Annotated in this window: 40 protein-coding genes and 3 pseudogenes; 20 read left to right on the top strand and 23 right to left on the bottom strand. The window is 71.3% G+C overall.

Annotated elements, in window-relative coordinates:
• Positions 1-4,989 (bottom strand): beta-ketoacyl synthase N-terminal-like domain-containing protein (locus ABD901_RS52955; protein WP_345142325.1); only part of this gene is annotated, 4,989 nt, incomplete at its 3' end.
• Positions 4,990-5,605: 616 nt separating this feature from the next.
• Between ABD901_RS52955 and ABD901_RS52950 the strand changes: the two genes are divergently transcribed.
• From ABD901_RS52950 to ABD901_RS52935, 4 genes are all read left to right on the top strand, one after another.
• Entirely contained in the window at positions 5,606-7,369 is a 1,764-nt protein-coding gene (locus ABD901_RS52950) for a hypothetical protein (RefSeq protein ID WP_345142322.1), read from the top strand.
• Positions 7,370-7,460: 91 nt separating this feature from the next.
• Positions 7,461-8,495: an extracellular catalytic domain type 1 short-chain-length polyhydroxyalkanoate depolymerase gene (locus tag ABD901_RS52945; protein WP_345142320.1), complete on the top strand. Its 1,035-nt coding sequence runs from the start codon at positions 7,461-7,463 to the stop codon at positions 8,493-8,495.
• Between the two features lie 216 nt (positions 8,496-8,711).
• Complete coding sequence (locus ABD901_RS52940; RefSeq protein WP_345142317.1) at positions 8,712-9,347, top strand: superoxide dismutase family protein; 636 nt, start codon at positions 8,712-8,714, stop codon at positions 9,345-9,347.
• 3 nt (positions 9,348-9,350) lie between these two features.
• On the top strand, positions 9,351-10,451 hold the full coding sequence (locus tag ABD901_RS52935) for a calcium:cation antiporter (protein WP_345142314.1): 1,101 nt from the start codon (positions 9,351-9,353) through the stop codon (positions 10,449-10,451).
• Between the two features lie 24 nt (positions 10,452-10,475).
• Here the strand turns inward: ABD901_RS52935 and ABD901_RS52930 are convergent, their stop codons facing one another.
• A complete protein-coding gene (locus ABD901_RS52930; protein ID WP_345142311.1) occupies positions 10,476-12,383 on the bottom strand; it encodes a GAF domain-containing protein in 1,908 nt (635 codons plus the stop codon).
• 774 nt (positions 12,384-13,157) lie between these two features.
• On the opposite strand from ABD901_RS52930, the gene tkt reads away from it, so the two are divergent.
• The 3 genes from tkt to ABD901_RS52915 all read left to right on the top strand — a co-directional run bounded on the left by tkt (position 13,158) and on the right by ABD901_RS52915 (position 17,167).
• Positions 13,158-15,221: a transketolase gene (gene tkt, locus ABD901_RS52925; RefSeq protein WP_345142308.1), complete on the top strand. Its 2,064-nt coding sequence runs from the start codon at positions 13,158-13,160 to the stop codon at positions 15,219-15,221.
• Between the two features lie 40 nt (positions 15,222-15,261).
• Complete coding sequence (gene tal, locus ABD901_RS52920) at positions 15,262-16,335, top strand: transaldolase (RefSeq protein ID WP_345142305.1); 1,074 nt, start codon at positions 15,262-15,264, stop codon at positions 16,333-16,335.
• A 100-nt stretch (positions 16,336-16,435) separates the two neighbouring features.
• Positions 16,436-17,167: a magnesium transporter MgtE N-terminal domain-containing protein gene (locus tag ABD901_RS52915; RefSeq protein ID WP_345142302.1), complete on the top strand. Its 732-nt coding sequence runs from the start codon at positions 16,436-16,438 to the stop codon at positions 17,165-17,167.
• 21 nt (positions 17,168-17,188) lie between these two features.
• Here ABD901_RS52915 and ABD901_RS52910 read toward each other — a convergent pair whose 3' ends face one another.
• The 4 genes from ABD901_RS52910 to ABD901_RS52895 all read right to left on the bottom strand — a co-directional run bounded on the left by ABD901_RS52910 (position 17,189) and on the right by ABD901_RS52895 (position 22,257).
• A complete protein-coding gene (locus ABD901_RS52910; RefSeq protein ID WP_345142299.1) occupies positions 17,189-19,240 on the bottom strand; it encodes an alpha-galactosidase in 2,052 nt (683 codons plus the stop codon).
• Positions 19,237-20,061, bottom strand: a complete 825-nt coding sequence (locus tag ABD901_RS52905) for a carbohydrate ABC transporter permease (protein WP_345142296.1) — start codon at positions 20,059-20,061, stop codon at positions 19,237-19,239. Before ABD901_RS52905 ends, ABD901_RS52910 begins: the two co-directional genes overlap by 4 nt.
• The gene (locus ABD901_RS52900) at positions 20,058-20,888 is read right to left on the bottom strand and encodes a carbohydrate ABC transporter permease (RefSeq protein WP_345142293.1); all 831 of its coding nucleotides are present in this window, start codon (positions 20,886-20,888) and stop codon (positions 20,058-20,060) included. Before ABD901_RS52900 ends, ABD901_RS52905 begins: the two co-directional genes overlap by 4 nt.
• Positions 20,889-20,964: 76 nt before the next feature.
• Positions 20,965-22,257: an ABC transporter substrate-binding protein gene (locus ABD901_RS52895; RefSeq protein WP_345142290.1), complete on the bottom strand. Its 1,293-nt coding sequence runs from the start codon at positions 22,255-22,257 to the stop codon at positions 20,965-20,967.
• A 189-nt stretch (positions 22,258-22,446) separates the two neighbouring features.
• Between ABD901_RS52895 and ABD901_RS52890 the strand changes: the two genes are divergently transcribed.
• The 7 genes from ABD901_RS52890 to ABD901_RS52860 are packed head-to-tail and all read left to right on the top strand — an operon-like array spanning position 22,447 to position 28,326.
• Entirely contained in the window at positions 22,447-23,163 is a 717-nt protein-coding gene (locus ABD901_RS52890; protein ID WP_345142286.1) for an SDR family NAD(P)-dependent oxidoreductase, read from the top strand.
• 25 nt (positions 23,164-23,188) lie between these two features.
• Positions 23,189-23,908 carry a FadR/GntR family transcriptional regulator gene (locus ABD901_RS52885; RefSeq protein ID WP_345142281.1) on the top strand — a complete coding sequence of 240 codons (720 nt, stop codon included), beginning with the start codon at positions 23,189-23,191 and terminating at the stop codon, positions 23,906-23,908.
• Complete coding sequence (gene dgoD, locus ABD901_RS52880; RefSeq protein ID WP_345142278.1) at positions 23,905-25,050, top strand: galactonate dehydratase; 1,146 nt, start codon at positions 23,905-23,907, stop codon at positions 25,048-25,050. Before ABD901_RS52885 ends, dgoD begins: the two co-directional genes overlap by 4 nt.
• Positions 25,044-25,856, top strand: coding sequence for a hypothetical protein (locus tag ABD901_RS52875; RefSeq protein WP_345142275.1), 813 nt, complete (start codon positions 25,044-25,046; stop codon positions 25,854-25,856). Before dgoD ends, ABD901_RS52875 begins: the two co-directional genes overlap by 7 nt.
• Positions 25,853-26,485, top strand: a complete 633-nt coding sequence (locus tag ABD901_RS52870) for a bifunctional 4-hydroxy-2-oxoglutarate aldolase/2-dehydro-3-deoxy-phosphogluconate aldolase (RefSeq protein ID WP_345142272.1) — start codon at positions 25,853-25,855, stop codon at positions 26,483-26,485. The genes ABD901_RS52875 and ABD901_RS52870 overlap by 4 nt, the downstream gene beginning before the upstream one ends.
• Positions 26,482-27,414 carry a sugar kinase gene (locus tag ABD901_RS52865; RefSeq protein ID WP_345142268.1) on the top strand — a complete coding sequence of 311 codons (933 nt, stop codon included), beginning with the start codon at positions 26,482-26,484 and terminating at the stop codon, positions 27,412-27,414. Before ABD901_RS52870 ends, ABD901_RS52865 begins: the two co-directional genes overlap by 4 nt.
• Positions 27,415-27,432: 18 nt before the next feature.
• Positions 27,433-28,326: an SMP-30/gluconolactonase/LRE family protein gene (locus ABD901_RS52860; protein WP_345142265.1), complete on the top strand. Its 894-nt coding sequence runs from the start codon at positions 27,433-27,435 to the stop codon at positions 28,324-28,326.
• 11 nt (positions 28,327-28,337) lie between these two features.
• Here the strand turns inward: ABD901_RS52860 and ABD901_RS52855 are convergent, their stop codons facing one another.
• On the bottom strand, positions 28,338-28,529 hold the full coding sequence (locus ABD901_RS52855) for a hypothetical protein (protein WP_345142262.1): 192 nt from the start codon (positions 28,527-28,529) through the stop codon (positions 28,338-28,340).
• A 139-nt stretch (positions 28,530-28,668) separates the two neighbouring features.
• Here ABD901_RS52855 and ABD901_RS52850 point away from each other — a divergent pair, with 139 nt between their 5' ends.
• Positions 28,669-29,421: an SDR family NAD(P)-dependent oxidoreductase gene (locus tag ABD901_RS52850; RefSeq protein WP_345142260.1), complete on the top strand. Its 753-nt coding sequence runs from the start codon at positions 28,669-28,671 to the stop codon at positions 29,419-29,421.
• Here ABD901_RS52850 and ABD901_RS52845 read toward each other — a convergent pair.
• From ABD901_RS52845 to ABD901_RS52835, 4 genes and pseudogenes are all read right to left on the bottom strand, one after another.
• Positions 29,408-31,051 carry an ATP-binding protein gene (locus tag ABD901_RS52845; RefSeq protein ID WP_345142257.1) on the bottom strand — a complete coding sequence of 548 codons (1,644 nt, stop codon included), beginning with the start codon at positions 31,049-31,051 and terminating at the stop codon, positions 29,408-29,410. The two genes, ABD901_RS52850 and ABD901_RS52845, sit on opposite strands and share 14 nt — an antisense overlap.
• Before the next feature lie 67 nt (positions 31,052-31,118).
• Positions 31,119-32,090: pseudogene (locus ABD901_RS59355) on the bottom strand (DUF4062 domain-containing protein); the annotation flags it as partial.
• A gap of 6 nt (positions 32,091-32,096) precedes the next feature.
• Positions 32,097-32,933, bottom strand: a complete 837-nt coding sequence (locus tag ABD901_RS52840; RefSeq protein WP_345142254.1) for a beta-N-acetylhexosaminidase — start codon at positions 32,931-32,933, stop codon at positions 32,097-32,099.
• A 124-nt stretch (positions 32,934-33,057) separates the two neighbouring features.
• Positions 33,058-33,420, bottom strand: a pseudogene (locus ABD901_RS52835) (glycoside hydrolase family 20 zincin-like fold domain-containing protein); the annotation flags it as partial.
• 199 nt (positions 33,421-33,619) lie between these two features.
• On the opposite strand from ABD901_RS52835, the gene ABD901_RS52830 reads away from it, so the two are divergent.
• Complete coding sequence (locus tag ABD901_RS52830; RefSeq protein WP_345142251.1) at positions 33,620-34,786, top strand: LCP family protein; 1,167 nt, start codon at positions 33,620-33,622, stop codon at positions 34,784-34,786.
• Between the two features lie 9 nt (positions 34,787-34,795).
• Here the strand turns inward: ABD901_RS52830 and ABD901_RS52825 are convergent, their stop codons facing one another.
• From ABD901_RS52825 to ABD901_RS52785, 9 genes and pseudogenes are all read right to left on the bottom strand, one after another.
• On the bottom strand, positions 34,796-35,077 hold the full coding sequence (locus ABD901_RS52825; RefSeq protein ID WP_345142249.1) for a DUF1876 domain-containing protein: 282 nt from the start codon (positions 35,075-35,077) through the stop codon (positions 34,796-34,798).
• Between the two features lie 762 nt (positions 35,078-35,839).
• A pseudogene (locus tag ABD901_RS52820) lies at positions 35,840-36,484 on the bottom strand (phosphoribosyltransferase); the annotation flags it as partial.
• Positions 36,485-36,749: 265 nt separating this feature from the next.
• Entirely contained in the window at positions 36,750-37,316 is a 567-nt protein-coding gene (gene pspAB / locus ABD901_RS52815) for a PspA-associated protein PspAB (RefSeq protein ID WP_345142246.1), read from the bottom strand.
• Entirely contained in the window at positions 37,313-38,227 is a 915-nt protein-coding gene (gene htpX, locus ABD901_RS52810; RefSeq protein ID WP_345142243.1) for a zinc metalloprotease HtpX, read from the bottom strand. Before htpX ends, pspAB begins: the two co-directional genes overlap by 4 nt.
• A 10-nt stretch (positions 38,228-38,237) precedes the next feature.
• Positions 38,238-38,516 carry a PspA-associated protein PspAA gene (gene pspAA / locus ABD901_RS52805; protein ID WP_345142241.1) on the bottom strand — a complete coding sequence of 93 codons (279 nt, stop codon included), beginning with the start codon at positions 38,514-38,516 and terminating at the stop codon, positions 38,238-38,240.
• Positions 38,513-39,289 carry a PspA/IM30 family protein gene (locus tag ABD901_RS52800; RefSeq protein WP_345142238.1) on the bottom strand — a complete coding sequence of 259 codons (777 nt, stop codon included), beginning with the start codon at positions 39,287-39,289 and terminating at the stop codon, positions 38,513-38,515. The genes pspAA and ABD901_RS52800 overlap by 4 nt, the downstream gene beginning before the upstream one ends.
• 311 nt (positions 39,290-39,600) lie before the next feature.
• Positions 39,601-41,034 carry a diguanylate cyclase domain-containing protein gene (locus ABD901_RS52795; RefSeq protein ID WP_345142234.1) on the bottom strand — a complete coding sequence of 478 codons (1,434 nt, stop codon included), beginning with the start codon at positions 41,032-41,034 and terminating at the stop codon, positions 39,601-39,603.
• 48 nt (positions 41,035-41,082) lie between these two features.
• Positions 41,083-42,252 (bottom strand): FIST signal transduction protein, encoded by a 1,170-nt coding sequence (locus ABD901_RS52790; RefSeq protein ID WP_345142230.1) that lies wholly within the window; start codon positions 42,250-42,252, stop codon positions 41,083-41,085.
• A gap of 332 nt (positions 42,253-42,584) precedes the next feature.
• A complete protein-coding gene (locus tag ABD901_RS52785) occupies positions 42,585-43,025 on the bottom strand; it encodes a hypothetical protein (protein WP_345142227.1) in 441 nt (146 codons plus the stop codon).
• 194 nt (positions 43,026-43,219) lie between these two features.
• On the opposite strand from ABD901_RS52785, the gene ABD901_RS52780 reads away from it, so the two are divergent.
• Together ABD901_RS52780 and ABD901_RS52775 are read left to right on the top strand one after the other, a co-directional pair.
• Positions 43,220-44,107, top strand: coding sequence for a hypothetical protein (locus ABD901_RS52780; RefSeq protein ID WP_345142224.1), 888 nt, complete (start codon positions 43,220-43,222; stop codon positions 44,105-44,107).
• Positions 44,108-44,415: 308 nt separating this feature from the next.
• Complete coding sequence (locus ABD901_RS52775) at positions 44,416-45,099, top strand: hypothetical protein (protein ID WP_345142221.1); 684 nt, start codon at positions 44,416-44,418, stop codon at positions 45,097-45,099.
• A 225-nt stretch (positions 45,100-45,324) separates the two neighbouring features.
• Here the strand turns inward: ABD901_RS52775 and ABD901_RS52770 are convergent, their stop codons facing one another.
• Positions 45,325-46,023 carry an SDR family oxidoreductase gene (locus ABD901_RS52770; RefSeq protein ID WP_345142219.1) on the bottom strand — a complete coding sequence of 233 codons (699 nt, stop codon included), beginning with the start codon at positions 46,021-46,023 and terminating at the stop codon, positions 45,325-45,327.
• Positions 46,024-46,511: 488 nt separating this feature from the next.
• On the opposite strand from ABD901_RS52770, the gene ABD901_RS52765 reads away from it, so the two are divergent.
• Positions 46,512-48,026 (top strand): RHS repeat-associated core domain-containing protein, encoded by a 1,515-nt coding sequence (locus ABD901_RS52765; protein ID WP_345142216.1) that lies wholly within the window; start codon positions 46,512-46,514, stop codon positions 48,024-48,026.
• Positions 48,027-48,349: 323 nt separating this feature from the next.
• Entirely contained in the window at positions 48,350-48,736 is a 387-nt protein-coding gene (locus ABD901_RS52760) for a hypothetical protein (protein WP_345142213.1), read from the top strand.
• Between the two features lie 271 nt (positions 48,737-49,007).
• Here ABD901_RS52760 and ABD901_RS52755 read toward each other — a convergent pair whose 3' ends face one another.
• Both ABD901_RS52755 and ABD901_RS52750 read right to left on the bottom strand, forming a co-directional pair.
• The gene (locus ABD901_RS52755; RefSeq protein ID WP_345142210.1) at positions 49,008-49,943 is read right to left on the bottom strand and encodes a hypothetical protein; all 936 of its coding nucleotides are present in this window, start codon (positions 49,941-49,943) and stop codon (positions 49,008-49,010) included.
• A 491-nt stretch (positions 49,944-50,434) separates the two neighbouring features.
• Complete coding sequence (locus ABD901_RS52750; protein WP_345142208.1) at positions 50,435-50,848, bottom strand: pyridoxamine 5'-phosphate oxidase family protein; 414 nt, start codon at positions 50,846-50,848, stop codon at positions 50,435-50,437.
• Between the last annotated feature and the right edge of the window lie 176 nt (positions 50,849-51,024).

Below are 51,024 nucleotides of genomic sequence, written 5' to 3'. Positions count from 1 at the left end.
CAGCGGCGCCGGCTGCGACGGCCTCGCGGCGGCCGGCGCCGGGCCCTGTCCGCCGCCGACGTCGTCGCCGAGCTGCTCGAGGGTGGCGTCGCGCTGGGAGGCGATCAACTCGCGATTCGTCTGCAGGTACTCGGCCAGCAGTTCGTCCTGGCCCGGTCGCCGAAGCCCGTTGTCGGGGCCGCCGGCAGCGGGTCCGATGGTTGCGGTCATGGACAGCTCCTTGATACGTCGTGGGGGCGTCAACCCGCCGGGGATGCAGATACCCTCCCGGTCGCGGACGAGCTGGCCGTCCACTGTCCAGAAGGGACGGTCGGTGGGCCCGGTCGGAGTGGCCTCGACGGTGTCGCGGCCGTGGAACAGAAAGCCGGTCTGCACCGGTACTCCGGCGCAGGCCAGCTGGGCCACCGCGGTGAGCAGGTCGCGGAGCCCTTCGCCGGTACTCCGGTCGCAGGCGATGGCGAGGTGTGGCCGATCGGCGAGGATGGCCTGGACGAGGCGGGTGAGGACCTGCCCCGGGCCGGTCTCGACGAAGGTCCGGGCGCCGGCGGCGTACATGGCCTCGATCTGTTCGACGAAGCGGACCGGCGCGCCGACCTGGGCGGCCAGCTCGCGCCGGACCCCGTCGGCGTCCGCGGGGTACGCGGCGGCGGTCCGGTTGGACCAGACCGCGATGCGCGGCGCCGCGACCGGTTCGGCGGCGAGCACCTGCGCGAAGCGGTCCACTGCGCCGGCCACGAGCGGACTGTGGAACGCGCAGGCGACGTTGAGCCGGTGCGTCGTCAGGCCGGCGGCCTTCAGGGCGGTGACCGCCGACTGCACCGCGGAGGTGGGGCCGGAGATCACCTGCTGGGCGGGGCCGTTGCGGTTGGCCAGCACGACCCGGTCGGCGAGACCCGCGTCGGCCAGGACCGCCAGGACTCGCTCGGCGGTGGCGCTGACCGCGGCCATGGTGCCGGGATCGTCGCCGGTGGCGCCGACGATCGCCTCGGCGCGCCGGCGACTGAGCCGCAGCAGCGTCGGCGGGTCGATGGCGCCGGCCACGCTGAGCGCGACCAGTTCGCCGTAGCTGTGCCCCGCGGCCAGGTCGGGACGGATGTCGAGGCGGCGCAGCAGGTGTGCCACGGCGAGCCCGCCGATGCCGAGCACCGGCTGCGCCACCCGGGTGTCGGTGAGCCGCTGCTGCTGCTCGCGCTCCGTGGCCGGGTCGAACGCGGCCGGCGGGAACAGCCGGTCCGCCAGGTCCGGCCCGAGATCGAGATACTCCCGCAGCTCGGGGAAGGTCACGAACAGCTCGGCCAACGCGCCCGGGCGCTGGCTGCCCTGCCCGGGGAACAGGAACGCCACCCGGCCGTCGGCGGTGCCCGGCGGCGGCTGGATCAGGCCCCGGCCGGGGTCATGCTCGCCGGCGAGCGCGCGGCGCAGCAGCTGGTCCAGCTCGGCGGCGTCGCGGGCGACGATCGCGACCTGGACGGGTCCGGAGCGCGGGTCGGCCTGCGCAGCGGCGGTGGCGGCCAGGTCCCGCAGCCGCCATGGCCGGCCGTACCGGTCGGCGCTGCGCAGCAGCTCGGCGAGCCTGCCCGCGGCCTGGTGCGCCGCGGCACGATCGCGGCCGCGGAAGCAGAAGAGCTCCGCCGGCCACTCGTCGCGAGCGTGGCGCGGTTCGGGCGTGTGCGGGTCCGCGGCGAGCACGACGTGGAAGTTGGTACCGCCGAAGCCGAACGCGCTGACCCCGGCGATGCGCTCGCGCGCCGGGGCCGCCCACGGGCGGACCTCGGTGGCGAAGGCGAACGGGCTGGTCCGCGCGTCCCAGGCCGGGTTCGGCCGGGTCAGGTTGATCGTCGGCGGGCGAACGCCGGTATGCAGCGCCAGCGCCGCCTTGATCACCCCGGCCAGGCCGGCGGCGCACTTGGTGTGCCCGATCTGCGACTTGACCGAACCGAGCGTGCAGCTGCCCGGCGGCGCGCCGGCCTCGGCGAACAGGCGGGTCAGGGTCTGCAGTTCGGTGCGATCGCCCACCACGGTGCCGGTGCCGTGCGCCTCGAGCAGGCCCACCTGCCGCGGGGAGACGCCGCTCTGCGCGTACGCCCGGTCCAGCGCCCGGCGCTGCCCTTCGGCGCGCGGCGCGGTCAGCCCCAGCGCCCGCCCGTCGCTGGCCGCGCCCAGCCCCTTGATCACCGCGTAGACGCGATCGCCGTCGCGCCGCGCGTCGGCCAGCCGCTTGAGCACGACGCACGCGACCCCCTCGCCGAGCGCGATCCCGTCGCCGGTGGAGTCGAACGTGCGGCACCGCCCGGTCGGCGACAGCGCATGCGCGGAGCTGAACATGAGGTAGTCATGGATGCCGTTGTGCAGGTCCACTGCGCCGCAGAGCATCAGGTCGCTGCCGCCGGTGGTCAGCTCCTTGCAGGCGGCGTCCATCGCCGCCAGCGAGGAGGCGCAGGCGGCGTCCACGGCGAAGTTCGGCCCACCCAGATCCAGGCGGTTCGCCACCCGGCCGGAGATCACGTTCGTCAGGACGCCGGGGAACGAGTCCTCGGTGACCGTCGGCAGCTGCTCTGCCAGCTCCGCCGGCACCTCCCCCAGGTACGCGGGCAGCGTGGCGCGGACCACCTTGCCATTGCTCAGGTCGCTGCCCGCCTCGGCGCCGAACACGACCCCGGTCCGCGAGTGATCGACCGCGGGCGAGCCGTGGTGGTACCCGGCGTCGGCCAGCGCCTGCCGCGACGCTTCCAGCGCCAGCAGCTGGGCCGGGTCGATGCTGGCCAGCGCCGCCGGCGGGATGCCGTACCCGATCGCGTCGAACGGCACCGGCGCGATGAAGCCGCCCCACTTCGACACGCTGATCCGGCCCGTCTGTCCCGGCTCCACCTCGGGCGCGTAGTACGTGTCCGCGTCCCAGCGCTCGGCGGGCACCTCGGTCACCGCGTCGCGGCCGCCGAGGATCGTCTGCCAGAAAGCCGCCAGGTCCGGCGAGCCGGGGAAGATGCACGACATGCCGACGATGGCGATGTCGAGGGGTTCCGGCGTCGGCTCGGCCACCGCGGCGTCCGGCCCGAGCGCCGCCGTCAGCGCGGCGATCCGCCCGGCGTGGAAGCGCCGCGCCCCCACGGTCACGTCTTCGTGCAGTCCGGCCACGGTGGTCTGCGCGTCGCGCAGCACTGCGATCTGGCCGGCCATGAACATGCCTTCGGCGCGCTGGCCCGGCTCGTCCACGGCGATCAGCGCGTCACCTTCGCGGCGCAGGCCCTTGCTGGCGATGCGGAGCCGGCCGACGTTGAGCGTCTCCAGCTGCTCCCACACCTGCCGGGTGTCCACCCCCGCCGCGTCCAACTCCTGCCGCATCCGGTGGAAGTCGTCGACGTACGGCGTGTGCAGGCACCGCGTCACGTGTCCCGGCGCCGTTTCCAGCAGCGCGGTGACCGTCGCATCCAGCACCTCGCGCTGGAACAGCGGCTGGATCGCCCCGTACTCGACCGCCTCGCTCGTGAACAGGTAGGCGGTGCCCATCAACACCCCGACCTGCACACCGCGTTGCGCCAGCGGGCCGGCCATCGCCGCCACCATCGCCGCGGAGCGCGCGTCGTGGATGCCGCCGGCGAAGAACACCTGCACCTGCGCGGCGGTGCCGGGCGGCGCCTGGTCGAGGAACTCCTCCAGCGCCAGCGCCTGCGCCTCCCACAACGCAAAGCTCGTGCGCGGCCCGATGTGCCCGCCGCACTCGGCGCCCTCGAAGACGAACCGCCGCGCACCGGCCCGCAGGAACTGCCGCAACAGCCCGGGCGACGGCACGTGCAGGAACGCGTTGAGGCCGTCGGCCTCGAGGGCCTTGGCCTGCGCCGGCCGGCCACCCGCGATGATCACGACCGGTGGCCGGACCTCCATCACCGCCGCGAGCTGCGCCGCCCGCACCTCCTCCGGGGCGAAGCCGAGCACGCCGACCCCCCACGGGCGCCGGCCCAGTTGCTGCGCGGCCTCCCGCAGCATCCGCCGGGACTGTTCGCCGGTGGCCAGCGCGAGCGCGATGAACGGCAGCGCCCCGTCGTCAGCGACCGCGGCCGCGAACCCGGCCACGTCGCTGACTCGCGTCATCGGGCCCTGCGCCACCGGGATCCGCACGCCCAACGCCTGCGCCAGCGGCGCGCCCGGCGCCAGCAGTCCACCGGCCGCGTCATCGCCGGCCGCGGCCTCGATCGCCGCACGGATGCCGCGCACCGCCGCGGCGGTGGTGCGCCAGCGGTCCCGGAACACGGCCGCCATCCAGCCGTCCTGGCCCACCGGCAGCAGCTCGCCGGCGCCGTCCGGGCGGCCGTCGCGGCGCAGGCCACGCATGCCGTCCGACAACACCGTCTCGGAGCCGTCCATCCGCCCGATCACGGCCCGCACGTCCTCCGGCAGGTCCGACTCCGGCATCAGCGCGAGCTGGCTGTCCAGCACCACACCGGCGGCGCCGCCGACCACGCAGGCGGCGGCCGTGCGCGGCCCGATGCCCCCGGCCACCCACACCGGCAGCGCCAGCGCCTCATCGGCCAGCAGCTGCTGCAGCAGCACGAACGAGCTCAGCTCGCCGACCCGCCCGCCGGCCTCGCAACCGCGCGCGATCAGCCCGTGCGCACCGGCCTCGGCCGCGGCCCGGGCCTCCGCACGGCTCGTCACCTCCACCAGCACCCGATGCCGCCGCACCGCCTCCCGCAGCGGCCACCCGGCGTCGTTCGCCGGCATCACCAGCAGGCTCACCCGGTCCCCCGCGGCGCGCTCCACATCGGCGAGGGTGGCGCGACAACCGGCCGGCACCCGTACTCCGATCGGTCCCGCCGACCACGACGCCGCTCGCTCCAGCGCCCGCAGGGCCCCGCGGTCGCCTATGCCCAGGTCGAAGACCCCGCGCCCGCCACCGGCACCGGCGGCCGCTACGAGCCGCGGGCCGGGCTCTACCGCGCCACACGGATTGATGGCGACAACCAAATCGTTGCCGCCGATTGCAGTCTTCATCGGGCTCCCGTCGATCGGATCAGGTGTGCAGCGTTGGATTGCGCAGGCGCACATTGACCCCGCGACGCAGCCTCGTGCGCCGTGTCAATTGGGTGTTGCGCCAAAGCGAACTAACGGCCGTCGGGCCGAAGAATGCTCACGTCCGGCGTGCGCGCCGCCGGCGTCCGCAGCCGGCTCGTCCGCGGCGCCTTCCAGCACGCTGGGGCCGCGACACATCATTGGTATAGCACCTTCACAGGTTTGTCCGAGGTTATTCAGGACTCTCTTCGCCGATCGTCCCGTTCGTACGTCGGTGGTCTGGTACAAACCTGGTTGTAGATGCCTTGGGCTGAGCCGCCGTGGAGCGCTTCCGCGCCTCGGTGAGACGCACGCACGGCACAGCGCGTCCGATGTGCTGGATTTTTCCAGCCGGACTTCCAAAACGCTGTGCACCGCCTGTCGGCGCCCGTCACCGCCCGCTTCAGCCCGGGGTCCGGGCATCGCTGTGTTCGCCGTGCCTGTCATCCGCCCGAGACGGCAGCCGCCCCTGCCCGTCGGTAGATCCCTTATCCCGTCAGCCTTCTCGACGTCCGCGGCGGCTGCCGCCGACGGACCTGTACCTGATGAAAGGACAACCATGCACAGGATCCGGTTCTTCACCCGATCCCTGCTTCCCGCTGCGGTCCTGGCGGCCATCCCGGTGCTCGCCATCGCGCCGGCGGCCAACGGCGCCGAAACGGCCCGGCCGGTGCGGACGGCCTCGGCTCCGGAGCTGCTGGCGAAGGCCGCACCGGACGAGTGCTTCGCCGGGGTCGGTCAGCCGTACCCGTCCGGGCCGCCCTGCAGTTCCGGCAAGGCAAAGGTGAACCAGTCCTACGTGTGGGGCCTTGCCCAGTCGGGCGACCGGGTCTGGTTCGGCACGGGCGCCAACGTCCAGTGCCTGACGCTCGGCACGAGCCTTGCGCAGACGACGCCGACCCAGAACGACGACTACGTGTGTGAGTACGGCTCCAGCCAGCTGGGCAAGCAGGCCGGCGGCCTCGGCAACCTGGGCAGCATTGGCAACCTGGGCAGCCTGGCGGCGCCGCTCGGCGACTGGCGAGCGCCGAAGGTGTACGTCTACCAGACGTCCTCGCGCAAGCTGACCGACAAGACCGGCGACATCACCAGGGCGTCCAGCACCGACAGGATGCGGCTCAACTCGACCATCGGCATGCGCGCCGCCGGCACGTACAACGGCGTGGTGCTGCTCGGCGGGCCGGGCCTGCTCGGCCTCAACCTCTTCGCCTTCGACAGCAAGTCGGGCAGGTACCTCGGGTCGACGACCCTCAACACGTACGGCAACATCCGGCACTTCGTCGTGGCCGACGGCGCGCTCTACGCCGGCGTCGGGATCGGGCCCGAGGGCAAGGGCGGCGGCGCGGTGCTGCGCTGGGCCGGCAGCAAGTCCAGCCCGTTCAAGTTCACCGCGGTGGGCTACCTGCCGTCGCAGGTCGCGGACCTCGTCGTGCACCAGGGCCGGATCTTCGCCTCCACCTGGCCCAGCGCCGCCGGGAACACCAAGTCGACCGAGGCCGGCCTGTGGATGAGCGCGCCGCTGGCCAGCGGCAAGCCCGGCCTGACCAAGGACGACGCCGCCGGCTGGCGGCGGGTGTGGAGCGTGAGCCAGTACGAGCCGGACCCGGTCGTGGCCACGACGTACGGCATGGGCTCGCTGGCCTCCTACGGCGGCTACCTGTACTGGGGCACGATGCACGTGCCGCTGCAGTCCACGGCGGCGATGGTGAAGCAGTACCCGCCGGCGAACGCCCAGGCGGGCGCGCTCGCGGTGAAGAACACGCAGCGCACGGCAAGCATCTTCCGCGCCACCAACTTCGACAAGGCCAGCCCGACGGTCGAGCTGTTGTACGGGGCGTCGCAGCTGCCCAAGTACGACCCGAAGGGGAACAAGGGGGCCGGCGCCTGGCAGCTCGCCTCGACCGGGTACACGCCCAAGTGGGGCTCGGCCGGATTCGGCAACGCCTACAACAACTACACCTGGTCGATGGTGGTCGTCGGCGGCTCGCTGTACGTCGGCACGATGGACTGGGGCTACATCAGCCGGTACTCGCCGCCGAACGCGCTGGCGGGGGTCCGGGCCGCGTTCGGCACGCCCGACGCAACGTCGTACGGCGCCGACCTGTGGGCGTTCGACAGCCCGCAGACGAAGGCCCGGCCGGTGAACACCACCGGGCTCGGCAACTACTTCAACTACGGCGTGCGCAACATGGTGACCGACGGATCGTCGATCTACCTCGGCATGGCCAACCCGATGAACCTGCGCACCGACAAGGGCGACAACGTCCCGGACGGTGGCTGGGAGCTGATCCGGCTGCGAACCGCCAGCACCTATCGGCGCTAGAGCCCATTTCCCGCTGGCCGGTCGGCGCACGGGCGCCGGCCGGCCAGCGGTCACCATCGATGACTTACACGTTGCCGAGAGCGGAGGCTTCATGAAATGGCGAACCAGCAGCGCGGCGTCCGTCAGGCGTACCGTGTGGACGGTAGCGGCCGTGGGCATGCTCATCGTGCTCATCGCCTGCGATGCGGCACAACAGCAGGGGCAGGGTACGGCCACCCCAACCGCTGCGACCACGACCAGGGCCGGCGCGGCCAAGCCCCGTAGTCCGGCCGTCGCCGCGGGCTCGACCGATCACAGCATGACCGTCGGCGGCAAGAAGCGCACGTATCGTCTGTACCGGCCGGCCAACCTGTCGATGTCGAAGCCGGTGCCGCTGGTCGTGATGCTGCACGGCGCCCTCGGTGACGGCCTTCAGGCGGAGATGGCGTACGGCTGGAATGCCGAGGCCGACCGCAAGGGTTTCGTGGTCGCATACCCGGACGGGCTCCTGCGGTCCTGGGTCGTGAGCGCCGACTGCTGCGGGCCCTCGGCCCACGGCGGCGTCGACGACGTGGCGTTCATCAAGGCCATGGTGGCGGAGGTCTCGGACGGGTTGCCGATCGATCCGGCGCGGACCTACGCCACCGGGATATCCAACGGCGGGATGCTCGCCTACCGGCTGGCCTGCGACAGCACCACGTTCGCCGCGATCGGGGTGGTGGCGGGCAAGCTGCTCGGGCAATGCTCTACGCCGGCACCCATCTCCGTGATCCACGTCCACGGCACCGGCGACGACATCGTCCCGTACGACGGCCAGCCGGGGAAGATGAACAACGACGGCGTGGGGCTGATACCGGTCAAGATCGACGGCGGCTCGGTGCCCGACCAGATCGAGAACTGGCGGAAGGCCGCGCGGTGTTCCGCACCGCAGGCACATACCGCGGGCTCGGTCACCACATCGCTGGCGCACTGCCCTGACGGGCGTGACGTCGAGCTGATCACCATCGCGGGGGCCGGGCACCAGTGGCCGGGCGGCACGCCGATGCCGGCGGTGGAGAAGCTGCTCGGGCTGCCGCCGCCGTCGACGGCGCTGAATGCGACCGATGTGATCTGGCAGTTCTTCAGCGCACACCGACGCCAAGGGTGAGTGCTTCGGAGGGCGGGCGACCGCCCTCCGAGGCGCTGAGGGGCCGGTGACCGCAGCGGCGCACCGGGTGGTGACACGGCGGGTGATCGGCGAGGTGGCCGGGCGTCCGGCCGTACCCATGGCGGCCAGGCTGGGGTACATGCCGGTCCTGGTCGTCGCGCCCCACACTGGCCCGGCGCCCACGCGACAACGAGGAGAGTAACGAGGAGAGTATCGATGAAGTGTGGAGTTGCCGCCGCGCTGGTCCTGCTCGGCCCGGGGCTCCTCGCCGGCGGCTGCCGGGGCGAGGACGCATCGCCGAAGCGGCCGGTGGCGACGGCGTCGGCGCTGCCCGGGCCGTCGAGCGTCGAGCCGGGCACGGTGACGGCGAAGGGCACGTTCCGGCCCGCGGCCACGGCGCCGCCAGGAACCGCCGCATTCCTCTACGACACCACCGCAGCGACCGCGTCCGCCGCCGCCGAGCTGACCCTGAACAGCGCCGGCGAGCACACCAAGATCACGCTCGCCGTGACCGGGTTCGACCCGAAACGCACGTACGGCGCGCACCTGCACGTCAACCCGTGCGGCAAGGACCCGAAGGCCGCCGGCGGCCACTTCCAGCACCACCCGGAACCGACGGCGAGCTCCTCGCCGTCCAACGACCCGATGTACGCCAACCCGCAGAACGAAGCGTGGCTGGACTTCACCACCGACGACCACGGCAACGGCAAGGCCGGCGCCGAGCAGGCGTGGGCGCTGACCCCGCAGCACCGGCCGTACTCGTTGGTGATCCACGAGGAGAAGACCAAGACGGGGCCCGGAGTGGCGGGCACCGCCGGCGCCCGGGTGGCCTGCCTGACCATCAAGTACTGAGGCATGAGCGCCTTCGTTCGCGAGCGACTACTCCGCTGGGCCGTCGTCGTTCCCGTGCTCGCCATGGTGGTGCTCCTGTTGACCTGGCACCGCAAGCCGCCCCCCTTGGTCCTGGGGGCGGTCGGCGTGCTCCTGGCCGGAGCGGTCCTGGCGGCCGTCCACCACGCGGAGGTGGTGGCGCACCGGGTCGGCGAGTTGTTCGGCTCGCTGATCCTCGCGGTCGCGGTCACGATCATCGAGGTCGGGATGATCATCGCACTCACGATCGATGGCGGGCCGAAGACCCAGACCCTGGCGCGGGACACCGTCTTCGCGGCCGTCATGGTGACCTGCAACGGGATCGTCGGCCTCACGGTGCTCATCGGCGCCCTGCGCCAGCGCGTGACGACGTTCAACCCGGAAGGCACGGGCGCCGCCCTCGCCACGGTGGTCACACTGGCGACGCTGAGCCTGGTCCTGCCCACCTTCACCACGACCCGCACGGGGCCGCAGTTCACCCCGGCGCAGCTGACGTTCGCCGCCATCGCCTCACTCGCCCTGTACGTGCTGTTCGTCCTGGTGCAGACCGGGCGGCACCGCGACTTCTTCCTGCCGGTCGCGACCGAGGAAGACATCGTCAACGTCGATGAGGGGAGCGAGCCGCCGAAGACCGGCACGGCGCTGGTCAGCCTGGTGCTGCTGGTCGTGGCGCTGATCGCCGTGGTCGGCGACGCCAAGATCGTGTCTCCGGCCATCGAGCACGGTGTGGAGGCCGCGAACCTGCCGCAGTCGGTGGTGGGCGTCATCATCGCCCTGCTGGTCCTGCTCCCCGAGACGCTGGCCGCCGCGCGCGCCGCGCGGCGGGACCGAGTGCAGGTCAGCCTGAATCTCGCCCTCGGCTCGGCGATCGCGAGCATCGGGCTCACCATCCCGGCGATCTCCGCCGTCTCGATCTGGAGCCACCGACCGCTGGTGCTGGGCCTGGGTGGCACGCAGATGGTGCTCCTCGCGCTCACCGCCGTCGTCGGCGTGCTCACGGTGATCCCCGGACGCGCCACCCTCATGCAGGCGGGCATTCACCTGCTGGTGTTCGCCGCCTACCTCTTCCTCGCCGCCAGCCCGTGAACCCTGGCCGGCCGAGGGCTTGGGTCAGCCCAGGCTGGCCCGTTCGAGGGGCAGGTCGAGGGGCAGCTCGGCCTGCAGGGAGGTGCCTTGGCCGGGCGGGCTGGCGATGGTGATGGTTCCGCCCAGCGCATCGACGCGGTCGGTCAACCCGACGAGGCCGGAGCCGCGTGCCGGGTCGGCGCCGCCGACGCCGTCGTCGCGCACGCCCAGGCGCAGCCAACCACTGTGCACCGTCACGTCGATGCGCACGTGCGAGGCGTGTGCGTGTTTGGCGGCGTTCGCCAGCGACTCCGCGACGATGTAGTAGGCCGCGACCTCGACGGGCTCGGGGAGCCGGCCCTCGACGCGCACGTCGAGCTCGACCGGGACGTCGGAGCGCCGGGCGAGCGCTTTGAGCGCGGGACGTAGGCCGACGTCGGACAGGATCGTCGGGTGGATGCCGCGCGAGATCTCCCGCAGGTCGTCCAGCACGCCGGTCAGGCCGTGCGTCACCGAGGACAGCCGCTGCCGCAGCTCCGGCAGTTCGGACGGGACGCTCGCCTGTGTGTCGCCTGCCTCGATGGCGATCGTGATGAGGTGCTGCTGGACGCCGTCGTGCAGCGTGCGCTCGATCTGCCGCCGGGCCTGGTCGGCGGCGACCACCACCCGTGCCCGGGAGGTCGCCAGGTCGGCGCGGGCCTGTGCGGTGGCGATAGTGGTGGCGATCAGGTCGGTATATTCCGTAAGGCGTGCCTCGGCGTCGCGGGCCAGCGGCTCCTCCCGGGTGATGGTGGCGGTCACGACGCCCCACAGGCGTCGCTCGAGGAAGATCGGGGCACCGACCGCGCCGCGGACATGATGCTGGCGAAGATGGGCGGCGAGCGGGCCGGGAGCGTCGTCGTAGCTGTCCATCCGGGCGGCGCGGCCAGTCTGCAGCACTTTCGCTGATACGTTGCGACCCTCCAGGGACAGCCGGGTGCCGACCGGTAGGCCGATGTCGGGAGTACCCCAAGCGGCGACCACGGTCGCGGCGCCGTCGGCCTCGTAGCGGACGATGTGCGCGCCGTCGGTGCCGATGAGCTGCCCGAGTTCCGTGGCTACCGCGTCCAGAACCTCGGCCGGTGCGGCGCCGTGCGCTACGTGGGTAGCGATCCGCCGCAGTGCGGTCTGGGTCTTGGCGAGCCGGGCGAACTCCTCGACGTTGTGCTGCACCGAGCTGCCCATCACGTTGAACGAGCGGGTGAGCTCGCCGACCTCACCCACGCCGATCTCAGCGACGCGACTGTCCAGCTCGCCGCGGGCAAGGTGGTCGGCCATCGCGGCCGCTCCGCGCACCGGCCAGACAACGACCCGGGCCAGGTACCCCACGACGAAGACACTGACCAGCAGCCAGCCGGCCATACCCGTGACGGCCGCAGCCGTGACCGCCCGGCCGACGGTCTCGTGGGAGCGCTCCTCGCGCTCTGCCGCCAGCTGCCGTTCGCTGGCCGCGAGGCTGTCGAGCTCGCTTCGCAGCTCGGCGACCCTGCGCTCGCCCTCCTGGATCGTCTCGGTGCTGTGCGCGGAGGGGTCGCCGCGTTGCGCCGCCTGCAGTGCCGGCGTCGCGTGGTCCTGAACGTAGGACTGGCTGTGCTGCGTGATCCGCCGCGCCAGGGTCGCCTGATCCTCGGTATGGGCCAGCTGCTGCAGCCGGGCGCTTCTGTCGGCGAGGGCGGCCTGGTCCGCCGTCCACGCCTGGAGCAAGCTCGGATCCCCGGTGGCGATGAAGCCTCGCCCGGTCCTGTCGAGGTCGAGGACGAGTTGCTCGACCTGCTGATCGGTTGCGAGCATCTCCGCGGAACGGGCTTCCAGCCGCTCCGCGTCGCGCTGCTCACTGATCGCCATCAGCAGCGCACCGAACACGACACCGACAACGGCCGTGAGCACTCCGATGCTCACAATCACCCGGAGCATCAGCCCACCACGCACGGCAACCTCCGATTCAGATCCGCGGCTCCCGGCCGGCAGGGCCGCTTCCTCCTTCTCACAGGGCGCTCGCGGGTGGCATGCCGGCAGAGGCGCTAGCGACCGGTCGGTCAACCAACAGCCCGAGAGAGGTGTCGCCAGTCGACGCATCGCCTATGTCTTGGGAACATGGACCCCATACGCGACGTGTTGTGGAGCGCATCGACGGCAGACCCGTCACGAGCAGCCCACCCGGAGGCGGCGGGCTGCGTCCTGCTCCATCGAGCGCGAGCCTGCTGGCGCCGCCCCACCACGAGGCGGTGATACGACCCAACGACGCGGCCATGCCGCCACGAGTCATTCGGGCGCACTCCATACCCACCGACCGGGCGATCAACGACATCCCGGACCTCTCCATAGAGACTATGCCCAAAGCAGAAGCGACCCAGCTGATTCCCGACCGAGGCAACACCAGCCACGCCGGATTCGGCGGTACCGCACGCGGCGGAACAATCACCCGGTTCGGGGCGAGTCTGGCGGACTCTGCGGATACTAAGAAGAGAGGCGGGGGCCTGTACTGCCGAGCCGGAGGGCAGGTCGCTCCTCGACGAGTTTCCGGGCAGGCACGTGCCTGAATCGTTGCCGCTGCGGGAGTGGAATCCGGCCAATGGCAACGCGGGCCGCGCCCACTGCCTCTCTCCCACGCGAACCAGCGGGTCACGTCGCACCGGAGGCCGGTCCCTCGGGCGTACCAAGCCTGCCGCAGAATCCACGGAGGCCACGTTGACCACGACCACGACCGACCTGGACACCTTGTCCGTGAACACCATCCGCGGCCTGTGCATGGACGCGGTCCAGCGGGCCGAGTCCGGGCATCCGGGCACACCGATGGGGATCGCGCCGGTCGCATACACCCTCTGGCAACGGTTCCTGCGCTTCGACCCCGCCGATCCGATCTGGCCCAACCGCGACCGGTTCGTGCTGTCCGAGGGCCACGCGTCGGCGCTGCTGTGGTCGCTGCTACACCTGACCGGGGTACGGGCGGTCGACCCGGACTACGAGGTCCTCGGCCGTGCCTCGGTCACCCTCGATGACCTCAAGACGTTCCGGCAGCTCGGCTCGCGGTGCCCGGGCCACCCCGAGTACCGGTGGACCAGCGGGGTCGAGACCACCACCGGGCCGCTGGGCCAGGGCGTCGCGACCTCGGTCGGGATGGCCATCGCGGGCCGTTGGCTGGCGGCGCGGTACAACAAGGACGGCTTGCCGCTCTTCGACTTCGACGTGTATGCGCTCGCCGGGGACGGCGACATGATGGAAGGCATCGCCTCGGAGGCCGCCTCGCTCGCCGGTCACCAGCGGTTGTCCAACCTGTGCTGGATCTACGACTCGAACCGCACGACCATCGAAGGCCACACGGACCTCGCGTTCACCGAGGACGTGGCCGAGCGCTTCCTGGCGTACGGCTGGAACGTGACGACCGTCGCCGACGCCAACGACCTCGGCGCCGTAGAACGGGCGCTGCACAGCTTCCAGGCCGAAGACGAGCGTCCCACCCTGGTCGTGGTGCACAGCCACATCGGGTACGGCTCCCCGGTGGAGGACACCGCGAAGGCGCACGGCGAGCCGCTCGGCGCGGACAGCGTACGGGAGACCAAACGGTTCCTCGGCATGCCCGACGACGTCGACTTCTTCATCCCGGACGGGGTGTACGACTGGTTCGCCCGCGGCATCGGTGCACGCGGCGGCGCGGCTCGTACCGACTGGCGGTCCATGTTCGAGGCCTACCGCGCGCAGTATCCGGAGCTGGCCGACGAGATCGAGCGGATGCAGCGGCGGGAACTGCCGGACGGCTGGCAGCAAGCGCTGCCCACCTTCCCGGCCGATGCGAAGGGCATCGCCACCCGTGACTCCTCGGGCCGGGTGCTCAATGCGCTCGCGCAGGCGGTGCCATGGCTGTTGGGCGGCGCGGCCGACCTCGCCCCGTCCACCAAGACCCACCTCACGTTCCCCGGCGCCGGCGACTTCCAGGCCGACGACCGGTCCGGACGCAACTTCCACTTCGGTGTCCGCGAGCACGCGGCGGCGGCGATCACCAACGGGATGGCGCTGACCAAGCTCCGTCCGTACTGGTCGGGCTTCCTGATCTTCTCGGACTACGCCCGCGCGGCGATCCGGCTGTCGGCGTTGATGGAGATCCCGACGCTGCACATCTTCAGCCATGACTCGATCGGGGTCGGCGAGGACGGACCGACCCACCAGCCGGTCGAGCAGCTCGCCTCGCTGCGGGCCATGCCGGGCCTGCTGGTGTTCCGCCCGGCCGACGCGAACGAGGTGGTCGAGACCTGGCGGGTCGTCGCCGGACTGCGGCGCGAGCCCGCGGCGCTCGTGCTCTCCCGGCAGCCGCTGCCCACTCTCGACCGCAACCGGCTCGCCGCCGCGTCCGGGGTCGCGATGGGCGGGTACGTGCTCGCCGACGCGCCGACCGGCGAGCCGGACGTGATCCTGCTGGCCACCGGCTCGGAGGTGGCGCTCGCGCTCGCGGCACGCGACGATCTCACCGCTGATGGCATCGCGGCGCGGGTGGTGAGCATGCCGTGCTGGGAGCTGTTCGACCGGCAGCCCCGCCAGTACCGCGACCAGGTGCTGCCGCCGGCGGTACGGGCCCGGGTCGCGATCGAGCAGGCGTCCACGCTCGGCTGGGAACGGTATGTGGGCGACGCCGGCGCCATTGTCGGCATGCACACGTTCGGCGCCTCCGCACCGCTCAAACACCTGCTGACGAAGTTCGGGTTCGTTCCCGAACGGGTAGCCCAGGTCGCCCGCGAGCAGGTGGCCGCGAACAGATGACGGAAAAGGCGGCGCCGCCAGACCCCGGCAAGGAGAAGACGTGAAGCCAACCCAGACCCTGCACGAGCATGGCCAGAGCCTCTGGCTCGACAACATCACCCGGGGCATGCTCGACTCCGGCCAGATCCAGGCCTACATCGACAAGTACGCCGTCACCGGCCTCACGTCGAATCCGTCGATCTTCGACAAGGCCATCGAGTCCGGCCTCTACGACGACGCGATCCGGGAGAAGTCGGCGACCGGGCTCTCCGACGAGGAGCTGTTCTTCGAACTGGCCATCGAGGACCTGCGGCGCGCGGCCGACGAGTTCCTGCCGGTGCACGAACGCACCGACGGCGTGGACGGCTGGGTGTCGCTGGAGGTGTCGCCGCTGCTCGCGTACGACACGGCGGCGACGATCGAGGCCGCCAAGGCGCTGTCCGCGCGGGCCGCACGACCCAACCTGTTGATCAAGATCCCTGGCACGGCCGAGGGCCTGCCGGCGATCACCGAGTGCGTCGCGTCCGGCGTGCCCGTGAACGTCACCCTGCTGTTCTCGGCCGAGCAGTACCGGGCCGCCGCCGAGGCGTACCTGGCGGGCGTCGAACGCCGGCTTGCGCGTGAGCTCGATCCCGCCGTGGGGTCGGTCGCCTCGGTCTTCATGTCCCGCTGGGACGTCGCGGTCGCCGAGCGTGTGCCGGACGAGTTGAAGGAGCAGCTCGGGCTCGCCGTCGGACTCGACACCTACCGGGCGTACCGGCGGCTCATGGACTCCGACCGGGTGCAGCGCGTGCAGAACTCCGGCGGGCGGATGCAACGGCTGTTGTGGGCCAGCACCAAGACCAAGGACCCCGCCGCCTCCGACACGCTCTACGTGCACGGGCTGGCGGCGCCGTTCACGATCAACACGATGCCCGACGCGACGCTGCAGGCGTTCTACGAACACGGCGAGGTGGGCGCGCCGATGCCGGCCGACGGCGGTGACTGTGACGCGATCCTGGCCCGGTTCCGCGACGCCGGCGTCGACGTGGCCGAACTCGCCGCGAAGCTGCAGACCGACGGAGCGAAGTCGTTCGTGGCGGCCTGGAACGACCTGATGCACAGGATCTCCGAACAGCGCACAGCACTCACCTGAGGACTTGTGCACACCGACCGGCTGCCCAAGCCGAGCCGGGCGGACCATGTGCCGCCGCCGGCTGCGGTGCTACAAACGCTTGATGTTCCCCGGTGGGACGATGCCCGTCACACAGCTCGTCGCCATGATCCGCAACTCGCCGCCCAGGTCGGCGGCCGGCCTCCTCATGGCCATGCCCGCCGAGCGGTTGCCGGCCGTCGCCGCCGCGCTGCGCCCCGCCGACCTGGTCCGGCTGATCCCGGCACTCAAGCCCGAGGCTCGCCGCGGCCTCATCCAGGCCCTCGGCCCGGAGCACCTGTTCGACGTGATCAGCGGCGTGCCGCTGGCCGAGGCCGCCGTGCTGGTCCCGATGGTGCCGAGCGAGCGCCTCGGCCCGATCGTCGCCGGGCTCTCCGACGGCGCGCTCGCCGCGCTCCTCGGCGGTCTGCCGCCGGACCAGCGGCAGCGGGTCGAATCGGTTGCCGACCCGCGCCGGGAGCGGCAGGTGCGCGACCTCGAATACGGCGACGCGGTCACCCGGGCGCTGGTCCGCGGCAACTTCCAGGTCACGCGTCAGGACGACGGCATGCTCGTGACCAACGCCCGCTGGCGGATCGCGGTCGCCGCGCGGCACGGCGACGACGGCCGGGTCGCGGTGCGCGACGCCGAAGACACCGCCTACAAGCTGCGCACACACGGCGCCCTCGCGGTGTCCGACGTAGCGGCCGCCGACGACGTCCTGCGGTACTGCAAGCAGAGCCGCGCCGACGGCCGCCCGCTCGAGACCGTGACCTGGGTCGACGAGCGCCACGACGGGCACCTGATCCGGGCCTTGGTCAGCCTGCTCCGGTGACCCGGGCCGCACCGGCCCGCTTCAGACGCGGTGCAGGATCACGACCTCGGCGTCGTGTGCGGCGGTCCATTGCACGGGCAGGCCGACCGCGGTGAGGTGGCTGCCCGAGTACTGCTGTTCGCCGGCCCGGTAACGCGCCTGCGACGCCAAGCCGCGCAGCGGCAGCCGGACCGGCCGGGACGGCAGGAGACCGGCACCGTCGAGGCGGCCGGTGTGCCAGGCGAGGACGACGACGGTGCGTTCGTCGGGCGAGAGGTACTGCACCGCGCATCGGGCCTGGTCGGGCCCGCCGACGAGGTGCACGGTGCCGTGCATGACGATGTCGCGGATCTCCTTGTACAGCGCGATCCAGCGGGCCGCCTCGTCCCGTTGTTCGGCGGTCCAGTGCCGGATGTCGGCGCCGACGCCGAGGACGCCGGCCATCGCGAGCACGAACCGGAACGCGAACGAGCGGGGGCGGGGATCGAACAGCCCGGGCGCGTCGGTCACCCAGGAGCTCAGCAGGTGCGGTGCGTTGGCGTGCAGGAAGCCCCACTGGATCGCGAGGCGGTCCAACGGGCCGGTGTTGTCGCTCGGCCAGAACACGTCCGCACGGGCCGCCATGGCCAGATCGGTACGGGCGCCGCCGCCCGCACACGCCTCGATGAGCACGTGCGGGTGGTCCCGGCGCAGCTGCTCGAAGATGCGGTACAGGTTGGCGACGTGGCTGCCGTCGAGGTCGAGCGGCCCGGTAGCGCCGGGCCGGCCGGGCTCGGTCCGTGGGCGGTTGAAGTCCCACTTCAGATAGTCGATGTCGTGCGTGCGCAGCAGCCGGTCCACGGTTTCGTGGACGAACTCGGCGACCTCGGGCCGGCCGAGGTCGAGCAGATACTGGTTGCGGACCTGGGTGAGCGGCCGGCCCTCGACCGAGTACACCCACTCGGGGTGCTCGGCGTAGAGGCGCGAGCGGGGGTTGACGCACTCCGGCTCGACCCACAGCCCGAACTTCAGCCCGAGCGCCCGCACATCGCCGACGAACGCGTCGAACCCGGCCGGGAACTTCGCGGGGTCGGGCGTCCAGTCACCGAGTCCGGCCGTGTCGTCGTTCCGGCCGGTGAACCAGCCGTCGTCGACGACGAACGTCTCGACCCCGATGCCGGCCGCGACCCGGGCCAGCTCCAGCTGGCTGGCGGCGTCGACGGCGAAGTACGTGGCCTCCCAGGAGTTGTACAGCACGGGGCGCGGACCGAGCCGCTCGCCGGCGAGCCGCCGCTGGTAGGCGTGCCAGACGCGGGCCAGGCCGTCGAGCCCGCCGCCACTGTAGGCCCCAGCGGCGACCGGCAGCGTCAGCTGCTGCCCGGGGGCGAGCTCGAGCGGTCCGTCGACGAGCCGCCGCCCGGCCCGGATCCGGGTCAGGCCGCCGGTGTCGCGCTCCGCCTCGATCTGCCAGGAGCCGGTCCAGGCCAGGCCGACACCCCAGACGGCGGTGTCGTCGGCCTGGTCGCGGATCGCCAGCCACGGCACGTAGAGGTGGCCGGGGACGCCCTGTGCGCTGCCGACCGCAAACGTGCCGTGTGCGAGGTCGACGTGGTCGAGCTGGAACTCCTGCGCCCACTGGCCCCACTGGTAGCTGATCCGGGCACCGTGCGGGGTCGGCACGCAGAATCCGGCGGAGCCGGCCCGGGCCAGCCGCAACGGCTCGGTGCCCTCGTTGGTGAGCTCCACCCAGCGCTCCACCACGTCGGTGCCGGCCGGGATGCGGTAGTGCAGCACGGCCCGAAGCCCGTTGACCGGATCGGCGAACGAGACCGCCAGCCGGTCCTGCGTCGCCGTGGCGTCCTGGAATTCGAACGACGCGCGGGTCCTGACCACCAGATCCGCGCCGGCGAACGGCCGGTCCGTCTCGGTGGCGTATTCGACCGGGGCCCCATCGCCCTTGGTGAGGAACGGGACCGGGCCTTCGTAGCCGACCGGGGACGGCCCGTCGGAAACGCCGTGGGGACCCCACGCGACCAGCTCGAGCCAGCGTCCGTGCGGCGGCACCGCCACCGTGTACTCCGTCTGGGCGCCGCGCAGTGTCCACCGCCGGGTCACTTGACCGCTCCGATCGCGAGGCCGGACACGAAGTGCTTCTGGAACCGCAGGAACACCGCAACCGTCGGGACCGCCGCGATGACGGTGCCGGCGGCGATGACGCTCCACGACGAGACGAACTGGCCCTGCAGCCCGAGCAGCGCCGGGGTGACCGGCATCTTGTCGTCGGTGCGCAGGACGGTGATCGCCCACAGCAGGTCGTTGAAGATCCAGGTGAAGGACAGCGCGCCGAGGGCGGCGAGCGCCGGCCGGGTCAGCGGCAGGATGATGCGCCCGAAGATCTGCCCCGGTCCCGCGCCGTCGATCATGGCCGCCTCCTGGATCTCGCGGGGCAGGTCGCGCATGAAGCCGTACAGCACGAACGTGTAGAAGCCCAGCCCGAAGCCGACCTGCACGGCAATCAGCGCGTACAGCGTGTCGTAGAGGCCGGTCAGCTCGCTGAACTTGGCGACCGGGATGAGCAGGATCTGCGGTGGCAGCAGGTTTCCGGCCAGCATGAGCAGCAGGATCGTGCGGCGGCCCGGGATCCGGTACCTGCTGAGCGCGAACGCCGCGACCGCCGCCAGCATCAGGCTCAGCACGACCGACGGCACGGTCACCAGCAGGCTGTTGATGAGCGCCTGCAGCTCCCCGCCGTCGGTCCACGCCTGCCGGTACGTGTCGAGCGTGAACGAGTGCGGCAGGCTGCCGACGCCGTGCGCGGCGATGTCGTCGAAGGTCCGGGTCGACATGACGACGACCCACAGCACCGGCGCCAGCCACAGCACCGACAACAGGACCATTCCGGTGTGGAAAGCCCCGGTGCGCAGCGCGCGGGTCATGCGTTCTCCTCTTCCCTGAAGGCCCGGACGAGGTAGCCGAGGATGACCGCCAGCGCCAGCAGGAAGATGACCACGGCGATCGCGGACGCGTAGCCGAGGCGCAGGCCCTGGAACGCGGTCGAGTACATGTACGTGCTGAGCAGTTCGGAGGAGTGGTACGGGCCGCCGCGGGTGAGCGACCACACGATGTCGAAGGAGCGCAGCGAGTCGATCACGATGACCGACAGCACGACGGCGTTGACGCCCTTGAGCTGCGGGACGGTCACCTTCCACAGCCGTTGCCAGGCGCTCGCGCCGTCGACCCGTGCGGCCTCGTGCAGCGCCGGGTCGATCGCCTTCAGGCCGGCGAGGTACAGCACCATGACGTATCCGATCTGCCGCCACAGCGCGGGCAGGATCACCGCGTAGAGGGCGGTTTCCGGGTCCGCGAGCCACGGCCGGATCAGGTGCTCCAGGCCGACGCCGCGCAGGATGGTGTCGGCGAGCCCGTCCGGCTGGTAGAACACCCGCCAGACCAGGGCGGTGACGACCAGCGAGAAGACGACGGGCGTGAAGAGCGCGGCCCGGTAGAAGCCGACGCCGCGCCGGTCCCGCTGCAGCAGCAGGGCCATGCCGAAGCCGCCGGCGACCGACAGGCCGCCGAAGAGCAGCAGCCAGATGACGGTATTGAGCAGGGCGCCGCGGAACGTCGGGTCGCCGGCCAGCTCGGTGTAGTTGTCGACGCCGACGAATCGCGGCGGGGTCATGCCGTCCCAGCGGGTGAAGGAGAACCAGAACCCCTGCAGCGCCGGCCAGAACACCCAGACGCTCTCGATCGCGAACGGCACCAGGACGAAGGCCGCCAGCAGCGGCGACAGCCGAGGCTGCCGCCGCCGTGGGAGTGTAGAGACAGGAACGGCCACGTCAGCCCTTGAAGACCTTCTCGGCGCTGGTCTGCCATTCGCGCAGGATCGCGTCGATCTGGTCGGGCTTGTCGATGAACTTCGTCAGCGCGGTGTCGGCCGTGGGTTGCAGCGCGTCGCTGGAGTCGCGGTTGAAGAACTGGGTGAGCTCCTTGGCGCTGTCCAGCATCGCCTTGCCCTTGGCGACCAGCGGGGAGTCGGCGGCCTTGGCCTTCGGGTTGGCCGGCAGGACGATGCCGGAGCTGGACTGAATGTAGGCCTGCTGCGCCTCGACACTTGCCAGGTAGGTCAGGAGGGCCTTGGTGCCGGCCGGGTTGGCGGTCTTCGCGCTGGCGAAGAACCCGTCGGTCGGCGCCTCCTCAGCCACCGGTACGGCCGGGTCGATGATCGGGAAGCGGAAGAAGTCGAGGTCACCGAGCGCGTCCTTCGGGGCGGCGTCGGCGAAGAACGTGCCGATCAGGAACATGCCGGTCTTGCCCGCCAGCAGCGCGGTGGTCGCCTCCTGGAACGGGTAGGCCTTGCCCTTGGGGTCGAAGTACGGCAGCGCCTCGGCCCACTTGGTGAAGACCGCCTTCACCTTCGGGTCGTCGAAGCGCTGCTTGCCGGCGAGCAGCTCGCGGTGGAACGGTGCGCCGTTGACCCGGATGTTGAGGTAGTCGAACCAGGCCGACGCCACCCACGGAGTGTCGCCGAGGCCGATGCCGATGGGAGGGATGCCCTTGCCCTGCAGCGTCTGGCACAGCGCCAGGAACTCGGTCCAGGTCTTCGGCTCCTGCACGCCCCACTTGGCGAAGTTGGACTTGCGGTAGAAGAAGCCCCACCAGTAGTTGTTCATCGGCACGAAGACCTGCTTGCCGGCGGCGTCGGTGGACAGGGTGCGCAGCGACTGCGGGTAGTCGGCGAGGTCCTTCCACACGTCGGAGACGTCCAGGAGCAGATTCTTGCTGGCGTAGTCGTTGGCCACGGAGCCCGCGTACCACGTGTAGACGTCGGGCGGGTTCGCCGAGGTCAGGTAGGTCGGAAGCTGGGTGCGGAAGGTCTCCGACGCGACGGTGTTGAGCGTCGTGGTGCCTTTGCCCAGTTTGTTGAAGTCGGCGACCAGCTTCTCCATCGCCGTCTTGGCCTGTGGCGAGGAGAGGTTGGACTGCAGGGTGATCGCACCGGAAGCCTTGTCCGAGGATCCGCCGGCGGAGCTGGCGCAGGCGCTCAGGAGTGAACCGGCGCCGAGCGCGCCCGCGCCTAGCAGACCGAGGTGTCCAAGGAATCGACGGCGACCGGGGTCGAAGTCGCTCACGGGGGTGTCCCTTCCTCAACGACACGCTGCGTGACATCGCGCCGTGTCGGTCAAATGATGGTGTAACCAGAAGGTTGCATGCGAGGCTCGATTGCTGTCAAGATGTATTCGTAATTAATGGTTAATCCGCGGGACCGCGGTGGGCAGACGGGTCAGCATATGCGGCGGCTGGAAGGCAGAACAGCGCTGGTGACAGGTGCGACAGGAGGCATCGGGGCGGCGACCGCGCGCCGGCTCGCGGCCGAGGGCGCTGCCGTTGCGCTCATGGACGTCCGCGATCCCGGCCCGCTCGCCGACGAGCTGACCGCCGCAGGCGAGCGCGCACTGTCCGTAGTGGCCGACGTCGCTGAAGAGGATGACTGGGCGGCCGCGGTCGCCGCGGTCCGCCAGGGTCTCGGCCCGGTCGACATCCTGGTCAGCAATGCCTATGCCGTGGAGGTCGCACCGGCCCACCGCACCAGCCGTGCGTCCTGGGACCATCAGCTCGCGGTCAGCCTGACCGGCGCGTTCCTCGGCCTCAGGGCCTGCCTCGACGACCTCCGCGACCGCCACGGTGCGGTCGTCCTGGTGTCGTCGGTGCACGCGCTGGTCGGCCTGCCCGGACGGCCCGCCTATGCCGCCGCCAAGGGCGGCCTCGTCGCGCTCGGCCGACAGCTCGCCGTCGAATACGGCCCGGAGGTCCGGGTCAACACCGTCCTGCCCGGGCCGATCCTCACCGGAGCCTGGGACGGCATCTCCGAGGAGGACCGTCGCCGCAGTGTCGCCGAGACGGTCGCGAAGCGGTTCGGCAGCCCGGACGAGGTGGCGGCCACCGTGGCCTTCCTCGCCTCGCCGGACGCCGCCTACGTCACCGGCGCGAGCTTGGTGGTGGACGGCGGCTGGACCGCGATGAAAACGTCAGCGTGACGGATCGACAGCGACGATCGAGAGGGTGCGACAAGCATTGGCTAACTACGCGGGCCGCGGCGTGCACGGGCAGACCGTCGAGGTGATCGCCCGCCGCATCCTGGCCGGGGACATCGCCGAAGGTGAGACGCTGAATCTCGGCGCAATCCAGGAGGAGCTCGACGTGAGCCTCACCGTGCTGCGGGAGGCCCTCAAGGTGCTCTCGGCGAAGGGCATGGTCGACGCCCGGCAGAAGCGCGGCACGTTCGTGCGGCCGAGGGCCGACTGGCACCTGCTCGACGGCGACGTGATCCGGTGGCAGTTCGAGGAGGGCGCAGACCCGCGGCTGCTCGACAAGCTGCACGAGGTCCGCAGCATCATCGAGCCGGCCGCCGCCCGCCTCGCCGCGATCAGGGCCGTCGACGAGGACTTCAGCGCCCTGGAGCAGGCCCTGGAGGACATGAACGAGGCCCGCGGCAACCCCGCCGCGTCCGTCGCCGCCGACCTCACCTTCCACCGCGCGCTGCTCAATGCCACCCACAACGAGCTGCTGGTGCGCATGGAGGTGGTCATGGAGACCGGCCTCGCCGAGCGCGACCGGCTCGTCCACGGCGGCGCGCACGACGACCCCGTCCCCAGCCACCGCGCGGTGGTCGACGCGATCCGCTCGCGCAACGAGTCGGCCGCCGAGGCCGCGATGCGCGGACTGCTCGCCAAGGCCGTCCGCGACGTCGAAAAGATCCGTGCACAGAAGGGCCACCGGTGAAGATCGACCGCATCGAGACGTTCCTCGTCCCGCCCCGTTGGCTGTTCTGCCGCGTGGAGACCGACGAGGGGATCGTCGGGTGGGGCGAGCCCCTCGTCGAGGGCCGCGCCGAGGTGGTGCGCAGCGCCGTCGAGGTCCTCGCCGAATATCTCCTCGGGCAGGACCCGCTGCGGATCGAGCAGCACTGGCAGATCCTCACCAAGGGCGGCTTCTACCGCGGCGGCCCGGTGCTCTCCAGCGCCGTCGCCGGGCTCGACCAGGCCCTGTGGGACATCGCCGGCCAGGCCTACGGCGTTCCGGTCCACGCCCTGCTCGGCGGCCCGGTCCGCGACCGGGTCCGGGTCTATTCCTGGATCGGCGGCGACGAGCCCGGCGAGATCGCCGAGGCCGCCGCCGAGCAGGCCGCCGCCGGGTTCACCGCGGTCAAGGTGAACGCGTCCGGCCGGCTCTCCCCGATCCCCACCGCGGCCGAGGTCGACGCGATCGTCCGGCGGGTCGCCGCGGCCCGCGAGGCCCTCGGCGACGAGCGCGACATCGCCCTGGACTTCCACGGCCGGGCCGGCGCCGCCGCGGTGCGCCGCATCCTGCCCGAGCTCGCCCCGCTGCGGCCGTTCTTCGTCGAGGAGCCGGTCCTGCCCGACCAGGTCCACCACCTGCACGACATCGTCACCTGCTCCCCGGTGCCGATCGCCACCGGCGAGCGGCTCTACGGCCGCTCCGAGTTCCTCGGGCCGCTGCAGGCCGGGGTCGCGGTAGTGCAGCCCGATCTGTCACACGCCGGCGGCATCTCCGAGGTGCGGCGCATCGCCGCCCTCGCCGAGACCTACGGCGCCGTGCTCGCGCCGCACTGCCCGCTCGGCCCGATCGCGCTGGCCGCGAGCCTGCAGGTGGCGTTCGCGACGCCGAACTTCCTCATCCAGGAGCAGAGCATCGGCATCCACTACCACCAGGGGTCCGAGCTCCTCGACTACCTCGTCGATCCCGAGCCGATGCGGTACGTCGACGGACATATCGCCCGCCTCGATGCGCCCGGCCTCGGCGTCACCGTCGACGAGGCAGTGGTTCGGGCCGCCGCACGCTCGCCGCACGCCTGGCGCAACCCGATCTGGCACCACGACGACGGCTCGTTCGCAGAATGGTGAGCTACCCGGTACCGCTCGTCGTCGGGTACGCAGCGACGCGCGGCGGGCGGTGGACGACGCTGTCCGGCGGCGGCCGGGAATGGCTTTGGCACCGCCCCGAGCCGGCCCGCGACGCCGTGCGACCCGGTGACCCGTTCGTCGACGCCGGCGGCATGGAGGAGTGCCTGCCGACGGTACGCGGCCGGCCCGACCACGGCGACGTCTGGTCCCGGCCGTGGCGCGCCGCCGGACCCGGCACGATCGCCGTCGAACGGCCCTCCTTCGTCCTGACCCGCCGGATCACCGACCACGCCGGGGTCGTGGTGGCCGACTACCGGCTCGCCGCCGAGCCCGGCCACCGGTTCATCTGGGCCGCCCACGCCCTCCTCGACCTGTCCCCGGCGGCCCGGCTGCACGCCCCGGCCGGCACCCGGACCAGGCTCTACCTTGACCCCGACCCACCGTCGGAAGGGCCCTGGCCGGCGCCGGCCGGGGTGCGGCTGGACCGCCTCGGCCCCGACGACGGCACCGCCGTCGGCGCGGTGCTGCTGGACTGCCCGCGGGCCGAGGTGACCGACGGCGCCGACCGGCTGACCCTGGAACTGGAGTGCGCCGGCCAGCCCCGCTCCACCGCCCTGTGGCGCAACCTCCGCGGCTGGCCCGCCCCGGAGCCGTATCGCAGCATCGGGGTCGAACCCATGCTCGGCGCGGCCTTCGACCTGGCCGACGCCGGACCGGACGACGCCGCCGTGGTCCCGGCCGCCGGTGAGGTCACCTGGCGGCTGACCGTCTCCGCACACCGACTCGCCGAGGGAGATACCCGGTGAACCTGCTCGAAGCACTGCACACCCATCGCCTGCTGGCGATCGTGCGCGGCCCGGACCCGGAAGCGGCCCTCGCCGCGGTGCTGGTACTGGCCGAAAGCGGCATCGCACTCATCGAGGTGTCGCTGACCGGCGCCGACGCCCTCGGCACGATCCGCCGGGCCCGCGCCGCGCTCGGCCCCGGGTTCGGGCTCGGCGCCGGCACCGTCCTCACCGCCGAGGACGCCCGGGCCGCCGCCGACGCGGGCGCCACGTTCCTGGTCACCCCGGCACTGGCGCCCAGCCTCGGCGAGGCGGCGCGGCTCGGGCTGCCCGTGCTCGCCGGGGCGCTGACTCCCACCGAGGTGGTCCAGGCCCAGGCGGGCGGCGCCACCGCGGTCAAGCTCTTCCCCGCCTCGCTCGGCGGGCCGCAGTACCTGGCCGCGCTGCGGGACCCCTTCCCCCGCACCCCGTTCGTGCCGGTCGGCGGCGTCGACGCGGACGGCGCCCGGGAGTACCTGCGCCGCGGCGCCGCCGCGGTCGGGGTCGGCTCCCCGCTGCTCGGCGACGCGGTCCGCGGCGGAGACCTCGGCGCCCTGCGCGACCGCGCCGCCGCCTTCCGGACCGAAGCGGCGGCCGGGGCGCGCGCATGACGGACGTGCTCACCCTGGGCGAGACGATGGCGGCCTTCCGGACCGCCGGCCCGCTTCGGCTCGGCGGCGCCGCCCAGCTCTCCGTTGCCGGGGCCGAGTCGACGGTGGCGATCGGGCTTTCCCGGCTCGGACACCAGGTGGAATGGATCGGCGTCACCGGCGCCGACGAACCGGGCGAACTGGTCCGCCGGACCCTGCGTGCCGAGGGCGTCGGCCTGACCTGGGCCCGGGTCGACCCGGACCGCCCGACCGGGCTGATCCTGTTCGAGTCCCGGGTGGGCGACATCAGCCGGGTCACGTACCACCGGGCCGGATCGGCCGGCTCCGGGCTCGCATCGTCCGACGTGGGGCCGGCGTTCGGGACGCCACCCCGGCTGCTGCACGTCACCGGGATCACCTGCGCGCTGGGCTCCGATCCGTACCAGGCGGTGCGGACCGCGGTAGAGCGGGCCGTGGCCGCAGGCACCCGTGTCTGCCTCGACGTCAACCACCGGCACCGGCTGTGGTCGGTCGACAAGGCCGCCGCCGCACTGCGCCCGCTGCTGCCCTCGATCGACCTGGTGATCGCGTCCGACGACGAACTGGCGGTGCTCACCGACGCCGCCGACCGCGTCCGCGCACTGCGTGACGCCGGGGTGGGCGAGGTCGTGGTGAAGCACGGCGCCGGCGGCGCGACCAGCCACAGCGACCTGGGCGTCGTGCACCGGGCAGCCCGGCAGGTGCCGGTCGTGGACACCGTCGGCGCCGGTGACGCATTCGTCGCCGGGCTGCTGTCCGCCCTGCTCGACGGTGCCGACGTGCCGGCCCGGCTCGACCGGGCGGTCACCACCGGCGCGTTCGCCGTTGCCACCCGCGGCGACTGGGAGGGCCTGCCCACGCGCGACGAGCTCGCGCTGATGGACCACGAACCGGGCACGGCGCTGCGCTGACCCGCCAGGAGGAGAGCGATGGAACTGACCCCGTGGAGCGCCGACCGGCTGGAGCTCGGCGAAGGAGCGCGGTGGGCCGGCGACCGGCTGGTCCTGGTCGACCTCCTCGCCGGGCGGCTGCTGGAGACGACCGGCGACGCACCCGCCCCGCTGCGCGAGTTGCAGCGGCTGGACGTTCCGCTTGGCGCGGTGGGACCGGTCACCGGTCGGCCCGGCGACTGGCTCGCGGCGGCGGGCACCGGCGTCGAGCTGCTGGACGCGTCCGGCCGCCGCACGCCGATCGCGGACCTGGCCGGCGACGGTCCCGAACCGGCCAGGGTGAACGACGCGGTGGCCGACCCACACGGCCGGTTCTGGGCCACCACGATGACCTACGCCGGCATCCCCGGCAGCAGCACGCTCTTCCGGATCGAGCCGGGTGCGCCGCCGGTCCCGGCGGTCACCGGGCTCACCATCGCGAACGGTCCGGCGTTCGACGCCGCCGGCACCACGATGTACCTGGCCGACACCCCCCGCGGGTGGGTCGACCGGTTCACCGTCGACCCACGCACCGGTGCGCTGAGCGGACGGGAGCCGTTCCTGCGACTGGCGCCCGGGCAGGGCGCGCCGGACGGGATGACGGTTGACGCAGGAGGTCACCTGTGGGTGGCGCTGTGGGGCGGCTCGGCTGTCCGCCGATACCGCCCGGACGGCGCGCTGGACCGGGAGATCCGCCTGCCCGCGGCGCAGCCGACCAGCGTCTGCCTCGGCGGGCCCGGACTGCGCCGGCTGTTCATCACCACCGCCCGGTATGCGCTCGCGCCGGCCGGCCCGCTCGACGGGGCGCTCTTCGCGGTCGACGTCGAGGTCGCCGGCCTGCCGTCCGCGCCGGCCGGCGCCGGTTTCTACACCGACGGTGCGGCAAGTAGCTGACGCTGCAGTGCCTAGTGGCGGGTGCAGGTGGCAGCGTGATCGGTCAGCCACTGCAGCGCGGGGGCGATCCCATCCGCGTCCTCGTCGGCGCCGCATCCGGTGCAGCGTTTCGTGAGGTATCCGGAGAGGTTCATCTCGATCCACGCCTGTGCTCCGCCAGCCGTCGTGACAATGTCCGACACGATCTCCCGATATTCCTCCATGCCCTCATCGTGCCGCCGCTGCGGCCTGCTGTGTGCTGGATGGCGCAGCCACCCGATGATTAGCCCGGCACCCCGCTGCTCGACCAACCCAGCGGCCGGCCGAGAGCGTGCCCGTCTCCGGGGCGGGTACAGGACTGAGATGACCGGACTTTCTGGGAGGGTCGTCCTGGTCGCCGGGGGTAGCCGCGGCATCGGCGCGGCCACCTCACGGCTGCTGGCGTCGCTGGGCATGCGGGTGGTGGTGAACTACCGGTCCAACGACGCGGACGCGGACGCGGTGGTCGAGGCGATCCGCGCCGCCGGCGGCGAGGCCATAGCGATGCGGGCCGATGCGCGCGACCCCCATGAGGTAGACCAGTTGGTCAGGGCGGTGTCCGCGCGCTGGGGCACGATCGACGTGCTGGTCAACACCGTGCTGGTCCCGTTTGCCATCAAGCCCTTCCAGGACATGACCTGGGAGGAGTTCGGCGGCAAGCTCCGCGACGAGATGCTGGTCGCCTTCACGCTCACCAAGGCCGTGGTACCGGCAATGGTCGACCAGGGTTACGGCCGGATCGTGCACGTCGCGACCAACCTGGCTCGGCAGCCGCGGGAGGAGATGATCGCGCTCGGCGCGTCCAAGGCGGCGCTGGTGCAGTTCGCCCGCTACGTGGCCCAGGAGCTGGGCCCGTTCGGCATCACCGTCAATGTGGTCTCACCGGGCATGGTGGACACCGAGGTCGCCGGGACGCTGTCCCCGCAGGTCAGGGCCCGGACGGTCGCGGCGACCCCACTGGGGCGGATCGCCCAGCCGGAGGATGTGGCCGGGGTCGTCGCCTTCTACGCAAGCGACGAGAGCGGCTTCATGACCGGTACGTACGCGCCGGTCAACGGCGGCCTCACGATGGACTGACGGCGCCGGACCGGTCCCGCACGGCGGCCACCGCCTCCCGCTGGTTGAGCCGGCATCCGGCGGCGTACAGGTAGTCGAACCGGTCCGCGCCGACCGCTTGGCGGGCCTGGTCCACCAGCTCGGCCTCGCTGCGCCGCACCAGCGGCCACGCCCGCTGGCCGACCCGCCGGCGCAGGCCGTCGGCCGCCCCGGCCAGCCGCGCCGCCCGCTCGGGGTCGCCTTCCGCCAACGCCAGCCGGGCGAACCCGACCAGGCACATGGACACCAGTGGCGTGCTGTGGGCCGCCGAGCTGCGGTCCAGCCCCTTGTCCAGCAGCGCCCGGGCCTCGTCCGGTCGACCGCGTACGACGGCCAGGGTGCCCAGCTGCACCCGCAACCACGCGGCCAGCCAGTCGTTGTCGAACTGGTCCGCCAGCTCACGCGCCTCGGACAGGCGGCGCAGGGCTTCGTCGTAGCGCCCCGCGGCCGTCTCGACGTTGCCGGCGCTGGCGACGGCGACCGCCGTCCAGTACGGCTCGTCCTGGCCGCGGAGCTGCTCCAGGCTCGCCGACACACGTCGCAGGGCGCCGTCCAGGTCGCCGACGATCGGCGCCGTCCACACCATGGCAAGCTGGGACACCGCCTGCAGGTACGGGTCCTGGATACCCGCCAGCAGCGGCTCCAGGCGCTGGCGGGCATCCAGCGCCGCCGGGTCGTCACCCATGTCGCTGGCGGTGACGAGGGCCGTCCACAACAGCTCGGCCCGGGCCTGGTGGTCCAGGGAGTCGGCGGTGGGCAGGAGTTCCTCGACCCAGCGGGCCTTGCTCAGGTGGTCCCGCTGCTCCCAGAACGGCCACAGGACGCGGAACAGGTGCGGCAGCGGCGCACGGTCGTGGGCCAGGTACCACTCCACGGTGGCGGCCACGTTGCCCTCCTCGGTCTGCAGCCGCTCGGCCCACTCGCTGTGCCCGGCACCGCGCAGCGGCCGGTCCGCCTGCTCGGTCAGCGCCCGGTAGTAGTCGGACCGGCGGCGCTGGATCAGCGCGAGGTCGGGCCGGGCCGCCAGCCGCCCGGCGATGAACGCGCGTACGGTCTCCAGCATCCGCAGGCGGGGGCCATGGTCGGTGTTGTCGAGGGAGACGAGGCTCTGGCGGGCCAGCGCCTCGAACAGCTCCAGCGCCCGGTCCCCGTCCAGGCCGGCGACCTGTGCGGCAGCGTCGACGGTCCAGCCGTCCTCGAACACCGCCGCGACCTCCAGCAGCGACCGCTCGGCGTCGTCGAGCAGGCCGACGCTCCACGCCACCGTGGCCCGCAGGGTGCGCTGCCGCTCGGGCAGGTCCACCGTTCCCGTCCCCAGCGCGTCCAGCGAGTCCACGAGCCGGCGCAGCAGCGCATCGGGATCGAGCAGCCGGATCCGGGCGGCGGCCAGCTCGATCGCCAGCGGCAGCCCGTCCAGCCGCCGGCAGATCCCCACCACCGCCGCGGCGTTGCCCCCGGTGAGGGCGAAGTCGTGGCGCACCGCCCGGGCACGGTCGATGAACAGCGCCACCGCCGGCGAAGCCGCCAGCTCCCCCACCGGCACGCCGGTCGGGTCCGCGGGCAGCGGCAGCGGCGCGACCGGGTACTCCCGCTCGGGCCGCAGCCCCAGCACCACCCGGCTGGTGCCCAGGATCGCCCACCCCTGGACAGCGCGCCAGCAGCTCGTCCAGATCGCCGGCGACCTCGACCGCCTGCTCCAGGTTGTCCAGGACGAGCAGCCACCGGTCGCCGCCGAAGTGTTCGACCAGGGCCTCCAGCGGCGCGCCCACCCCGGCCAGGTCGGCGTCCGCCGCCCTGGCGATGGCGGACAGGACCAGCTCGGGCTGGGTGACCCCGGTCAGCGGGACAAACGCCACCGCGGCACCGAAGCGGTCCCGCAGTCGCTCGCCCACGGCCGTCGCCAGCCGGGTCTTACCGACCCCACCCGGCCCGGTCAGCGTCACCAGCCGCCCGTCGGGCCGCCCGAAGAGATCGGCGACCTCGTCGATGGCCTGCTCCCGTCCGATCAGCGACGTCGTGCCCACCGGCAGCGGGCGCGGGCCGTGCCGTGCCGCCGGCATCCGATGGGCCGCCGGCACCGAACCAACCGCCGCCGGGCCGGTGGCGGCGAACCGCTCGCTCAGCAGCGTCGCCAGGTCGTCGCGCACCAGCCGGCCCAGCTCACCGGGCGTGCGGAAGGCACGGTACGAATCCGATGCGTCCTGCCTGATCCGGGCGAGCAGCTCGGTGAGGCGCGGCTCCCGGTCGGGCGCCGGCGCCTTGACGTAGAGCAGGCGCGGCAACCCCCGCGACAGCTCGAGCTCCTCCTCCAGGCCCGAGGTCTGCATGCCCGGGCCGATCCACCCGTAGCCCTGCCAGTACAGCCCGATGAACACGTCGCTTTGCGCCAGGTACGCCCGATACAGATCCCGCGGCGGGTGCGGCCGCGCCCCCAACTCGAACATCACCGGCGTGAGCCGAAGCGCCGAGATCGCCCGCGCGACAGCTCGCCGCTCATCCGCCAACTCGCCCAGCGTGGAGCTTACGAACACCCGCAGACGCTGGTCAGGAGTCCGGATGACCACCTCGGCCGGCCCCTCGGTCACCGACCGCCCCCAGTCAGAGCCACCGTCCAGGTCTGGAACGATGCGGCTCGTACCGACAACCCACATCAGCCCTCAGCCGACGATGCGGGCGGTCATGACCGCGAGCTCCGCGTCGCGGGCCGCGCGGTCCTTGGGCCAGCCCTGCGCGTCGGGGCGGGTCTGCCAGGGCAGCGGGCCGGCATCCGGCCGGTACTCCACACCGAGCGCGTCCAGCCGGCCCAGGTGCGTGGCCAGCCGGTGCCGGAAGGCGGCCAGGTCCCGCTCGGGCGCCGACCACACGGTCTCGGCGAACGCACACAGCCGCGGAAAAGCCGCGTAGTCGACGGCTCGCGCCGACGGCAGGTGCTCGGTCCAGATGTTGCACTGCGCGCCGAGCACCCGGTCCCGCTCCGCACCGCTGAGCTGCGCGTGCGGGCTCGCCCGCCACTCTTCCTTCGGGCACTCGTCACCGCCGATGCCGATGTACGGGCCGGGAAACAGCTCGAGCACCTCGTCGAAGACGCGCCGGTAGAAGTCGAGCGTCGTGTCGGCGACGTTGAGGACCCGGCTGGAGATACCCCAGCTGGTGGACACCTCGACGGGCCCGGCGGCGTTGCCCAGCGAGGGGTACGCCGCGATGGCCGCCTGCGAGTGCCCCGGGATGTCGATCTCCGGAACGACGGTGACGAACCGCTCCGCCGCATACGCGACGATCTCCCGGATGTCGTCCTGCGTGTAGTAGCCGCCGTGCGGCCGGCCGTCGAAGCGGCGGTGCTGCCGGGAGCCGACCATCGACTCGCGGCGCCAGGCGCCGACGCGGGTCAACTCGGGGTACCGCCGGATCTCCAGCCGCCAGCCCTGGTCGTCGGTGAGGTGCAGGTGCAGCACGTTGAGCTTGTGTACCGCGAGCAGGTCGATGAAGCGCAGCACGTCGGCCCTTGGGCAGGAAGTGCCGGGCCACGTCCAGCATGGCGCCGCGCCAGCCGAACCGCGGCGCGTCGCAGATCTCGGCGCACGGGACGAGCCACCGCCCACCGGCGACGGCGGCACGCCGGTACACCATCGACGGCATCAGCTGCCGCAGCGTCTCGGCGCCGTAGAAGACCCCCGCGGGGTCACCACCCACAATGGACACCCGGTCGGACTCGACCCGCAGCCGGTACCCCTCGGCGGGCTCGGCGTCGGACAGGTCGAGCGTGATGGCGTCCGGTCCCGGCGGGCCGGCCGGCAGCGGCAGCCCGGTGGCCGGCGACAGCGCGCCGCGCAGCCACTGCGCTACCCCGGCGAGGGCCGGTGGCGCCGCGATGACCGTATCGCCGCCGAGCTGGAACGCACCCTCGCCGATCGAGAGCCGCCACGGCAGCGGAAGGACCAGCCCGGGATTGATGCCGAAATCGTAGGTCCCACCGCAACACACACGCAACCTCGCCCTGCGGCGGGCGCATGCCTTCGGTCGCGCTCATCCCGCGCGGGTGGGTCGCAGCCTCGGCCGGCGGTGGTCTGCTCGACGTATAGCGGCTGGCGACACCGCATCGCGCCGGGCGGCTCGCGGCCTCTGGTTCGTCCTGCATCTGGCCCCCGCGCCCAGACAAACGCCCCCACCAGGTAGGAAAAGCATGCTCCGCCACGACAGCAGCACCATGGCCGGCTCCGTACGCCCGAAGACCCACTACACCGGCCGCGCCAAAGTTCCCGCCCAGCGGTCGGCGATGCCCAGTCGGCGCAGCCGCCGGCGATTGACGGCGATCGTGATCGGTTCGGCCGTCGCCCTGCTCCTCGTTCTCGGCGCCGGCGGAACGTACCTGTATTACCGGAGCATCGACTCGGGCATCCAACGCACCGATGCCTTCGGTACAACCGGAAAGACAGACGCCCAGCAGGCGCAGCAGGAGGCGGTCCGGCCGCCGGTCGAGGTGTTCGGCGCCAAGAACTTCCTGCTGCTGGGAAGCGACTCGCGCGATCCTGACGACCCGGACCGCAGAGCCGGTGCGGGCACCGGGCGTACGGACGCGATCATCCTGCTGCACGTCGACGCCGAGCACGGCAAGGCGTACCTGATCTCGTTGCCGCGCGACCTGTACGTGCACATCCCACCGAGCCCGACCGATCCGCGTCTGGGCAACAAGGACGCGAAGATCAATGCGGCGTTCGTGTGGGGCGGCGTGCAGCTCGCGGTGCGCACCGTGGAGGCGTACACGTCGGTGCGCATCGACCACGTCGTGCTGGTCGACTTCGCCGGATTCCAGCAGGTGACCGATGCGCTCGGCGGTGTCGACCTGAACAACGACTGCCCCTTCACGTCGATCGCCGAGCCCTACCGGCACTTCCCGCAGGGCGTGAACCACCTCGACGGCGCCGCCGCGCTGGACTACGTACGCCAGCGCAAACAGTTCCCTGACAGCGACTTCACGCGGATGCGCCACCAGCGGGAGTTCCTCAAGGCGCTACTGGACAAGGCGATCAGCACCGACACGCTGCGCAACCCGCTCAAGCTCAACGCGTTCCTCAAGTCGGTGGCGAAGGCCATCACCGTCGACAAGGACTTCTCCCTCGCCGACACCGCGTGGGCGCTGCGCAACATCGGCAGCGGCGACCTGACCATGCTCGTCAGCCCGAACCGCGGAGGTGCCACGGTGAACAAGGAGAGCGTCGTGATACCCGATCCGGCCCGGGCAGCGGCGCTCTACGACGCCGTCGTCAAGGACACGGTCGCCGGCTGGATCGCGAACAACCCGCAGGCGGCCGCCACGGCCACGACGGGCACCTGTCCTGGACGGCAATGAGCATGCCCGCTACCGGCTGAGGTGTACCGAGCGGTCGGAGACGGCCTCGATGTCGGCCGCCGCTGTCACCAGGAGTTGGTGGCCGAGGTCGGACAAGGCTCGCGCTACAGCCAGTTCGTCACCGATCTCCGGAACATCCCTGTCCGACGGGTGCAGCCGCGCCTCCGCGGTGCCGACGAGGTGTGCGCTGTCCTCGGCGTGCAGGCGTGCTTCTGCGTACGTCCGGCCGTCGTGTTCGTCTATGAACACGTCGACGGTCCAGCGCTTGGCCGCGATCATGGCAATCTCCATCGCTATCCACCGCTCGTGTTTCCAGGACCATGTCGCGGTCGCCCGTCAGGCGGGTGGGCGGCCCGCGTAGGCGCCGTGGCGCAGGTGGGCGGTGAACCACTCCCGGGCGTGGCGGGCGGCCGCGGTCAGGGTGCCGGGCTCTTCGAACAGATGCGTGGCACCTGGTACCACGACGAGTTCGTTCGGGCACCGCAACTGGCTCTGTGCGCCTCGGTTCAGTGCCAGCACCTGGGTGTCCAGGCCGCCGACAATGAGCAGCGTGGGTGCTTTGACGGCGGGCAGCCGCGCTCCGGCCAGGTCGGGGCGACCGCCTCGGGAAACGATCGCGGCGACACGGGCGTGCGGCTCGCCCGCGGCCCACAGGGCCGCTGCGGCGCCGGTGCTGGCGCCGAACCACCCGACGTTCAGGTCACGGGCCCACGGCTGATCGTGGGCCCAGGCGCTGACGCCGGCGAGCCGCTCGGCGAGCAGCTCGATGTCGAACACGTTGGCCCTGCTCGCTGCCTCGTCCGAGGTGAGCAGGTCGAACAGCAAGGTACCCAGGCCCACCTGGTTGAGGATCAAGGCCACGTACCGGTTGCGCGGACTGTGGCGGCTGCTGCCGCTGCCGTGGGCGAACAGCACCAGCCCGTTGGCGTCCGAGGGAAGGGTGAGGTGCCCGGCGAGGTTCAGGTCCCCGGCGCCGACCACGACCTCCTCGTCGCGGCCGGGCAACCCGCCGCCGTGCTGGGCGGCGGCGGGCGCTTCGGCAGACACCCGACGGGCGGCACCCGCGAGCAGCTCGCGGACCTCGTCGTCCGACGTGGGGGTGAAGTCGGCGTACCACTGACCGATCGCCCACAACCAGCGCAGGTTTCGCACGCAGACCACGTCGTCGGCCACCCGGCGCAACGGCTCGATCAGGTCGGCCGGCGCCACCGGCACGGCCAGAACCACGCGGGATGCGCCGCGGGCTCGGGCCACCTGGCAGGCGGCTTTCGCGGTGGAGCCGGTGGCGATGCCGTCGTCGACGATGACGGCGGTGCGACCACGGAGGTCCTCTGCAACACGGTCCCCGCGCAGCAGCCGGGCGCGGCCGGCCAACACGGCCCGTTCGGACTCCTCGACGGCCGCCAGCGCATCGGCGGGGACGCCGGCGTGGCGGATCACTCGCGGGTTGAGGACACGGACACCGTCCTCGCCGATCGCGCCCATGCCGAGCTCGGGCTGCTCGGGGACGCCGAGCTTCCGCACGATGATCACATCGAGCGGGGCCCGGAGTGCCGCAGCCACCTGATAGGCGACCGGTACGCCACCGCGCGGCAGGCCCAGCACCACGACGTCCTGGCCGCGCAGCCAGGAGAGCTTGCCGGCAAGCTGCCGGCCCGCATCGACACGGTTTGCGAAGACGCGATTCCCCAGGATCATCGTCCGCCTCCTTGCGTACCCGTCGGCGGCCGGCCGCGACCCGGGCACAGCAAAAGACGTACGAGGCGGTTTCCCTTCGCCAGCATTGCCTGGATCAGGTAGTGGGGATCACCGTCCGACCTCTCGGTCATTCAGCCTCTCAGCTCAACTGTCATCCAGTTGGGCTCTCCCGCACGTCTCGTACGTCCAACCCCTAAGCTACGCCCAAGCTGCGCCGGCGCAGGGTGAGTCATCGGGTTATCTCCCCGGTCGGCGGCCGAGCGCCTCACAGAGCCGGTGTAGCCCAGATCGGGAACCAGCGGCTCAGGTCGGCTTCGATGGGGAGCTCGCCGGTCAGCTGGGCACGGGCCTGTAGCTCCAGGGCGTTGTCGCGGGAGTGGGCGCCGGTGGGGGCGAACGGGTAGAACGTGCCGCGTTTGAACAGGTAGACCAGGCCGAGCCGGCGGCTGTCGCCGACGAAACCGACGATGGTGCACAGCAGGCTGGGACCGTAGCCGGCGTCGGCGAGGGTGGCGTTGACCGCGTGCAGGTCTGTGACCAGGCCGGCCAGGTCGCTGCTGTCGTGGCGGCTGGCGATCCAGGTGTACCCGTAATCGTCCTGGCTGACGGCGACGTTGGCGGTCTGGTCGGCGGCGAGCAGTCCGAGCGCGTCCGCCTTGGCCTGGGCCGCGGCCTGGCCCTCAGCGGTCTTGAAGCAGACGGCGCCGACGCCGGTGGGAGCCAGGTCCAGGGCCGCTTGCAGGGTGGTGGCCGCTGCGGGCACCGCGAAGAGGGCGTCGAGGTTCGGTTTGACCGGGCGGGTGCGGCCCAGCAGCGCATCGAGGAATCTCATGAGCCGCGTGCCGCCTCTCCGAGTTCGGCGGAGACCTCCGCGAGCTGGTCCAGGCGCTGCTGGAGGCTCGGGTGGGTGGACAGCAGGGTGGACAGGCTCGGCCGGGCCCCGACCGCCGGGGTGAAGAAGAACGCGTTGAACGCCTGGGCGGTGCGCAGGTCGCGGGTGGGGATGCGGGCCATCTCGCCGGTCACCTTGGTCAGCGCGGAGGCGAGCGCGGACGGGCGGCCGGTCAGCGTCGCGCCGGCGCGGTCCGCGGCCAGCTCCCGATAGCGCGACAGCGCCCGGATCAGCAGGAAGCTGAGCGCGTACACCACGGCGGAGACGAGCAGGACGAGCATGACCAGCACGTACGTCTGGTCGCCGTCACGGCGGCGCCCGCCGAACATCTGGGAGTAGAACATGAAGCGGGTCAGCATGCCGGCCAGGACTCCGAGGAAGGACGCGACCGTCATCACCGCCACGTCGCGGTGGGCGATGTGGGACAGCTCGTGCGCGAGCACCCCCTCCAGCTCTTCGGTTTCGAGGCGGCGCAGGATGCCGGTGGTCACGCACACCACGGCCCGCTCGCTGCTGCGGCCGGTGGCGAATGCGTTGGGCAGGTCGGTGTCGGCGAGTGCGACACGGGGCTTCGGCATGTCCGCTGTGGCGCAGAGCCGGTCGATGATGCCGTGCAGGCGCGCCTCCTCCTCGGGGGTGACGATCCGGGCCCGCATGGCCGCCAGGGCGATCCGGTCGGAGAACCAGTACTGGGCGAGCAGCAGCCCGCCGGCGATCAGCACGACCAGGACCCACGACTTGAGCAGGCTGATCAGCACGGCGACGAACACCACGTAGACCAGCCCGAGCAGGAACACGGTCAACGCCATGCGGGCGGTGAGCTGGCGGTCGGGGCGGAACCGAGTACGCATGTCCGGCTCCTCAGCCAGGGATGAGGCCCTCGTCGCCGAGCAGCGCGGCCACATCCGCCAGGTCGCTGTCGGGTGCGGGCAGGACGAGGTCGGAGACGGTGAGCACGTCGTCGGGCACCGGGGTACCGCGCTCACGGACGGCGGCGAGCAGCTCCCCCAGCCGGGCGTGGAACGCCACGGTGTCGGCGGCGTCGACGGCGGCCTGGACCGCGGCGTCCAGAACGTTGAGGTCGGTCAGCGCCGTCTCCGGCACGTCGTACTGGCCTTCACCGAGAATTCGGGTGATCATCGCTGACGCTCCTGTTCCGGTTGCCCGCTGGTCACCTCGGGGCGTGCCTGGCCACCACCGACAGCCGGGGCCGAGCGGCCGGCCTTGAGCGCCGCGAGCTCGCGGTCGACCCCCTGGTCGCCGCGCGCGGCCTCGAGGGCGGCCTGCAGGTCGTCGCGTCCGGCGGTGGTGGCGGTGGCGTCCTGGATGGCACCGGAGGCGAGCAGCTCGTCGATGGCCCCGGCGCGGGCCTGCATCTGGCTGGTCTTGTCCTCGGCGCGCTGGACGGCCATGCCGACGTCGCCCATCTCCTCGGAGATGCCGGAGACCGCCTCACCGACGCGGGTCTGCGCCTCGGCGGCGGTGTAGGTGGCCTTGATGGTCTCCTTGCGCGTGCGGAAGGCCTCTACGCGGGCCTGCAGCCGGGTCGCGGCGGTGGTGAGCTTGGCCTCCTCGGCGCTCAGCGCGTCGCGTTGGGCGGTGATGTCACCCATCTGGGCGGTGACGGCGGCCCGGCGGGTCAACGCCTCACGGGCCAGGTCGTCGCGGCCGAGGTCGACGGCCTGCGTGGCCTGCGCCTGGAGCCGGTCGGCGGCCTGCTGCAACTGGGTGACTTGCAGGTCCAGGCGTTTACGGCTGGTGGCGACATCGGCAACGCCGCGGCGAACCTTGGTCAGCATCTCCAGTTGACGCTCGTAGGAGTAGTCGAGCACCTCACGCGGGTCTTCGGCCCGGTCGAGGGCCTTGTTGGCCTTGACCCGGAACAGGTCGGCCAGGCGGCGGGCGATACTCACGGCAACTGCCCTTCCTCTGCATGGACATCGGCTTGAACAACAGCACGGCCCTGCTGGTCAGCACACGCCGCGCCGTCGTACGAGCTTGAGCGGTCGGCGGCCGCAACATCGACACGCTGGTGCCGGCGGCTCTCGCCACCGCGCAACCCCGCACCATGAGAAGCATCATCAGTGCGTGGGCACCGGTGATCGTCCTGATCTCCAACCAATTTTCTCACGGCAGGTGCCGGCAGTAGCCCGATTCCCGCACCACAGGGCCGGCGGCCGTAGCGACTACGTTGACCCGAGCGGTACAGCGGTCAGCGGGACAGTCAACCGCCAACCGGCTTTCCGCCGATGCGGTAGGCAGAGTGCACGGGATTCGCCGTCAGGATGCGCAAGGCGTCGGCGGTTTCGGATCTCGACAGGACGAAGCGGCCCCGGCCGGCTCGCTTGGCCTCGTACATCGCCATGTCGGCGTTCCTGATCAGCTCCTCCTCGTCTCCGGAGGTGTTGAGCGCGATGCCGATGCTGGCGCCCACCTCGGCCATGCCGGCGGGGAGGAGGACCGGGCGGGACAGCTCGTCGATGATGCGCGACGCCACCTCGTTGGCGTGGTGTTCGCTCGCGGGGCAGAGCACGACCACGAACTCGTCGCCGCCCAGGCGGCCGACCAGGTCGCTGCGGCGGACGACCGACTGCAGGCGGCGGGAGAGCTCGGCGAGCAGGGCGTCGCCGGCGGCGTGGCCCATGGTGTCGTTGACGGCCTTGAAGCGGTCCAGGTCAACAAACAGCAGCGCCACTGTGCCGGGGTCTCGGCTCTCGGCCAGGCGCTGGCGCAGCCGTTCGTGGAACAGGGCACGGCCGGGCAGGCCGGTGAGCGGGTCGTGGCGGGCGGCCTCCATGTCCTTCGCTGTCCGGGCGTCGGTGAGGGCCAGGCTGATGTGTTCGGCGAACGACAGCAGATGTTCGCGGTCGGGGTCGCCGAGGCGGCGGCCATCGGCCAGAGCGACGGCCAGTGCGCCGACCGTGCGGCCGTGCTCGTGAACCGGGGCGGCGAGGGTGCGGCGGCCGGCGGCGTCGGCGCGTTCCTGGACGCGGTCGATGCCGATCGCGCCGACGATCAGGTCGTCGTCGGTCATCGTGCGACGCTGCCAGAGGATCGGGCCTGACGCGGCGCCGCGGATGACCATCGCCTGGCCGGGGGTGTCGGGATCGAGCAGCACGAGCTCCGCGTCGCCGGCGTCAGTGGCGAGGACGTCGGCGACGGCGGCCAGGGTCGCGCGCAGCACCTCGGCCAGCGGGGCGCGGCGGGAGATGAGGCGCTGGATGTCGTAGAGGTGGCGCATGAGGCGCTCGCGGCGGCGCTCGGCCTCCAGGGTGCGCAGCATCCGCAGGGTCAGGCCGAGGACCTTGGCCATGCCGCGGATCAGGTTGTGCTCGGCGACGGTGAAGGCGTCCCCGACCCGGGCGAGCACGAGTACGCCCTCGTCGGCCCGGCCGAGCGCAGCCCAGCCCGCGCCGCACGGGCCGAGGCCGGGCAGGTCGATCGAGCCGCGGCCGCGCGGGACCTTGGCCAGCATGACGTAGTCGGGCGAACCCTCGGGCAGGCCGACCGCGTCCACCACGACGTCGCCGACCAGAAGGCCGCAGACCTCCGCCTCGAGGGTCTCCGCGGCCCGCTCGATCGCGGCATGGATGGCGGTCTCCTCGTCGTCGCAGCTGGAGACGACCGCGAGCAGCTCGACCAGCTGCTGCGCAGTCATGGCTCCGTCGGCCACTGCGACGACTCCCTTCCACGGCAGCGTCGCGCGTCAGCCGAACGCGAGGACGACCATCGTCTGGTTGTGAAAACCGTTGATGCCCCGGGTGCGGGCGATCTCACCGTACGTGTAGAACCCGGCGTAGGGAATGGCGCCCGCCTCCTCGGCGATGCGTGCGCCCTCCTTGAGGACGCCGTCATCGCCGAGCACCGCGCGGCAGGCGGCGCAGCTCAGCGTGAGCAGGCCGACCGGCGTGCAGCCCTCGAGCTGCTCGATCGCCGAGCGGCAGGCACGGCCCGATGCCGTCACCACCGACTCCTCGTCGCCCTCCATCGCGAATGCCAGGGCGCCCAGCGACAGGTTGCCGCCGCCGCCGATGGTCCGCCCGTCCACGTCGACCGCGGTGCTCATGTTGCGGATCTCGATGCCGCTTCGCCGTTGTACTCCGAGCGGCCGGCTCAACACGTAGTGGCGCAGGGCGACATCGTCCCGGTACACCTCCTCGGGGGCGCCGAGCCGGTCGAGGTAGGCGTCCAGGGCCGGTTCGTCGTCGAGCTCCTGGACCCGCCCGTCGCCGCTGCGCGTCACGACCAGGGGCTCGCCGGCCGGCCGCCACCCATGGTCGATGCCGATCGCGATCGGCGCGTCCGACCCGATACAGGCGGCAACGACGCCGTTGGTGAACACGTCGGTGCCGTGCAGCTGGAACGTGCCCGACATGCGCCAGCCGTCGCCGGCCGCCCCGCCGAACAGTGGCACGCTCGCGCCGAGCACGCCGTAGACGCCGCGGATCACCATCTCCTGGTCGCGGGCCAGCCCGTCGGTGAGCAGGAGCAGGACCCGGTGCGGCCGGTCGGCGACGTCGGCCGCGCACCGGGCCGCCTCGGCCCCGGCATCGCGCTGCCGCCCGCTGATCTCCGGCACTGCGGTCGTACTCACCGAGAACCCGCTACCGCCGAGCGCCGTGACGACGACGCTGCCGTCGTACGGCCCGCCCGGGTTGATCTCACCGTGCGTGGAGCACCCGAGGACCGGCACTCCCGGCGCTGCCGCCCGCAGTGCGTCGGCGATGCGGTACGGGTCGTGCCCGATGCCGGCGAACACCAGCAACAGCGTCGGGTCGTGGCCGGTCAGCGCGGCCTGGGCCGCCTCGCGGGCCGCCTCGTACGAGTCCGGAGCCAGCGACGTTCCGACGGACATCCATCGATCGACGTCGCCCATCTCCACGCTCCCGATCGCAGCAGGTCACGTCGGGCGACCTGTTCAACCGTGAACGTCGGTCGCGAGTCACGCGGCGTCAGCATAGTTCGGGCAGGCGCGGTTCGCACCTCACTGCCTGGGCATCGCGGCGGGATCGCATAGTTGCCGTACTGGACATGCCAGAAGCCCGCTACCGAGACCGCCACGCGCCCCCTCCTCGACGTCTGCCGACCGGTCGCACTGGATTCTCGGCGGGCGCCCGGCGGCGGCGCCATCCACCGCGCGGGCCACCCGATCCGGCTCACCGAGGTGCAACGGCCGCCGGCCTCAGGATCTCCGGGATGGGGACAGCCCTACTCCCGTCGCAGCGCCAGGTGTACCGCGTGTGCGCCCCCGATCACGACCGTGGCCACCGCCAGCGCCAGCCCGACCGCCCCGAAGCCGCTGAGGTGCGGCGTCGGCGTGCCTGTGCCGGGCTTGGCGATGAGCATCAGCGCGATGAGAGCGGCAAGGGCCGCGCAGGTCCCGGGCAGCGCCGGCCCCCGCGCCCCGAACGCCACGGCGGCCAGGCACCCGACCAGGGTGAACAGCAGCACGATCCCGATCACCGCCGCCCCGCCCCCGCCGGTGTTGGCCATGTCGAACACGGTCCCGTAGTGGGCCCGCATCTCCACCTGCCCGCGCGCGTCGTACTCGACCACGTCGTCGAAGAGCGGCGCGAACGCCAACGCGAACGTGAGCAACGCCAGCGGGGCGTAGAACCGCGCGTACCGCTGCGAAAGCGTCTCGGCCATGCGCGGCATTCTGGCACATGCGTCGATCCGCAGCGTGGTGGAGCGTCACCGTCACCAACACCGGGATGTTCGCGGTCGACGCCCACGCACCGGCAGCCGGCACCCTATGCGTACGAGAACACCGTAGGCATAATCGAGCGATGCCGATACGCCGGGCGCTGTTCTCCCTCGCGGCGTTGACCGCCACTGTGGCCGTGCTCGTCCTGCTGTACCACCAATTCGCCCGGGACCGCGCGGCCTGGCCGGGTCTCGTGTTGAGCGGCGCGCTGCTGGTGTGGTGGTTCATCCGCCCATGGCCCGCACGGGATGCGGCGGGCGTCGCTTGGATCGCTCGTGGCCTCGTCCTCGCAGCGGCGGCCGCCTACTACGGGATGGCCGGGCTCGACCGGCCGCGGCTGGACCCGGTGCTGGCGGCCTTCGCCGCGGCCCTGATCGCGGCCGGCGTGCTCCAGCGGCCCGATCCGGGTTTTCCGCGCGGCCGGCGACTGGTGGCGACGATCGCGTATCTGGTGGCCGCACTTGCCGGCCGGTATCTGGGGTACTGGCTGGCGCTCGCGCTGTTCTGGGTGCCGGCGCGCGCGCTCGGGCTCCTCCGGGACTGGTGGGCAGCCAACTGGCTGGTCTTTCCGGTCGCCGCGCTCGTGTGGCTGCTCTGGGCCATCGTGATCGGCCTCGGGCTGGGCGTCCTGCAGAGCTACGAGGTTCGACGGCGGCGGGTCACCCATGGTCAGAGCTACACCTACGGATCTGCGCCACCTTTGATGGGCACAGGCTCCTACAGCTACACCACGCACACCAACACGTACGAGCAGTCCGAGGAGGAGGAGCTCACCCGGCCACCGCTCGGCACCGGACTGGTGCCGCTCGTGCAGGTCCGCTGGGTCGCCGGCGGTTGGACATCCTCGACATCCAGCCACGGCGGGTGGGGTTCCGCAATGTCGACGACCTACGCGGACGGCCACTGGCGCGTGCGGGCATTCCATTTCCCTCCCGTGTATCTGCCGATCTGGCTCAACCGCCTGGTGCAGGCGGGTTCGTCACGCCGGGGTCGAGCTACGGGCGAGCAGGATCCAGACATCTGACATCGGATGCCGCCGACATACCAGCGTGGTCCGGACCGCAGCCGAGCGAAGGTCAGATGCACGGATCTGCCGGCGGCGGTGCGCGGTGCCGCAGACTCGTTGCGCGTTTCCGCCGTGCCCGGACGTCGCGGCCGTCTGCAAGGGATACATGGTGGGCGCAGGCATAATGCTGAAATGGCCCTGTCGTCTGGCCCGGCGCAGTTGATTCCCGGCGGTCCTCTCCCACCTTGGTTGCAAAGGTTGTTTGCGTCCAAGGACGAGGCTGCAATCGGAAAATTGGAGGGTCTGCGCCGGTTGGTCGACGCGCTGTGGACCTTGAGCCGTCCGGTGAGGTACTGCTCATCAGCCAACTGCTCGACATGAGCGACAGGCGTGCCGCGTTGCCGCACCTGGATCGGCACGTGCGCGCACGGCATGAACTGAACGCGGCCGCCATGGACCTGGTCTGCCAGCGCCTGCGTGCCGGCACCGCCGGACCGGTCAGCTGGGTCCTGGGCGCGATGCACCGCGATGGCCAGGTGCGGCAACAGGCGGTGAACGCCATCCTCTCGGGCGCGCTGCCGATTCCCGGGCCGCCCGGCCAAACAGCCGCGTCACCACAGGACGCCTCCGCGCCGGCAACACGGAACTGGGTCGGTTGCTGGGACTTCGCCGATCCCGAGTCACGTACCGGTCCGCTCGCGGCCCTGGTGCCCGTCCTGATGCTGCGCACCGCCGACTGGGTGACCCAGGTGCGAGAGGCCGCGCGGGTTGGCCTGATGGCACGGCTCACCGCGGACCCCCGGTACCTTCCGATCGCCCTGAAAAGCATTGCGCTCGTCGGGGCCCGTACCCACGGCCGGTTCATCACGATGCGCACATTCGAGGCATTGGCCGCTGCGCCGCAGCCGGTCCGCGACGCGCTTACCGTGTCACCGAACCCGGCCATCCGCCGGGCAGCCATCGCCGCCAGCCGGAGCTCCTTCGATGAGGACATACGCCGCCGGCGCTGAAAGCCCGCTTCCGGATCAACGATCTGGGTTGCACTCCCCTGACGTTCATCGAGCTGGCTGTTCGGCCACACTCTCATGCCGATGAGCGTAAACGGGCTCTGGCGCTGATCTTGTGACGCGGTCGGTGTGTGGACATCGCCACCGCGGCCACCGGCCCGCTGTGGTTACAGCTGTACTGGCTCAAGCGCTGCGACCTCCCGGTGGACCTGATCCGGGAGCGCGGCGTCAGCCGAGCTGCCCGGTCGGCCGCATGGTGATGTGGTTGATGTCCACGCCCGCGGGCTGGTTGACGGCGAAGACGATCGTGTCCGCGATCTGCTCGGCGGTCATCGCCGGCGTCGCCTTGGGGGTGCCGCCGCGCTCGTCCCAGAACGGGGTGTCCACCACCCCGGGGGCGACGACGGTCACGCCGACTCCGTCCTTGCCGACCAGCAGCCGGGTGTTCTCGGCCAGCGCGTGCGCGGCCCACTTGGTGACCGAGTACAGGTTGCCAGGTGTGTTGCGCACCCCGGCGACCGAACCGATGATCACGATCCGGCCCTTGGACTCCCTAAGGTGCGGCAGGGTCTCCCGCACCAGCAGGGCCGGGCCCAGGACGTTGGTGAGGACCATGGCGCGCATGTCCTCGGGGGCGTGGCTCTCCAGGTTGCCGGGCAGTGAGAAACCGGCGTTGGCGATGACGTTGTCCAATCGGCCCCACGCGTCCACCACGCGGCGCACGGCGGAGGCGACGTCGTGCGCGTCGCTGGTGTCGCCGGTGATCGTCAGCAGCCGCTCGCCCGCTCCGGCCGAAGCGGCGAAGGCGGCCAGCTTGTCTGCGTCACGTCCGGTGACGGCCACGCGGTGGCCCTGCTTGAGCAGGGCGCGGGCGGTGGCGGCGCCGATTCCGGTCGAGCCACCGGTGATCAGCGTGACGGGTTCCATGGGACGGCCTCCTCAGCGATATGGGTCATCGGGGCTCCGCCAGGGTCCCGGATGCCGATGAACGCGAGGTGGCGCGTGAGGTCGGCCGACTCCGGGTCGCCGGTTCCCCGAACCGCCTGCACTATACCCAGCGATCTTCCCGCCGAGCCGGTACGCCATCGCTGACCGGCCACGATGCCGTACGAAGTGCCCGAACCCGCGCTGCCGGCCCCCATGTTGGGCCCTGCGCGGCGCGCAGGGCCCGGGCTAGTTGCGCGAGCTCACGGAGGCGTGGACCACCATTGCCGCCACCTGCCAAGACCCGCCGACCACCGCGGACGTTGGTGGCCCGGACGCCTACTGGACCACCTACGGCTACCAGACCGGGACCAGCACCTACAACAACGGCAACCGTCGCACGGAAGTCCGGCACGCCATCGGCGGTGGAATCGACACCACTCGCACCTACAACTACACCGACCCCACCAAGCACCACACGCTGAGCAACGTTGCCACCACCGGCGCTACCACGAGTACCGACAGCTACACCTACGACAACGCCGGCAACACCCTCACCCGCAACATCGCCGGCAAACCCCCCCCAGGCCCTCGACTGGGACAGCGAAGGCCACCTCACCACAGTTACCGACACCACAGGCGTCACCACCTATATCTACGACGCCGACGGTAACCGCCTCATCGCCAAAGACCCCACCGGCGCCACCGCCTACCTACCTGGCTACGAACTCCGCAAGGCCGGCACCACCACCACCTGCACCCGCTACCTCGGCCCCGCCACCCGCACCCCAACCGGCACCACCTGGATCGCCAGCGACGCCCACGGCACCGGCCAACTCGCCATCTACGCCGCCACCCTCAGCGGAACCCGCCGCAAAACCGACCCGTTCGGCAACCCCCGCGGCACCGACCCCACCTGGCCCAACCCTCAAGGCTTCGTCGGCGGCATCCGCGACAACACCGGCCTCACCCACCTCGGCGCCCGCGAATACGAACCCGCTACCGGCCGGTTCATCTCCGACGATCCGATCACCGACCCAGCCGATCCGCAACAGTCCAACGGATACACGTACGCCAGCAACAACCCCACGACATCCTCCGACCCGACCGGCCTGTGGACTGACCACGATCCCGGCGACTACAAAGAGCCGCCATGCTCGAACCCGACCATGTGCGACCACCAAAACCCGTACGGCGCAGGCGGCGCCGGGCCTGGCAGCGGCTCGGATGGCTCCGGTGGATCGGACGGTTCGCCGAGCGACAAGGACCTTGAAAAAGCCAACCTGATCAAACACGCCACCGCGCTCGACGTCATCCTTAACGTCGGCGGGAAAATTCTGCTCGATCTCCTCGGCGTCACCGACATGGTCAACTGCTTCACCAAGGGCGACATTCTCGCCTGCGTCAATACCCTGATCAACGTCCTGCCATGGGGACAGATCTTCAAAGCAGCCAAAGTCGGGGAAGCAGCATGGCGGGTCGGCCGCGCGATCCTGCGATGGGTTGGCGAGGTCAAATGGGCCAAGAAGGTCCTCGCCGAAGCCGAACGCGCCGCCACCAAAGCCGACGACCTCGTCGGCGAAGCCGACAACCTCGCCGGCAAAGCCTGCAGGCGCAATAGCTTCCTCCCAGGCACGCCGGTTCTGCTTGCAGACGGAACCACGAAACCGATCGAAGACGTGGACATCGGCGACCTTATCCTCGCAACCGACCCGCTCACCGGACAAACTCACGCTGAGCCGGTAACGATCCTCCACGCCAACATCGACATCGAGCTCGTTGACCTGACTATTGAAGGTCCCAACGGCCCCGCGGTCCTGCACACCACCGCCCACCACCCGTTCTGGAACGAGTCTCGGCAGCGCTGGTCTGACGCCGCCGACCTCGAGCCTGGCGACCAGCTCCACACCGTCAACGACACGGTCGAAATCGTTACTAGCGTCGTTGCGTACATCGGCCGCCAGGAGATGCGCAACCTCACCGTTGCCGACATCCACACGTACTAAGTGCTCGCCGGCAACACGCCGGTGCTCGTTCACAACGACGGTGTAAACTACTTCCCGCCGCGGAATTTGCGGGAACTTTACGATAAGGGCGGCAAGGCGATACCAGACGTGGAAGGTAGGGCGCACACGCAGCTCGGCCGAAACAATGTCGGAAAGCCGAGTGAATATAACGCAGCACACGAGTTTGACGAGAACGGTCGGCTGGTGCGTCAAAGCCACTGGTCGGACCACAGTGATCCTAGGCTCCACCCAAACCCGCATCAGCATGTATATGACCCTGTTACTGGCGCACGTGGAACCGTCGAGCCGTTTGAAGGTTGCTGATGATTGAGGCGTTAATCCCGGCATTTCGCCACGACGGCGAAATGACAACCCTGACCGAAGTGCTCGGGCGAGTTGCCGGATCCGCTTGGAATTGGCGGCTGTTGGACTTCGATGGAACGTCGAAGCGGCATGCAGACCTCGACGTACAGAAGTTGCAGCGTTCCTTGGAGCACGCCGTTGAGGGATTGGACTACTCGTGGTCGGCTCTAGTTTATTTCGGGGAGTTGGTGTTTCAGCCGTTCGACGCAACGCTAGTAGCTTCCGACGGGATTGGTAAGTGCGTGCTGGTGCTGGAGGTCCGTGACAGCACTTATTGGCGAATTCTGGCTGACGAGGCAAGCCCGCAGGCGATCACATCACTAGAGCGAATATCGCAGCTCCAATAATGTGATTTCCACGGAGGATTGCGCTTTGACAGGTCCACGGCAGATCGCCGTAGGGGGTAAGCCGTTATCGTAGGAAATGCCTGACGCACGGCTGACAGCCGCCTGCGATGTCAGGCCTGGGAGGGCTCACTCGTGCGTCTTCTTGGACGTCGCACTACAGGTCGTCATCGACAAAGATGAAGGACCTCTTCGGTGCCGAGTCGTTCTCCGCGTCTCAGGTCCGTGAGTTCGTGCAGGTCTGCCGATGTGGGCTCACGGCGGGTTCTGGTGTCTATCGATTTGATGCGTCGCGGGCGGAGAGCGCGTTCGGCCGCGATACTCGTCGCAGGTCTGGTGGTCCAGGCGGCAGCGCGGGGGCGACGACCTCGAACACCCGCTCGGCTGCGGCCTGGTCGTATTGCTCAATACTCGGGGTCGCCCGGCACCAGTAGCCACCGGCGTCCAGGTGCTCGACCTCGACGAATGCGCCACTGAACCGGAGCGCGTCCAGTCCGCCGAGCCGCTGTCCGATCTCCTCGGGGAGGATGGTGAGCCACGCGTACCCGCGCAGGAGTTGGCGGGCCTGCGGGAGGCTCTGCTCCACGTACTTGCCGATACCCCACTCGAAGACGCCGCCGGTCTGGTTGCCCCAGAAGATCTCGCCGTGCACCGGGTTGCCCAGGTTCGCCACGCCGCGTACGAAGGCGAGCAGTGGCGCCATGCCGTTCGTCTGTGTGAGTGGGGTCCTCAGTGTCAGCAGGCGCAGCTGTAGCCACGCGCCGGTGTCGCTGTCGATCCGATCCAGGTCGAAGCCCAGAGTCGGGCCGGTGTGCGACTCGCCATCGTCACCGTTGGCGTCGAACCAGAGGTTCGCGCCACGCGGCAGGTCCTGCAGCGACTCGACGAGGGCATCGAACATGACGGGCGAATAGGCTGTGTGCAGGTAGCCGTCACCTCCGCGCTGCGGAATCGAGAGCATGATGCTCACCGCGTGCGGCTCGCGACGCGACAGCCTGGTCTCGATGTGCAATTCCGTCGGCGAGGCTTGGGCGGCCGGGTCGTAGAACGCGCCGCCGAGCTGGGTGAAGCCGTCCCTGAACCACCGCTGCGCCGCCGTCACCGCCCGACCGCGATCCTCACTGACGGCCACGTACAGCTGCACCTGCAGGATGGGCAACCACCAATCCCGCCCAGGCCGCACCCCGACCGGTTCGTCGACATCACGCATGACCAGGCTCCCCTACTTCTGACCGACCAGCGCTGGCGCGGCGCATTCCGGCTACGGACGTGCACGACCAGACCCGCACCGGCCACGTATCCCGTGCCGCGCGGACAGACTCTCTCCACCACCGCTTCCTCAAGCGGGGCGGCGAGCATACCCCCGAGTATCAGCACCATGATCGGGTGCGCGGACATGCCGCAGACCGCGCTCGCCAGCGCTCGGTCCATCGTGACAGCGAGTGATCGAGCTTCCCGCGGCAGGGCATCCGACTCTGCCGAATTCAGTGCATCCGATCATGCGCCGGACCGCCGCGATCATTGGCGATACACCCGGTTCCGGCACGATCGATTGGCCAGCGCACTGAAGCTACTGCTGTTCGCCGCCTCGCCGGTTCCCTCCTTCGCACCAGCAGGCGACGGACTCATCGACGGCGGAGAACGTTAGCGTCCATGTAGTGTCGACGACGCGGCCGGGCTGCGCCTGCCGCTACCAGTCGATCACGGCTCGCCGAGATCCGATGAGAGCCAATGCTCCGGCTCCAGCTCGATCCGGTACTCGCCCCGCGCGAACCTCACATACGGCTCGACCTTCGCCGGCACGAGATACCTGCTGGCAATCACACGGAGATCATCATCGCTCGAAGGCCCGATCACGCTGGCTCGTCCCTCGACCGAGACATAGCGCGTCGTGGGCGCCACCCGATCGACCATCAGTGAGAACCGACCAGCCTCGGCGATCAGCTTTCCCTTACGCGAATCCCGATGGGTCGAGACCCAGAGCGGACCGCCCGGGACGTAGTGGTACCAGATCGGGACGACCAACGGCCCACGGCCCGGGCCCGCGCTCACAGACAGTGCGGCAACATGCGGCTGGGCGAGAAACTCCTCGCGCTCTGGAATCGAAAGCGACATGAACCAAGGCTCCTACCCACCACCGACAGGATCTAGACCCCCGGCACTAAGAGTGTGTTTGAGAAGTGGTCTATTTGTCGTCGGGCCAGCGCCAGCGTTGCTGACGGGTGGCTGGCCGGCCTCGGGCGATGCGGCTGGTCATGGTGTTGATCGCGGCCCAGCGGATCATGGCTTCG

Source organism: Dactylosporangium darangshiense (assembly GCF_039537565.1).
Classification (GTDB): domain Bacteria; phylum Actinomycetota; class Actinomycetes; order Mycobacteriales; family Micromonosporaceae; genus Dactylosporangium; species Dactylosporangium darangshiense.
This window is presented reverse-complemented; position numbering and strand designations above follow the sequence as displayed.

What these genes read in the sequence shown, in the direction of transcription:
- htpX (WP_345142243.1), bottom strand. Translation starts at nt 38,227, where the DNA reads ATGCGTACTCGGTTCCGCCCCGACCGCCAGCTCACCGCCCGCATGGCG.
- ABD901_RS52825 (WP_345142249.1), bottom strand. Translation starts at nt 35,077, where the DNA reads ATGGAGATTGCCATGATCGCGGCCAAGCGCTGGACCGTCGACGTGTTC.
- pspAA (WP_345142241.1), bottom strand. Translation starts at nt 38,516, where the DNA reads ATGATCACCCGAATTCTCGGTGAAGGCCAGTACGACGTGCCGGAGACG.
- ABD901_RS52760 (WP_345142213.1), top strand. Translation starts at nt 48,350, where the DNA reads ATGATTGAGGCGTTAATCCCGGCATTTCGCCACGACGGCGAAATGACA.
- ABD901_RS52930 (WP_345142311.1), bottom strand. Translation starts at nt 12,383, where the DNA reads ATGCTCCGGGTGATTGTGAGCATCGGAGTGCTCACGGCCGTTGTCGGT.
- ABD901_RS52750 (WP_345142208.1), bottom strand. Translation starts at nt 50,848, where the DNA reads ATGTCGCTTTCGATTCCAGAGCGCGAGGAGTTTCTCGCCCAGCCGCAT.
- ABD901_RS52850 (WP_345142260.1), top strand. Translation starts at nt 28,669, where the DNA reads ATGACCGGACTTTCTGGGAGGGTCGTCCTGGTCGCCGGGGGTAGCCGC.
- ABD901_RS52875 (WP_345142275.1), top strand. Translation starts at nt 25,044, where the DNA reads ATGGTGAGCTACCCGGTACCGCTCGTCGTCGGGTACGCAGCGACGCGC.
- ABD901_RS52860 (WP_345142265.1), top strand. Translation starts at nt 27,433, where the DNA reads ATGGAACTGACCCCGTGGAGCGCCGACCGGCTGGAGCTCGGCGAAGGA.
- ABD901_RS52830 (WP_345142251.1), top strand. Translation starts at nt 33,620, where the DNA reads ATGCTCCGCCACGACAGCAGCACCATGGCCGGCTCCGTACGCCCGAAG.
- ABD901_RS52855 (WP_345142262.1), bottom strand. Translation starts at nt 28,529, where the DNA reads ATGGAGGAATATCGGGAGATCGTGTCGGACATTGTCACGACGGCTGGC.
- ABD901_RS52950 (WP_345142322.1), top strand. Translation starts at nt 5,606, where the DNA reads ATGCACAGGATCCGGTTCTTCACCCGATCCCTGCTTCCCGCTGCGGTC.
- ABD901_RS52790 (WP_345142230.1), bottom strand. Translation starts at nt 42,252, where the DNA reads ATGGGCGACGTCGATCGATGGATGTCCGTCGGAACGTCGCTGGCTCCG.
- ABD901_RS52915 (WP_345142302.1), top strand. Translation starts at nt 16,436, where the DNA reads ATGCCCGTCACACAGCTCGTCGCCATGATCCGCAACTCGCCGCCCAGG.
- ABD901_RS52935 (WP_345142314.1), top strand. Translation starts at nt 9,351, where the DNA reads ATGAGCGCCTTCGTTCGCGAGCGACTACTCCGCTGGGCCGTCGTCGTT.
- pspAB (WP_345142246.1), bottom strand. Translation starts at nt 37,316, where the DNA reads ATGAGATTCCTCGATGCGCTGCTGGGCCGCACCCGCCCGGTCAAACCG.
- ABD901_RS52795 (WP_345142234.1), bottom strand. Translation starts at nt 41,034, where the DNA reads ATGACTGCGCAGCAGCTGGTCGAGCTGCTCGCGGTCGTCTCCAGCTGC.
- ABD901_RS52785 (WP_345142227.1), bottom strand. Translation starts at nt 43,025, where the DNA reads ATGGCCGAGACGCTTTCGCAGCGGTACGCGCGGTTCTACGCCCCGCTG.
- ABD901_RS52865 (WP_345142268.1), top strand. Translation starts at nt 26,482, where the DNA reads ATGACGGACGTGCTCACCCTGGGCGAGACGATGGCGGCCTTCCGGACC.
- ABD901_RS52945 (WP_345142320.1), top strand. Translation starts at nt 7,461, where the DNA reads ATGAAATGGCGAACCAGCAGCGCGGCGTCCGTCAGGCGTACCGTGTGG.
- ABD901_RS52905 (WP_345142296.1), bottom strand. Translation starts at nt 20,061, where the DNA reads ATGACCCGCGCGCTGCGCACCGGGGCTTTCCACACCGGAATGGTCCTG.
- ABD901_RS52940 (WP_345142317.1), top strand. Translation starts at nt 8,712, where the DNA reads ATGAAGTGTGGAGTTGCCGCCGCGCTGGTCCTGCTCGGCCCGGGGCTC.
- ABD901_RS52770 (WP_345142219.1), bottom strand. Translation starts at nt 46,023, where the DNA reads ATGGAACCCGTCACGCTGATCACCGGTGGCTCGACCGGAATCGGCGCC.
- ABD901_RS52755 (WP_345142210.1), bottom strand. Translation starts at nt 49,943, where the DNA reads ATGCGTGATGTCGACGAACCGGTCGGGGTGCGGCCTGGGCGGGATTGG.